A 57,671-nucleotide genomic window follows, 5' to 3' on the forward strand; every position below is an offset into this window, starting at 1 on the left:
ATAACATAAGACTTTATCAAAAAAAGTACAGCAAACAAAAAGCGATTAAGAGAAATGTAACATTTCTTAATCGCTTTTAAAGTTAAATTTCAAAAAGAGTTGCTTTTTCAGTGCCCTCTTAAAAACTTCGGGTTTTTTTTATTTATTAACAACTTAAACCAACTTTGTTAAAGCCATAATAATTCCTAAATGAATTCCTTCATGTAAGTTATTAAAAGAAATTGCTGTCTCAATAGAATCTAACGTAAAGCCAAGACTTGTTTCATACTCATTAAATTCGGTAAAAATACCTGCTTCGTAATCTTCTTGTAAAGTATCTGGCAACCCTACTAATAGTTCTTTTACTTCTTCAAACTCTTCTTCTGTAAATGTTTCTGTAGGTAAAGTTCCTTTTTTATAAGTTTCTATTAATTCATCAGAAGCTAGGCAATTTAATCCTGATAATTTATAATTCAATAATTGCTGTGTTACTACCAAATGAGCAACATTCCACGCAATGTTATTTTTAAACCCTTCTGGAATTTTATGTAATTGCTCTATTGATAAATTATCAACTTTATTAAAAACTAATGCTCTCGATTTTTTTAAAATTTCAAATTGCTTGTTCATTATTCTACTTATTTTAGCGTACATCAAAGATAATTATTAAACCATGAAGAAAGTATATTTTTTACAAACTTGTGATACTTGCCGACGTATATTAAAAGAAGTAAATATTGAAGGATTTGAAAAGCAAGAAATAAAAGCAAACCCTGTAACTGTTAATCAGCTAGAGGAAATGAGAAAACTAACAGATAGTTATGAAAGCTTATTTAATAAAAGAGCGAGATTATACAAGGAACGAGATTTAAAAAACAAAACAATTACCGAAAACGACTACAAACAGTTTATTTTAGAAGAATACACTTTTTTAAAGCGTCCGGTTTTTATAGTTGATGACAACATTTTTATTGGTAATAGTAAAAAAGTAATCCAAGCTTTAAAGGAAACAATAAATTAATTATTGAAACGGATAATCTCTTTTCTTTTAGAGTTTTACTTTTCATCAGAAAATAAAAAACTACCAGTACATAAGGGGATATGTTCTTGGTAGTTTTTAAATTATACATTATTAATTAACGGGGGATTAATCAATAAAAAAGGGGGTAATTAATTGATGCTATTAAACTATGGGGGTAATTAATAACTTCGGTACAAATATATTCCTATAAAGCGCACATAAATCATTTGTAGTAGTTTTGATGTGCTTTTTACGCTTAAGAATTAATAAAAAATCAAACGTTTATATATTGTAGTATAAAAGTCTATAATTCATAATAACTACTTTTCATAAAAATTAAGACACAAGGTCTAAGATATTTTTATTAATAATCTACAATCCGTTACTCCAGGTATTCGCAGTTGCTATTATGGTTATTTCAGGAAATATTCTTTTAAATAACACGACAATAGCTTTGTGCTTTTTTCATCGCCGTTAATTATTCCAATAGCATATTGTAATGACATAAAAAGGGTATATTTTAAATTAAAAAACTTTCTTCACCTCTAAGAATAGATAAAAAATTTAAGTAAAACTGCAACATAAATATTTTTTTGACAGTATAAAGGATTCCTTTTTTTTAAAAAAAGTTAATTTAGCCATTAATAAAACATTTAAAAAACTGATGCCCTTTAAACCATATATATATCTTTTTTTAATTGTACTACAACTGTTTTCTTATACTACCTATAGCCAGTCGTATGAAAGTTTTAAGTATTCTATAAAAAAAGATGACAATACCTTCTTAACTTCCGAGTTACTTATAGATCATAACGGATTTACTTGGTATGCCACTAAAGATTGGGTGGTAAAAGATTTTGGAACTTCTAAAGTATATATCCCATTAAAAGGCTTAAAAGGAAAACCAATAACTGTTCACGCTTTTTTACAAGACAATGATGGAAATATTTGGGTGGTAACCCCTTTTGGAGTTTACACCATAAATTATAACGATTATCGTGTTACAAATATTATAAAAGGAAGTACTTCCTTTGAGATGTATATTTCTATTATTCAACAAAAAAAAAATGGGCATATATGGGTAAGTACAAATCAAAACCGCTTTTTAGAATTTAAAGGACACACGCTTATAAATAATTATAAAATAGACACAGCGCAAGAAAACTTCTTTTTACTTTACTTAAATAAAAAAGATGAAGTTGTTATGGTTAGTGAATATTTAGTTTATAGTATAAAAAATAATCAATTACAATTTATAACAACCAAAACACCCGAAGAAATTTTAATTCCCTTATCAACTCCTAATAAAAACTCCGTAAACAAAACAGGTGTTATACACTACGGGAACAAGGAAATTCCATATACTTATTTTACTGAAATAGGCATGTATAAAGTATATAATAAGGAATGGAATACTAATAAACTATTAAACGACCGAAGAGTTGATTTAACCTGGGTTATAAAAAACAATATACTTTCTACTACGCATAAAGATCTTATTTGGTCGCAACAATTTCAATTTAAAAATAAACAATGGTATTTAAACGACGTATCTAAAACAAATATTCATGCAAACATTCATTCTATCCTTCAGGATTCGTTAAACAATTATATTGTAAGTAGTAACCCTAATGAAATTCATAAAATTAGAATTGATAATAATTTTTACACAACCTACTTAGTCGACTCCGTAAACCCTATTAGTACCCGATCTATTATTAGTGATGCAAAAAAAAACATATTTGTAGCTTCTTATTCTGGTTTATTTAAAATAGATTCTTTAGATATTACCCATAATATTTCTAATGAAAGTAATTATGCCTTTTTACAAAAAAATGATAGTCTTACATGGTCTAATGATGTTTATTTACTAACAAAAAATAATTTTTCAAAAAACGATATTCAATATTTCAATCAGAAAAATTGGCCTACCATTGATTCAGGAATTCAAAGTTTAGCTTATAAAAATGAGAACCAAATATGGATAGGTTCCTTAAATGGTTTGCATCTTTTTGATGAAAAAACAGAAAGCTTTGCCAATTACAGCAAATTAAATAAAGCGCACAATTTAAGTGACACCTATATAAACGACATCTTACAATTACCCAACAATAAAGTATGGTTAGCAACCAACAATGGCGCTTATTTATATAACTCTAAAACAAAAACGGTTATACATTACTCTAGTAATAGTAAAACTCATAAAATACCACACACAAAAGTATTAGATATTCATAAAGACAAGCACAATACTATCTGGTTGGCTGGCGATAAAGGTTTGGTTTCTATTAATACTAATGGTGTTACCAATCAGTATTTAACAAAAGATGGTTTAGCAAACAATATTGTTTGCAGCATGCTAGAAACTAAAAACCACCTATGGCTGGGTACTTATGATGGTATTAGCCGCGTAAATTTAACCGGAAACAAAAAGCAATTTTCAAATTATTTAAAAGGCCATGAATTTAACCACAGTTCTAGTTACAAATTAAATGATTCTATCCTGTTTTTTGGAAGCATGAATGGTGTTTACAAAATACTCACTAATAAAGTCCCTAAACGCAGCATCTATCAAAAACTAATCCCTGTAAGTTTAACTACTTTTCAAAAAGAGAAAGATTCAATTATAGAGCAATTTAATGTAAAAAACCTAACAAAAATTAAATTAGATCACGATACTAATTATTTTGAATTTAAGTTTGCTTTAGATAAGTCATTCAATCATACAAAAAATAATTTTTTATATAAAATTGAAGGACTTACCAAGACTTGGATTCCTTTAAAGAACACAACAACCATACGCCAATATGGGATACCTCCAGGAAACTATGTATTAAAAGTAAAAGGTATAAATGAAGAGGGAATGCAGGCTATAAATGAAATTTTGCTTCCTATTCACGTGTCTCAAATATTCTATAAGACAACATGGTTTATCCTTGTATCTATCAGCTTTTTATCAATAATTATGTTTGTAATATTTTTAAGGGTAAAACGCAGAAATACAATAGAAAAAAGACTACGATCGGATGTAAGAGATTTAAAAATAAAAGCATTAACCATGCAAATGAATCCTCATTTTATCTTTAACATAATAAACAACATACAAAGTGATTTAATTCTTAAAAACACCGTAAATATTAATGATTATATTCATGCTTTTTCTAGTTTACTACGAACTACTATGAATATGACTACTTCTAATTTTATTAGTGTAAAAAACGAAATTGATTATTTAGAAGCTTACATAAAGCTACAAAAATATCGACTTAATAATGGTTTTTCTTATCATTTTGAAATCACGACTACCTCAAAAAACATAGACCTTAACAACATTAACATTCCTTGTATGTTACTGCAACCCATTGTTGAAAACGCTATTTTACATGGTTTAGAACCTAAAGAAGATTCAAATAAATTATTAAAAATAATTATCGCTGTAAGTGATATTGTTGAAGTTTGTATTGAAGACAATGGTATAGGACGTATAAAGAATAATACAACTAAACAAAAAAACAACGAACCTCATGCTATGGGACTTATGAAAACAACCATAGGTTTACGAAACGAATTAAGACAAAATAAAATAACCTTTCAAATTATAGATTTAGTTGATAACAATACTCCTGCAGGTACAAAAGTTATTTTTAAAATTCCTTATAAATAAAACTTTAAAAGTAAAAAGCTTCAAAATCTTTATGATTATGAAGCTTTTTGTTGGCCTACAAGGACTCGAACCTTGAATGTCGGTACCAAAAACCGGTGTGTTACCAATTACACCATAGGCCAATAAGTTATTACAAATATAAAAACATTGTTTTAAAACTAAAAAACAATAATCAGTTTTTATAAGAAATCCTCACGAACTTCGTAAGGATTAAGTTGGCCTACAAGGACTCGAACCTTGAATGTCGGTACCAAAAACCGGTGTGTTACCAATTACACCATAGGCCAATAACTTATTGCGGGTGCAAATATAATACAAAGTTTTATTTCGACAAATTTTTTATGCTTTTTTTCATTTAACACAATTTTATATCGACTTTTGGCTAGTTAACTATCTCAAAATTATATTTTTGTTTTCAGTAAAAAACCAACAGTTATTAATACTTTCGTACTTTATTATACAAAAAACTATGAACGAATTTAACTACAAAAAATGGAATGTCCTTTTAGGATGGTTTTCATTTGCCGTGGCACTAATCACATATACACTAACCTTAGAGCCTACAGTTAGTTCTTGGGATTGTGGAGAATACATTTCTACCGCAGTAAAATTAGAAGTTGGGCATCCGCCAGGAGCCCCGTTGTTTCAAATGCTAGGTGCATTCTTTGCAATGTTTAGCAACGACCCAAGTCAGTGGGCAAAAATGGTAAACTTTATGTCTGGTTTAGCCAGTGCGTTTACAATTTTATTTATGTTTTGGACCATTACCAACTTAGCTAAAAAAATGGCTATTAAAAATGGTAAGTTCAGTAAAAGTGAAGCTATTGCTGTTTTAGGTAGTGGTTTAGTTGGTGCTTTAGCTTATACATTTTCTGATAGTTTTTGGTTTAGTGCCGTAGAAGGTGAGGTGTATGCAATGTCATCTTTTTTAATGGCTTTATTATTTTGGCTAGGATTAAGATGGGAAAGTGAAATTAATACGCCAAGAGGGAACAAATGGTTAGTAGTAATTAGTTTTGTGGTAGGGCTTTCATTCGGGGTACATATTTTATCACTTTTAGTGATTCCATCTATTGTTTTATTATATTTCTTTAAAACTTATAAAAACATCAATATAAAAACAACTGCAATCGCAACACTTATTTCAATACTTGTTTTAGCTTTTGTTTTTAAATTCTTGTTTCCGTTTACACTTAAATTCTTTAGTGTTTCAGAATTGTTTTTCATCAATCAAATAGGATTACCATTTAATACAGGAACCATTGTTGCTGGTATTGTTTTAATCGCCTTATTTTTCTTCGGATTGAAATATACGCGTACAAAAAACTTAGTAATGGCAAACACTTTAGTCCTGTCTGTACTATTTATTATGATTGGTTTTTCATCATGGTTAATGCTACCAATTCGTGCAAATGCCGATACTGTTATTAATGAAAACAATCCGTCAAGTGCCCGTGAATTATTAGCATATTACAATCGTGAACAATATGGTGATGCTAATGTTTTTTATGATAAATATTACTCTGTTGCGCATGACAGAACACAAGATGCAGATCAACCCTATAAAGATGACAAGCCTAAATACGAAAAGAAAAACGGAAAATATGTTATTGTAAACAAATACAAAAACGTATTACCAAACTATTCTAGCAAACACAAAGGTTTTATACCTCGTATGGTAAACCCCGCTTCAGAGCAGCATTACAAAAGTATTGCCGGAATTCCTGCCCGAAGTAAAAGACGACCTACGTTTGTAGAAAACATGAAATTCATGATTGATTATCAATTCGGATACATGTATGGGCGTTATTTTATGTGGAACTTCGTAGGACGACAAAACGATACACAAGGGCATTTAGATATTGAAAATGGTAATTGGTTAAGCGGAATCGATTTTATTGATGAAATGCGCTTAGGATCGCAACAAAACCTACCAGACGACATTAAAAACAATAAAGGACGTAACAAATATTTCTTCTTACCTTTAATTTTAGGATTAATCGGGTTGTTTTATCAATCTAAAAAAGATAAAAAGAATTTATATACCCTTGCCCTATTCTTTGCTTTTACTGGTTTTGCTATTATATTTTACACCAACCCAAAACCTTTTGAACCTCGAGAACGTGATTACGCCGTAGTAGGATCGTTTTATGTATTTGCTATTTGGATAGGTTTCGGAGTATTTGCATTGTATGACTATCTAAAAAATTACGCAAACAAAAGAACCGTTGCCATTGCCGTATCTGCCGTTTCGCTATTAGCCGTTCCTGTTTTAATGGGAGTTCAGAACTGGGATGATCATGATAGAGACGATCGTTATGTTTCTCAACTAAACGCACAAACCTATTTAGAAAGTTGCGACCCAAATGCTATTATTTTTACCATTGGAGATAATGATACTTTTCCGCTTTGGTACATGCAACAAGTTGAAGGTGTACGACAAGATATTAAGATTGTAAATACCAGTCTTTTTCAAACTGCTTGGTATATCGACCAAATGAAAAAGAAAACCTATGAAGCAGATCCTATTCCGTCGCAATTAACACACGATAAATATAAATACGGAACTTTAGATATTGCATATCATATTGCGCATCCAAGATTTAAAGATTCTATTATTTCTATCAATAATTTTATGCGTTGGATTGAAAGTGACAACGACGCGACTTATTATATTGATGAAGAAAATGACGTAAGAGAAAAATTTTATCCGACAAACAGAATTAGAATTCCTGTAAACAAAGAAAATGCTTTAAAAACAGGATTGGTTGCTCAGAAGGATGCTGATAAAATTGTTGATTATATCGATATTACTGTTGATGACCAAGGTTTAACCAAAAATAGAATCTTAATGCTCGATATTTTAAATAATTTCGATTGGAAACGCCCAATTTATTTTACTGGCGGTGCCAATGCTGATGAAGAATATATTTGGTTAAAAGATTATTTACAGTTAGACGGAATGTCGTACAAATTAGTACCGATTAAAACGCCTAACAAAGGAAAATCAATATTTGATATGGGACGCATCGATCCTAAAAAGATGTATGATAATGTTAAAAAATGGGACTGGAAAACCATAAACAACGGTAAAATTTATTTAGACGAGCAAAGCAAACGTAACGCAATATCAATCCGAAATAACTTAATGCGTTTGTCTGAAGAATTTCTGAAAGAAGGAGATTCTGTTAGTGCTAAAGATGTATTAGATTTATCATTATACAAAATGCCAATTAACGATTTTGGACATTATAGTATTTCTTTAGGATACCCAGAGTTGTATTATAACATAGGAGATATTGATAAAGCTCGTGAAACTGCTGAAACATTAATAAACGTTTTTCAACAAAAATTAAAATACTACAGCACTTATAAAGATGAAGATGTTGATTTAATTCTTGATAATTTAGAAACAAATTTATACATGTACCAAAACGTTATTCAGCAAATTTCTAAATATGACAATGACATGGATTATGGAAAAAAAGCTTTTGAAAGTTATCTAAATCATGCACGTTTGTTTAAACACCTAATGTCTGACGAAGAAGAGCAAGAACAATTTCCTCAGGAATTAGATACTATCAAGCCTTAATATTTAAAAATATTGTTACATAAAAAAAGCGCAGTTACTAAATATAGTAGCTGCGCTTTTTCACGTAGTAAGTTTAGCTTTATTACTTAAACTTCAAAAAAATGTATGTAAAAACACTATCGGTGTTTCACGATAATTATATTATTATAATACCAAAATAAACCTTAAACGTACTGCTGTACTAAGCCAATTAAAGTATTTGCATCTTGCTCACCAGTTTGGCGCCATTTCATCTCTCCTTCTTTATAAATCATAAAAGTCGGATTTCCTTTAACACGTAAAGCTTCTGCTAAAACTTCGTTCTGTCTAATATCAATCTTAATTACCTTTGCTTTATCTCCTAAAGCAGCAGCAACATCACGCAGCGTATCTAAACTAGGTTCATACTCACTCCAATCAGTATAAAAATCAATTAAAACTGGCTTGTTAACACTTATAATCTCACCAAACTTTGTCATGCTATATAATTTATATATGTAAAATCTATCAAAACTACTATTTTTTTTTCAATTAAATATTAACATCTGTTAAAAACCCTGAAAATCAACCTTTTTTCAATTCTATTACCGTTATTTCTGGCCAAATACCAACTCTACCAGGAAAAGCATGGTAACCAAAACCTCTATTTACATTAATATATCGCCCAAATTCTTTATATAAACCTGCCCATTGTTTGTAAACATATTGAGACGGACTCCATTTAAACCATCCTGGTATTTCAATTCCGAATTGCAAACCGTGTGTATGCCCGCTTAACGTTAACTGATAATTAAAATCGTCTTTCTTCACCTTATATTCCCAATGACTCGGATCGTGACTCATCAATATTTTAAAATCTTCTTTATTTATTCCTTCGGATGCTTTTTTAAGATCTCCTTTTTGATTGAAACCTTTCCCCCAGTTTTCTACTCCAACCAAGGCTATTTTTTGTCCATCTTTTTCAATATATCTATTTTCATTACACAATAACTCGAACCCTATTTTAGGATGGATTCCTTTTATTGCTTTGAAATTAGCGGCTTTATCTTCCTCATTTTTCCATTTAGAATAATCTCCGTAATCATGATTACCAAGTATAGAATATTTTCCAACAGGAGCTTCTAATTTTTTAAAAACATCAATCCAATCATCCATTTCATGGGCAAAATTATTTACAATATCGCCCGTAAATAAAAGTAAATCCGATTTTTGCTCATTAATTAAATCAACACCATAACTTATTTCTTCTTTGTTGGTAAAACTACCCGAATGTATATCGGTAACTTGCGTAATTGTAAATCCGTCAAAAGCATCAGGTAAATCTTTAAAAGATAATTGATATTTTATTACTTTATAATTATACTTTCCTTTAAAAATACCATACAATATGCTTGCAAACGGAATCGCTGCAATACCTAAAGCCAACTTTGCTACAAAAGATCTTCTACCTGCCAAGGGTTTTGTTTCATTTGATGATAAAAAAGAAATTCCTTTTCCGATAATTCTTATCACATCTTCGCCAAACATAATTACCAAAATAAATAATTTAGGTATTAATGCCATTAAAAGCATACCTACTGCCCATTGAAATTGCGGCGTTTGCCCTGAGTTTCTATCCGAAGAAATAATGGTGTAAAAAAAGTTAGCATATGCAAGCAAACCGATAAACAACCATCCGTAGCGGATAAATTTATTCTTAGTTATTGTTTTAATTGCCTGAAAAGCATAGCCTTCAAAAACAATAATAAGTATTGAAATAATGACAATTGCTACCAACAAACGTGACATATATATCTATTTTAAAATCGCACAAAGATAAGTTGATTATTAAAAATCTATTTTTAACATCTTGTTAAAGTTTTGTAGTTTTACCATCGAAGGAAACTTCGATACTTTTACAGGTTAATTCCGACAACTAAATACTGATAATCAACTTATAATAATAGGTTTAACATATAAAAATGGCAGATCAAAAACGACTTTTTTTACTCGACGCTTTCGCATTAATATTTAGAGGATACTATGCTTTTATAAAAAACCCACGAATTAACTCGAAAGGGATGGATGTTTCTGCTATTTTGGGTTTTACAAATTCGTTATTAGATGTTATAAAACGTGAACGCCCTGATCATTTAGCGGTTTGTTTTGACCGTGGAGGATCTGTTGCCAGAGTAGAGGCTTTCCCTGAATATAAAGCAAACAGACAAGAAACTCCTGAGGCGATAAAAATTGCGGTGCCGTATATCGAAGAAATTTTAAAAGCAATGAATATTCCTGCTATTATAAAAACAGGATATGAAGCCGATGATATTATTGGAACTTTAGCTAAAAAAGCCGAAAAAGAAGGTTATAAAACCTATATGGTAACACCCGATAAGGATTTTGCACAATTAGTTTCTGAAAATATTTTTATGTACCGACCACGTTTTGGTGGTGGATATGAAACTTGGGGAATACCAGAAGTACAAGAAAAATTTGGCGTAGAAAGACCCGAACAAGTGATTGATTTCTTAGGAATGATGGGTGATTCTGTTGATAACATTCCCGGATTACCAGGTGTTGGCGAAAAAACAGCTAAGAAGTTTTTAGCACAATATGGCTCTATGGAAAATCTGTTGGCTAACACAGCAGATTTAAAAGGTAAAATGAAAGAAAAAGTAGAGGCGAATGCCAAACTTGGAATTTTATCAAAAGAATTAGCAACTATTATGCTAGATGTTCCTGTTGAGTTTCATCAGGAAAATTTTGAAATGTGTCAACCAAATATCGAAGCGACTAAAGAAATTTTTACTAATTTAGAATTCCGTCGTTTAACTGATAATTTCTTAAAAGCTTTTGGAGTTACCGAAAATACATCCGAAGTAAAAAAAGAAGAAAAAACAGCTGCCAAACCAAAAAAAGTAGCTGATAAAAGTACCGCTGGGCAATTTGATTTATTTGCTGCTCCGGGTGCAGGAACTATTACTGAAGTTGAAATTGCTTCTGGTTACAGAAACATCAATAATACCAAGCATCTTTATCAGCATGTAAATTCTCCTTTATCAAGAAAACTATTATTAAGCAAATTAATGCAACAAGAGTCTGTTTGTTTTGATACAGAAACTACGGGTTTAAAAGCATTAGAAGTTGAATTAATCGGGATTTCTTTTTCTTGGGAAATTGGCAAAGGATATTATGTTTCTTTTCCGGAAGATCAAGAAAAAACAACCGTAATTTTAGAAGAATTTCGTGCGTTTTTTGAAACAACAACTATTGAAAAAATTGGTCATAATTTAAAATATGACATCAAAGTTTTATCAAACTATGGTATCCCTGTAAAAGGAAAATTATTTGATACCATGATTGCGCATTATCTGATAAACCCTGATATGCGACACGGAATGGATATTTTAGCAGAAACCTACTTAAATTATCAGCCAGTTGCTATTACAGAATTGATTGGTAAAAAAGGGAAAAATCAACTTTCTATGCGACAAGTTGAAATTGACAAACAAACCGAATATGCCGTTGAAGATGCAGATATTACTTTGCAATTAAAAGAACATTTTACCAATGAATTAGAAAGTGGGAATGTTACTAAATTATTTAATACGATTGAGACTCCGCTAGTTTCGGTTTTAACAGCCATGGAAATAGAAGGAATCAATTTAAATGTTCCTTTCTTAAAAGAGCTTTCTGTTGATTTAGCAAACGATATTGAACGTTTAGAAAAAAGTATTTACGAGCAAGCTGGCGAAGAATTTAATATTGCATCACCTAAACAATTAGGAATTGTTTTATTTGAAAACATGCAGTTGGTAGAGAAACCAAAAAAGACAAAAACAGGGCAATACTCAACTGCCGAAGATGTGTTGTCTTTCTTAGCAAAAGAGCATCAAATTATTAGAGATATTCAAGAATATCGTCAGTATAAAAAATTACAAAGCACTTATGTAGATGCTTTACCAAATGAGATAAATACCAAAACCGGTCGTATTCATACTTCGTATGCGCAAGCAGTTGCCGCAACAGGAAGATTGAGTTCTAACAACCCAAATTTACAGAACATTCCTATTCGTACAAAACGTGGTCAAGAGGTTCGTAAAGCTTTTATTCCGCGGGATGAAAACTATGTATTAGTTGCTGCAGATTACTCTCAAATTGAATTGCGAATTATTGCTGCTTTAAGTGAAGAAGAAACCATGATTGAAGCCTTTAAAAATGGCGAAGATATTCATGCTTCAACAGCATCAAAAGTTTTTAATGTTCCGTTAAGTGAAGTTACTCGCGAACAGCGAAGCAATGCAAAAACAGTAAATTTTGGAATCGTATATGGTGTTTCTGCCTTCGGATTAAGCAATCAAACCGATTTATCTCGTAAAGAAGCAAAGGCGTTAATTGATACGTATTATGAAACCTATCCGAAGTTGCGAAATTACATGGCAGAACAAGTAGATTTTGCTCGTGAAAACGGTTATGTAGAAACCGTTTTAAACCGTCGCAGGTATTTAAAAAACATAAATTCTCAAAACGCTATTGTTCGTGGTGCTGCAGAACGTAACGCAGTAAACGCACCTATACAAGGAAGTGCTGCCGATATTATTAAATTAGCCATGATTAACATTTACAATCGATTTGAAAAAGAAGGTTTTAAATCGAAAATGCTATTACAAGTGCATGATGAATTGGTTTTTGACGCGCATAAAGATGAGTTAGAAATTATTAAACCAATTATTAAAGAAGAAATGGAAAATGCCTTTAAAATGGCTGTTCCTTTAGATGTTGAAATTGGTGAAGGAGAAAATTGGCTACAAGCACATTAATTAAGAGAGAAGATGGAGTTAGATTATATAGAAAATGTAAATGGTTTTGATGAACATGTTGTTCGTTTATACAATTTCGACAAAACCGAAGCTGTTAAGTTTAGAGATTTAATTAAGGAAACTGTTATTGAAAAAAGACAAAAATTAAATTTAGCAGAGGTTGATTTTATAGCGCCACGTAATTGTAATTTAATTTTCGGTTTGTTTAAATCTGATGAAGGAATATTAACCAAAGACAACGAAACTTTTTTTTGCGTACTAACTTTAAACGGATTTAATACTATGCTAGAACTGATAGAGCCTTATTGCAATAAAGATTCAAGGAGTTATCAATATTTATACGATATTGATAACCCAACCGAGTTATTGTTCTGCCCTAGTGCTACTAGTTATGACGAATAGCAAATAAATTAATGAAGAGTTTACTTAACAATAAACTCTTCATTCTGAATCCAATTCGCTCTAAGTTTAAAAACTGTTTCAAAGTAAATTACTTGTTCAGGTTGTTTTCTTAACAAGAAATTACCAGTGTCCCAAACATGGTTATTATTTTCATCAATAATTGCTCTAACTGTATATTCTTTTGGTACTAGTAATTTGAATTCGACTTTCTGAGAAGATGAAATATATCTTGTTTTCACAACCTTATCTTTCTGTAAAAGTTGAATTATAATAGGATGTTTTGTTTCTTTTTTCACCTCTAAAATTATGCTTCCATAATCTTCGGTTGTTAATGTTTTAAATTGATAGTTTAACGAATCGTTTGTTGTTTCATATAAATCGATAATTCCTTTCGGTAAAACATCAAATTTATAATTCATTTTAGGTGTCTTTTTAAACAAAACAGCCAACTTATTTATCGTTTGCTTTTTTACTTCAAAATCAACATTCACCGTATCTTTATCTACCAATGAAAACTTAGATTTATCTACATGAATGATAGGATTATTAGTGTTTAAAAATATGGTATCATTTAAATGTAAATTTATACCTACAGTTGATGAAACACTTAAAGAATCAATTTTATTTTTACGCAAACGAACTCTTATTGTATCTCTGAAATTTGTATTGGATACTATAAAATTTAACGAATCTTGTTTTATAGGAGTATGCCAATAATTAAGTGTGTCTGTTTCTTTTTCGAATTGAGAAAACGACTTAAATGTTTCTGGAACCTTTGATAATAATTCAATTTTCATCTTTTCACGCTCTCCTTCATAACCAAACTGAATTTTTCCTTTTACAACTTCTTTTCCTCTTTTAAACTTATACGGTTGTAACTCTTTAAAAAGACGAATCGGTTTCGTTATCAAAGTATCTTTTGGTAAAGAAATAGTATCAGTATAAAAACCTATTTCATCTGTTTTACTATTAAAAAGGTAATTTTTTGATGCTTCTTTTAATGCTAACAATAAATACTTTCCATCACGCAAATTGGTAAACTCAAAGTTACTAGAATCTAAGGTACTGGTAACATAATTCGGCTTTTCCTTGTAAATAATCGAATCGTTATAAGTACTATCTAATCGATATAATAAAACTGATATGCTTTTTAATTTTTCTTTTTTAAATGCATTTGCAACAACTCCTGTAATCTTTAAAGAATCGATATAATTCCCCGTAGAAAACACATATTTAAAGCTCTCTAACTTATTGTTTTCATTATTATCCTGAACTGCACTTCCGAAATTAAAAGTGTACGTTGTATTTGTTTTTAGAGTATCTAAAATTTCAATATTAATATATTTACTTGGGGTTCCTTGTGGTGTTATTACTGGTGGATATTTTAAAGGTGGAGAAACTACTAGTTGCTTCGTTAAATCTTTTAAAACAATGTATTCGTCAAATTCTATTTTGATATTTTTTTTATCAAAATTAATTGTTTCATAAGGCGGATTTGCTGTCATCATAATTGGTGCATCTTCATCTTTAGGACCACCTTCGGGTCTTCCTTTTCGTGCACAACTTAATATGATTACAGATACTAAAACGACTAAAAATAATAACTTATTTTTCACAAATTGAGTGTTTAATTCCAACATCAAAAGTACTAAAATAACAGCAACAAAAATCATCCTTTTTTAGTATAAGCCATGGTAGCAATACTAATCGTAATATTTTTAACTTTTAGTAATTCATTACAACAAGCAACTAAAGTTGCGCCTGTGGTAATTACGTCATCGATTAAAAGAATGTGCTTATTTTCAAAAACCTTAAAATTTGTTAACTTAAAATTTGTTTTTGAATCTGAAAAGCGCTCAAAACGATGTTTAAATGTTTGTGTTTTTGCGATGGATGACTTGATTAAAACTCCTGCTTTATATTCAATATTTAAAATATCACTTAACGACTCTCCGAATTTTGTAAGTTGATTATATCCTCGTTTTTTTAACTTTTTTTTATGCAATGGCACCGGAATAATGTAATCAACATTATTAAACACGTCAGATTCTTTAAGTTGACTTCCAAACCAATTTGCAATAAACACTCCTATTTCTGGTTGATTTTTGTATTTTAATTCATGAATAATTTTTTGAGTAATACCTTGTTTTTGGTAATACATAAAAGAACGCACGTTTTTTACAATAACTTTACCATAAAAAGGAGATAATAATGTTAGGTTTACGTATTCATTATCATCTATAATAGGTAATTCATTACAACAAATAGCACACAAAAATTGTTCGTTCTGCAATAATGTTATCTTACAATTAACACATAAATTTGGATAAAATAAATAGAATATATCTTTTAAATATTGCATATTTACAAGAATTTTTAGAAGAAATATACGAAAAACATAACAATACACTATTTTGAGTAAAAAATTTAATTTTTTTAAAGAAGCTATAAAAAACTATAAAACAGCTGGTACTCTTGTTCCTAGTTCTAGATATTTAGCTACAAAAATGCTAAAGGAAATTAACTTCAAAAAAGCTGAAGTTATTATCGAATTAGGCCCTGGAAACGGAGCGATAACTCATGCTATTTTAAATAAAATTCAACCAAAAGCTGTTTTAATTTGCTTTGAAATTAACGATGCTTTTTACGAGGAGTTAAAAAAAATTAAACATCCGCAGTTAATTGTTTTAAAAGCGTCTGCCGAAAACATGATGACAGAAATTAAAAAACTAGGATATACACAAGCAAATCATATAATTTCTAGCCTGCCTTTAACGATTCTTCCCAAAGAAATATCTCACAATATTTTACTCGAAAGTTATCATGTTTTAAAGGGTAAAGGACTATTTATTCAATACCAGTATAGCTTAACCTACTTCAAAAAATTGCAAGAGTTTTTCGGAAAGGATATCAAACTAAGTTTCGAACCACTTAATTTTCCTCCTGCCTTTATTTATAACTGCATAAAAAATAGTACCTTAGTGCCGAATACACCAAACTATTCATCATAACCCCCAAATGAGCACCAAAAAATTAAACAGTAACGGTTTTATTGCCTTTTTGCTGCTATTGATAATTACAATTGGATTATTGTCTTATCAAAATGCTAGTGAATATGCTGATTTAAAAAATGTTTTTAAATTAGAAAAAGAAGAGCTAGAATTAGAATTGAATCATGTTATAAAAAACTATGAAGGGGCTGTTTATAATAAGGATAATGCTTATTTAAACCTTAGTAACAAACTTCACGATATAATAAAACTTAAAGACACGATTAACAGCTTAAAAAGCACTGATTATCGTTTATTTCGCTTCTATAGAAAACGAATTTCTAGTTTAGCTAAACAGAATGAAATTCTTTTTAAACATATTGACTCCTTAAACTCTGTAAACAATCAGTTATTATCAAAAAATGATAGTGTATCAGAAGTTTTAGCGCTAAAGGAAAGTCAATATATTAAATTGAATTACAAGAAAAACTATCTTGATCAACAAGAAAAAGCTTTAAAAGAAAAAGTAGCCATTGCAGAGATTATTAAAACTTCTGTAATAAAAGTAGCAGCAATGAAAAAAAGAAGAAGTGGTAAACACACTTCTACCACTAGATCTAGCAAAACAGATGCTTTTAAAATAGAATTTAATCTACTAGAAAATAATGTTACAAATCCTGGACCTAAAGCTATTTATATTCAAATTGTAAATAACAGCAGTGTTATTTTTCCTGCAAAGGAGGTTGTATTAAAAAATACAGAAAAAATACTTTGTAATGATATTTTAACGGCTAAATACCATAATAAACAACTATCTGTAATTTCTTTCATTGATGTAAATCGAGATGACATAAATGAAGGTTCTTATAAAATAAATGTTTTTGTTGATGGTGCTTTTACCAACGATACAATTATAGATCTTAAATAAAAAAATGATATAAAACCATATAACCAACATTAATCCCCCATAATTATGACCCCTCAAAAAAGAAAAAACACATTTGTTGTTCTACTACTTGTTTTAACCCTTTTCCTAACCCTCTATTCGTTTCAAAAATCGAGTCAGTATAACGACCTTCAGGAAATTTTTCAGCAAGACAAAGCTGATTTAGAAAAAGAATTAGATGAAATGATTAAAGATTATACAGATGTTGTTGTTCGTAAAAAGCGACTATCTAAAAGGCTAAAAATAGAGCTTGTTAAGATGAATAATCTACGTGACTCTATTAAAAACATGCGAATGGATAACTATAACTTAATAAGAAGGTATAGAAAAAAAATTGCAAGTTTAGAACGTGAAAATAGAAACCTTTTTATAAGAGTAGATTCTCTTAACACAGCCAATCATGTATTATCTCAAGAGAATGTAATTACGAATGAAATTTTACAGCAAAAAGAAACAATTAATACTTCTTTAACTGAAAAAAACAAGGAATTAGAAAAAAAACAAAAGACACTTGAAACCAAAATTGCTATTGGTGGAATTATAAAAACAAGCCCCGTTAAAGTAGTTGCAATGAAAGAACGCAGCAGTGGAAAATTAACCTCTACATCAAGATCTAACAGAACAGATGCTTTTAAAATTAATTTCGATTTATTAAAAAATGTAATTGCCAATGCTGGTGAAAAATCTGTATACATTCAAATTATTGATGAAAACAAAAAAGTAGTCGCTCCTAAAGGAGTTACGAACTTAAAAGATGGTGGTAAGGTTCAATATACCGACTCCATTGAAATCAACTATAACAATGACCAATTAAGTCTTGTTTCACTTGTTTTAGTAAATAGAGACGACATTAATAAAGGTAAATATACCGTAAGTGCTTTTGTTGACGGAGTATATTCCGGAGCAGCAACTCTTAATCTTAGATAAAAAGACTTAAAACAACTAAAAAAGTGAAGAATTCGTTTAATTCTTCACTTTTTTCATTTAGAATAGTATTAGTTAAAAACCTTATTTTATTTTTGCACTATGGCAAAACAAGAAGATCAATTTAAAAAAGTATTATCGCACGCAAAAGAATACGGTTATGTATTTCAATCATCTGAAATTTATGATGGGTTAAGTGCGGTATATGACTATGCTCAAAACGGAGTTGAGTTAAAGAAAAACATTAGAGATTATTGGTGGAAAGCAATGGTGCAAATGCACGAAAACATTGTTGGTATTGATGCCTCTATCTTAATGCACCCAACTACTTGGAAAGCTTCAGGCCACGTAGATGCTTTTAACGATCCTTTAATTGATAATAAGGATTCTAAAAAAAGGTACAGAGCCGATGTTTTAGTAGAGGACTATTGCCTTAAAATTGAAGGTAAAATTGAAAAAGAAGTCAAAAAAGCTGCCAAACGTTTTGGTGATGCCTTTAACAAAGAAGAGTTTGTTGCTACTAATGGCCGTGTTTTAGGATATCAAGAAAAAATAAATACTATTTTATCTCGTTTAGGTAAATCTTTAGAAAAAGAAGATTTAGCTGACGTAAAGTTACTAATTGAAGAATTAGAAATTGCAGATCCATTAACAGGTTCTAAAAACTGGACAGAGGTTAAACAGTTTAACTTAATGTTTGGAACCAAACTAGGAGCCTCTGCAGAAAGCGCGATGGATTTATACTTACGTCCTGAAACTGCTCAAGGGATTTTTGTAAACTTTTTAAACGTACAAAAAACTGGTAGAATGAAAATTCCTTTTGGAATTGCACAAACTGGTAAAGCTTTTCGTAACGAAATTGTTGCACGTCAGTTTATATTTAGAATGCGTGAATTTGAGCAAATGGAAATGCAATTTTTTGTAAAACCAGGAACTCAAGAAGAATGGTATAACAAATGGAAAGAAAACCGTTTAAACTGGCACTTATCGTTAGGTATGGGCGCTGAAAACTATCGCTTTCATGACCATGAAAAATTAGCGCATTATGCTGATAACGCGGCTGATATTGAGTTTAAATTCCCTTTCGGATTTAAAGAATTAGAAGGTATTCACTCTCGTACTGATTTCGATTTAAAAGCACATGAAGAACACTCTGGTAAGAAATTACAATATTTCGATCATGAAGAGAACAAAAGTTACACGCCTTACGTAGTTGAAACTTCAATCGGATTAGATAGAATGTTTTTAGCCGTATTTTCAAACTCTTTACAAGAAGAAGCTTTAGAAAACGGTACCACAAGAACTGTATTAAAACTACCTGCTATTTTAGCACCTGTAAAAGCAGCCATTTTACCGCTAGTTAAAAAAGATGGATTGCCTGAGGTTGCACGTAAGATAATGGAAGATTTAAAATGGGACTTTAGTGTATCTTATGATGAAAAAGATGCTGTAGGGCGTCGTTATCGTCGTCAAGATGCTAATGGTACACCTTTTTGTATTACTGTTGATCATGATACGTTAAATGACGATAGTGTTACCATTCGCCATAGAGATACGATGGAACAAAAACGTGTTCAAATATCAGAATTAAAAGATATTATTAAACAAGAAGTAGATGTAAGAAATTGGTTACAAAAAATGTAAGCAATATTCTTATCAATAAAATAAAAATCCTATCATTATTAACATGATAGGATTTTTTACTTTTGTACTATTAAAATTAAAAATAATGAAAACAGCACTAAAAATATTATTCATCATCTTTTTATTATGGATGCTTACAGGAGCTTATCTTTTAAATACTGAACATCCGAAGGCACAAATTGTAATGGGATTAGGTGTTTTTTATATGGCTTTTGTATTAATGCCTGTATTTATTTATTATCGATATAAAGATAATAAATACAAGAAATATATCATCAATGATCAAAAAATAAAAGAATGGATTGATAACAGTAACGAATAAAAAAAGGCTTCATTTAAAAATGAAGCCTTTTTAGTTTATTTATCTGTAACGTTATTATGTACGTTACATAAAATTATTCTTAGTTATTGATTGTCCAAGAAACAAAGTATTGAGAACCTGTTGCTCCAACACCTGGTGCACTAAAGTATTCTTTACCACCAATATTAGCAGCTCCTACTTTAAACATCGACTTAATAGAAGGCACTTTATAGTTTACTTGTGCATCCACAACAGTTCTAGCATCTACGATACCGTCATAAAAAGAAGACTCCCATAAAAATTCATCTTGCCATCTTACGTTTACATTAAACCCTAAGTTTTTAATCACGTTTGCTTTACCAAACTGAAACTTAACCTTGTGCTCTGGTGTATTAAATCCTGCTTCGAAACCTGGATTTGCTGCTTGATCAAAATCAAACTTAGAATACGTATAGTTTAATCCTACATTAAATCCGTCTAACACTTTCGTATTTAAACCAATTGTAGCACCATAAGAACTAATATCAGCATCTGAATTACTGTCTAAAGAAACAACTTTAAAGTCTCCAGCTGGTATTGCACTTACAGCTGCTAAAGTACCTACAGTACCATACAATGGTGCTATTACGTTTTTAGACGCAACGAAGTCTTTATACTTATTGTAATATACATTCAAATCAATTGCAATTCCTTTTGCAACCCCTCTATACCCAACTTCAAAAGCAGTTACATGTTCTGGTTTTACAAACTCTACATCAGATTTAACTAAATCAGCAGGATTACCTGTACCTGAGAACTTATTAACAGAAGCTAAAGTGTATGAGTTTTCATATGCCATTCTACCTGTTAAGACAGCAGTAGGACTACCATTTATTACTGCACCTCCTGCACTTAAGTCATAAGGACTTGATACATATCTATCGATGTTATCAGGTGCTGTACCTAATAAAATACCATTACCTGCATCTAAACCAATGTATTGATCTTGTGTTGTTGGGTTTCTAAAACCTGTTTGTACAGATGCTCTAAAGTTATGATTTTTATCTTCACCTGCTGCATATGCTAATGATAAACGAGGTGATACGTTTCCGTCAAAGTTTTGAGCTTTGTCATAACGAGCAGAAGCAGTAACTTTTAAACGGTCTTCCATTAATTTCTTTTGAATTTGTGTATATACACCAAACTCATCATAATCAATTGGTCCATCAGCATCAGTAAAAATTGTACCTCCAGAGTTTAATACATATTGTCTGTAAGAACCACCTACTTGTACTTCTGCCCAGTCAATATAATCTTGTAAATTTAAATTAGCATCTACATGGTATAATTTTGTTTCATCCTGAAACTTAGCCCCAGTCTTAATATCTGGATCTTGCTTTACAGTTTCGAAAGCAGCATTAAATTCACTTGTACCTGGCACAAATCTTCCAGTATCAGCATATGCTCTTGCTGATGCGTGAGCCATTGCTGGTGTTATCCCTGGACCACTAGTTATTGTTCCAAGATATCCTTGTGCATACTGTGTAAACCAATCTACATCACCTTTCCAAGCTCTGTTAATATTAATTGCAGCAAAACGAGTATCGTAAGAATCTCCTGCATCTTCTTTAGTCATATAACCACGAACGAAGAAACTTTTTCCTTTAAACTCTAATTTGTGTTGCTCCATGTAGAAATTTTGGATATTATATCTACTCTGTCCTTGATAAATAGTATTACCTGTACCATACTTAGAATTCCAAATAATTTCTAAACGGTCATTCCCCCAAGGTCTATAATGTAATGAACCACCAAACTTTACACTTTTAGCTTCATTGGTCATTAAATCAACATCTTTATATCCTGTTCTAGAAATTTTGGCTGTACCAAAAGTTCCTGCAGGTGCACTTGCAAGTGCATCAAAATCTAACGTTTGCGTAAAATCATCACCATACACATTTAAACCGTTATAAGCAGTATTCCCTGTATGATCTGTTGCAGACCCTCCATTTTCATCTCTATAATCAGTAGCATGCCATTCCTCACCTTTTAAATAAGACAATGTTGTTTTTGCAGCAAATTTATCACTAAAAACATGTGCCATACGAATACTTGTATCGTAAAAAGTATTGTCTCCAGCAGCTTCTTGACTTGTCATTCCTGTTTTTAAAACATAGCTAATCCCTTGGTCATCAAAAGGACTTTTACTTGTCATAAACATAATACCGTTAAAAGCATTTGCACCATATAATGCAGAAGATGCTCCTGGTAATAACTCTACTGTTTTTACATCTAATTCAGACATCCCTAAAAGGTTACCTAAAGCAAAGTTTAATGCAGGAGAAGAATTATCCATTCCATCTACTAATTGCATAAAACGCTCATTTGCAAAAGTTGCAAAACCACGAGTGTTTACAGATTTAAAAGTTAAACTGTTAGAATTAATATCTACCCCTTTTAAATTCTCTAATCCGTCATAAAAAGAAGGAGAAGAAGTGTTTCTAATTGCTCTAGCATCCATTCTTTCAACCGTAACTGGAGATTCCATAATACGTTCTGGAGTTCTAGAAGCAGAAATTACAACCTCATCTAAAGATGTTGCATTTTCAGTTAAACTAACTTCAACAACTTGATTGTTTTTAGTTATTTCAACATTTTTTGACTGATACCCTAAAGAAGAAATCTCTATAGTAAAAGGTGGTGTATCCGTCACTTTCATTGTAAATTTCCCATCAAAATCTGTTGATGTTCCTACCGATTTTCTTAAAACCTTAATGTTTGCCCCTGGTAATACTCCCCCAAGAGATGCGTCATTGACGGTACCTGTTATGGTCGTCTGAGCAACCATTGTTGCCGCACCAAATAGTGCAAAAGCAACAAGTAATAGTTTTTTCATCATAATGTATAATAATTTGTTAACTGATGTGCAAAATACAATTTTTTTTTATTTGTGAAATAATTAACCTTCATTTTATGATAATCTAAAAATGTAAGCTTCATTTTTAAACATCCTTAATTTTTTGTTTTTATTTAATAATCTTTATTTCAACTATTTTACAAATTGTATTTTTGCATAAACTATGTACTTAACTTGGAAATAATACCTTCTATTTTTGACTTCGTTACCACTCAAAAAACAATAGTAACCATTGGTACTTTTGATGGCGTTCACATCGGGCATCAAAAAATTATTAAGGAATTAATTGAAGAAGCTAAATCAACCAATAAAAAATCAGTTTTATTAACTTTTTTCCCGCATCCGCGGATGGTTTTACAAAAAGATGTATCTATAAAATTAATAAATACGATTGATGAGCGTGCTGCACATCTTAAAAAATTAGGTTTAGATTCTTTAATTATTCATCCTTTTAGTAAAGAATTTTCGAGACTTACTGCACTAGATTTTGTTCGTGATATTTTAGTAAATCAATTAAATACTTCTAAATTGATTATTGGCTACGATCATCATTTCGGTAAAAACAGAGAAGGAAATATAGAGCAACTAACAGAATATTCTCATTTATATGATTTTACGGTACAAGAAATTCCTGCACAAGATATTGACGAGGTATCGGTAAGCTCTACTAAAATCAGAAAAGCACTTACGAACGGGCATTTAAAAACAGCAAATAATTATTTAGGTTATAACTTCTCTCTAACAGGAAAAGTAGTTAAAGGAAAAAAACTAGGCGGCACAATAGGTTTTCCTACCGCTAACATTGATGTTTTAGAAGATTATAAATTGATACCTAAAACTGGTGTTTATGTGGTAAAAGCTGTTATTAAAAACATTACCGTTTTCGGAATGATGAACATAGGCAACCGACCTACAGTTAACGGAGAACACCAAACAATTGAAGTTCATTTTTTCGATTTTAATGCCGATTTATATAATGAAAACCTTACAGTAAATTTACTTTACTTTTTAAGAGATGAACAAAAATTCGATTCGGTAAACGATTTAGTTATCCAACTAAAAAAGGACAAAGAAACCTCTATTAATTTCTTAAAAAGTTACACCAGAGCCTAATTAATTTCATTATCTCCCCCCAGATATAATAAAATTATTAAATTGGCTTCTGAATGCAACTTACAAAGTCAAAAGTAATTTACTTTAATCAACTCATAATTACATACTTGTCATTATGTTTTAATATGTTTTTAAGAATTTGGCGTGAAAAAAAATGTCTATATCTAAATATGAAATAACTCAAAAAAAAATAGCTCTTTGTTTAAAAATACTCCGTGAAGAACATAATATTACTTTAAATGATTTTTATATTGATACAGGTATTCATTTGGCTAGAATTGAGCAAGGAAAAACAAATGTAACAATATTTACGCTTCATAAAATATGTGATTACTTCAATATAACTATGTTAGATTTTTTTATTCGACTTGAAAAAATATAGTATAAACAATACATTGCCAAAGTCTCCCACTTCTTTTATCTTTGCGATTCTTAAAAATTTAAAAAGATGTTACAGGTTCAGTTTATTAGAGAAAACAAGCAAACTGTTTTAGACGGATTAGCAAAGCGTAATTTTGCCAATGCCGAAGCAATTATTAATGAAGTATTAACTTCTGATGAAACTCGTAGAGCTACACAAGTTTCTTTAGACAATATATTAGCTGAATCTAACAAAATATCCAAAGAAATTGGTGGTCTTTTTAAAGCTGGTGAAGTTCAGAAAGCGAACTTGTTAAAAGAAAAAACAGGGCAATTAAAAGAGCAGTCTAAGCAATTAACCGAAACGTTAAATACTACAGCAAACGCTTTACAAGAATTATTATATACAATTCCGAATATTCCTCACGCTTCTGTAAAAGCTGGAAAAAGTGAAGAAGATAATGAGAAAATTTTTAGTGAAGGAACCATTCCTGAATTAGGAGAAAATGCATTACCTCACTGGGAATTAGCTAAGAAATACGATATTATCGATTTTGAGTTAGGTACAAAAATTACTGGTGCTGGTTTTCCTGTTTATAAAGGAAAAGGTGCTCGTTTACAACGTGCGTTGATCAACTATTTTTTAGATAAAAATACAGCTGCAGGCTATAAAGAAGTACAAGTTCCTCATTTAGTAAACGAAGCTTCGGGTATTGCAACGGGGCAGTTACCAGATAAGGAAGGACAAATGTATCATTCAACTGTTGATGATTTATATTTAATTCCTACCGGTGAAGTGCCAATTACCAACATTCACAGAAATGATTTGGTTAAGGAAGCTGATTTACCAATTAAATACACAGGTTATACTCCTTGTTTTCGTCGTGAAGCAGGTAGTTATGGTGCGCATGTTCGTGGTTTAAATCGTTTACACCAGTTTGATAAAGTAGAAATTGTACGTGTAGAGCACCCAGATAATTCGTACCACGCTTTAAGCGGAATGGTAGAACATATTAAAGATATTTTACGTGATTTAAAATTACCATACCGTATTTTACGTTTGTGTGGTGGTGATACTGGTTTTACATCGGCTTTAACTTTCGATTTCGAATTATATTCAACTGCGCAAGAGCGTTGGTTAGAAATTAGTTCGGCTTCAAACTTTGAAACTTACCAAGCTAATCGTTTAAAATTACGTTTTAAGAACAAAGATGGTAAAAGTCAGTTTGTTCATACATTAAACGGAAGTTCTTTAGCGTTACCTAGAGTTTTAGCAGGAATTTTAGAAAACTATCAAACAGCAGACGGAATTAAAATACCAGAGGTATTAATACCTTATTGTGGTTTTGACATGATTGATTAAGTAGATAAATCTAAATATGTTTTAGACTTACAGAAATCATTTATAAGATTCTGAAATAAATTCAGAATGACATTAAAAATAAAAAATGCCAAGTTTCAATCAAGAAACTTGGCATTTTTAGTAATTCACCCTTCAAAAATGAATTAACTTTATATATTTAGTTGACAATCATAAACTAAATTCGTCAACCTGAACTTGTTTCAGGTTCACATAATTCAGTTACTAATTTTATTTTAGATGAGATTCTGAAATAAATTCAGAATCTCACTATATATTTTTAGTTGGCAACCACGGCTACCATTAATCTTTTGTATTTATTCATTTCTAATAACGCTTCAAAATACTTTGTTATTTGTCCGTTATTCATAAACTCATTTGCATTATTCTTTGCTATCTGATATTGTGTATTAAAGTTTTTCATAGTATAAATTGTTTGGTCTTGTTATCAGTAAGACAAAGTTCGTGCCAAAATGTTACAAGGCTTTCAAAAAAAGGACACCTTTTAATACAAATTTAACAATATTGTTCTGTATTTTTGATTGATGAAAAAAGCTGTTATTCTATTTAATTTACTGATTTTTAGTTTATTTTGTTACGCACAACAAAACGAATTTATTGTTGCTGAAAATTATTTTAGAAACAATGAATATGAAAAAGCAATTCAACTTTATAAAAAACTACACGATAAAAGTCCGTACAATTACACCTTTTTAAAAAAACTCGTAAGCTGTTATCAAGAAACTGATCAGTTTTTAATTGCTGAAAACCTATTATCAAAAGAATTAAAAGAAAAACCAAGTTTAAGCTACCTAAATATTATTAGAGGTTATAATTTCGAACGACAACAAAACGATGTTCAAGCTGATAAACAATACAAAACAGCTCTTAAGTCGTTAGATGAAAGGGACACTTATGGTAATGTTATTGCAAGCCTTTTTAAAAATTATAACAAATTAGATTATGCTATTGAAGCCTACACAAAAGTGATGGCAAATAATCCAGATGCGAATTACGGATTTCAATTAGCACAAATTTATGGTGAAAAAGGAAACTTCTCTAAAATGTTTGAATCCTATGTTAATTTGGTTGATAAAAATGAAAAATACCTTAACAACGTAAAGCGTTTTACCAGCCGATATATTAATGATGATGCCGAAAATGAAAACAATATTTTATTTAAAAAAGCATTGCTGAGAAAATCAATTAGCAATCCAAAAAATATTTGGAACGATTTATTATCCTGGCTATTTGTTAAGCAAAAACAATACAATAAAGCACTTATTCAGCACAAAGCATTACTAGCCAGAGATGCTGATAATTTAGGCAAAATTGCTGAATTAGGTAAAATAGCGCTAGACAATGAAGATTACGAAACAGCAAAAGAATGTTTCGATTTAATGATTGAAAAAACCAATTATCCGAGTGATAAGTTTAATGCCATCAATAATAATTTAAAAATAGCTATTGAAACAAAACAAACGGATGTTGATATTCGTTTTAAAGAAGTATTTGATGAATACGGAATTAACAAACTCACTTTTCGTACACAAATAGCCTATGCTAATTACGTAACATTTACCAAAAACAACCCTGAAGAAGCAGTTAAAATTTTAGAAAAAGCAATGACTTTTTCCAGCTCTAGATTTACAAAAGCAATGGTAAAAATTAAACTAGGCGAAGTTTTAGTGTTTACAAATAAGTTTAACAAAGCATTAATTTATTTTTCTCAGGTTCAAACAAAATTTAAAAATCATTTTTTAGGACAAGAAGCACGCTTTAAAGTAGCACAAACCTCTTATTTTAAAAACGACTTTAAATGGGCAAAAGCGCAACTAAAGGTTTTAAAAGGATCTGCAACGCAATTAATTGCCAACGACGCAGCAAATTTATTTTTAACAATTTCTGATAATGAACCAAAAGATAGTATTGCTTCTGGATTGAAAGAATATGCTAAAGCCGATTTATTAGCTTTTCAGAATAAAGATACCGAAGCAATTACTATTTTAAACGAGATTATTATAAAATATAAAGGGCAACCTATTGAAGATGAAGCATTATTTAAACAAGCTAAACTTTTTGTAAAACAGCAAAAATACGATGAAGCAATTTTAAGCTTCAATAAAATAATTACTTTAGATAAAAAAGGAATTTATATTGATGATGTGTATTACCAATTAGCAGAATTGTACAATTTAAAATTAAATAACCCCGAAAAGGCTAAAGAATACTATCAAAAGATTATTTTTGACCACGCTTCTAGCATCTATTTAGTTGATGCTCGTAAAAAGTTTAGAAAACTAAGAGGCGACCAAATTAATTAATCAATGTACCAATGAATTACCGTAGCAATTGTTACAGTATATAATTGATACATCTTTACATTAAATAACAAAATGTATATATACAACGTAACTATAAGTATTGACGAAAGTGTTCATGACGAATGGATTGTTTGGATAAAAAATCATATCCCTAAAGTTTTGGCTACTGGTCGTTTTTTAAGCGCAAAATTAACACAGGTTTTAGTTGAAGAAGAAATGGGCGGAGTAACATACTCTGTACAATATACTGCAAAGACACGCGAAGATTTAGATAATTATTACAAACACGACGCCGACAAACTGCGTTCTGATAGTTATAAAAAATTTGCTGATAAAATGTTAGCTTTTCGTACTGAGTTACGAGTAATCAATGAATTTTTTCCTGCTGAAGCAAGTAATTAAACATGAAACATAAAATTTATAAAAACAGAAAAAAGATATTATTTACAGGTATCTTTCTAACTGTTTTGGGTGTTATTGTAGGGTATTGCAAATACGGAACCGAACCTTGGGAAACCATTGGTGGGTTTTTAAGTGGTTTTGGCGTAGCAACATCAATCATAACATTCGGATTTAAAGATCCAGCAAATAAATAACCAAAAAATAGCAATACAAGGATTTTTATTTACTCTTGTTTCTAATAATCTTTTATCATAAACAACTATGACAGTAAGAGCAAAAAAACATTTAGGGCAACATTTTTTAACTGATGAAGATATCGCTAAAAAAATAGCGGATGCATTAACTGAAAATGGATATGATGATGTATTAGAAATTGGTCCTGGAATGGGGGTTTTAACGAAATACTTATTAGAAAAAAAACCAAAAATTACGGTAATGGAACTCGATTATGATTCAGTTGCCTATTTAAAGGATACTTTTCCGTTAGAACATATTAAGTTAGATACCACTGCAAAAAAGTTCGAAATTCTTGAAGGTGATTTTCTAAAAAAGAATATTGTTGATATTTTTAAAGAAAAGCAAGTCGCTATTATTGGTAACTTCCCTTATAATATTTCTACTCAAATTGTATTTAAAGCTATCGAAAACAGAGAATTTGTTCCTGAATTTGCAGGAATGTTTCAAAAAGAAGTAGCCAAAAGAATTGCAGAAAAAGAAGGAAGTAAAGTGTACGGAATCATGTCTGTCTTAACACAAGCTTTTTATGATGTAGAATATTTATTTACGGTTCCGCCAACCGTTTTTAATCCGCCACCAAAAGTAGATTCTGGTGTTATTCGATTAATCAGAAAAGAAAATTATACCTTACCTGTTGATGAAAAATTATTTTTTAGGGTTGTAAAAACATCCTTTAATCAACGAAGAAAAATGTTACGCTCTAGCTTAAAATCTTTCAACATTTCTGATTCTTTAAAAGAAGACCCTATCTTTACAATGCGTCCCGAGCAATTATCCGTAGATCGTTTTATCGAATTAACAGATAAAATTGCAAAAGACAATATTTAAAGAGTATTCAAAATATTTAAATTCTGATTATCGAGTAAAATTGCAAAATATGGCATTTGAAATCACCCAAGAACTTCTAGAAAATGTAACCCAATACATCGCAAGTAAAAATGACGATGCACTTAATGGGTTGTTTAGCGAAATTCACCATGCAGATATTGCTGAAATATTAGACGAACTATCGTTTGATGAAGCAGTTTACATTATCCGTTTATTAGATAGTGAAACTACTTCAGAAGTATTGATGGATGTTGATGATGACGTTCGTGAAAAAATATTAGAACAACTAACTGCAAAAGAAATTGCAGAAGAAATAGATGAACTTGACACTGATGATGCTGCCGATGTAATTGCTGAGCTTCCTGAGAAAAGGAAAAAAGCAGTAATGCAAGAAATTGAAGACGATGAACATGCCAAAGAAATTGTAGAATTATTACGCTACGACGAAGATTCTGCTGGTGGTTTAATGGCAAAAGAATTAGTAAAAGTAAATGAAAACTGGACGATTCCGCGCTGTGTAAAAGAAATGCGTATTCAGGCAGAAGAAGTTACACGCGTACACTCTATTTACGTTATTGATGATAGCGGAAAATTAAAAGGTCGTTTATCATTAAAAGATTTATTAATGGCATCTGCCAAAGCAACCATAGCCGATGTTTATATACCAAAAGTAGATTTTGTAAATGTAACTGATGAAGCCGAAGATGTTGCTAATATTATGCGTAAGTACGATTTAGAGGCAATACCAGTTGTTGATGAATTAGGCGTTTTAGTTGGTAGAATTACTATTGATGACATTGTTGATGTTATTAAAGAAGAAGCAGATAAAGATTATCAATTAGCAGCAGGTATTACACAAGATGTAGAGGCTGATGATACTATATGGGAGCTTACACGAGCACGATTACCATGGCTTTTCTTAGGATTAATTGGTGGTGTTGGAGCCTTTATGATTATGGAGAATTTTCAAGAAATGTTTAAAGACAATGCTGTTTTATTCTTTTTCACGCCCCTAATTGCTGCCATGGCAGGAAATGTTGGAGTGCAATCTTCAGCAATTATTGTACAAGGTTTAGCAAATGACGATGTAAAGGGAAGTGTTAATAGTCGTTTAATTAAAGAAATGCTTTTAGCAGCGCTTAATGGCCTTGTGTTGGCAATCTTTTTATTTGCCTTTATATGGATGTATAATGGTGACGTACGTAGAGCTTTTGCTATTTCAATTTCTTTAGTAGTTGTTATAATTGTAGCAGGACTAATAGGAACTTTTATTCCGTTGTTTTTAGATAAACGTGGTATCGATCCTGCAATTGCAACAGGGCCATTTATTACAACAAGTAACGACATTTTCGGAATCCTTATTTACTTTTGGATTGCCAAAATGATTATTGGTTTTTAATAGTTTGCGTTGTTGTAACTTTATCTAATAAATTATCAATCTTATCTTTGGGTATAAAACCTTTAAGCATTAAAACGGCTCCGAAAACAATTAATAACACACCCATTCCTCTTTTTATTCTATAAATAACTAAAGGTGTTAGTTTGTTTTTTAATTGTTTTGCTAGTAGTATTTTTGCTAAATCGGTAAGTGCATATCCTAAAATTACCGTACCAAAATACCAAAATAAATACTTCGGATTCATATCATATGTTGGTCCAACAACTACTATTAAACCTAACCAAAAAGCAAGTACACCAATATTTATAAAGTTTAAAAAAAAGCCTTTAAATAATAATTTAATATAATTATTACTTTCAGGAATTACCACATCGGGCGCCTGCGATTCCTTTTTATTATTTTTATCTAAGTACGTTATCAATCCGTAAATGATAAGTACCAATCCACCGATCAAAAATAAACGTGGGTCGTCTTTAATTTGTTCTAGCAAACTTCTACTTCCGAAGTAGGCAATTAACATAAAAGAAATATCTCCTAAAATTACACCAATATCAAAAGCAATAGCAGCTCTTGCTCCTTTTAAAACACTTGTTTTTAAAAGCATAAAAAATACAGGGCCAATCATAAAAGCCATGAAAACGCCTACTAAAAAGGCGTTTTTTAAATCGTAAAAGTCCATTTTTTAAAGATACAGTTTTAACTACTAAACATCATCAAAATCAATTACTACTTTTGGGGTGGTAGGGTGTGCCATACAGGTTAAAATAAAACCTTCTTCTAATTCACTATCAGATAAAATAGAGTTCTTAGACATTACAGCCTTTCCTTCGGTTACTTTAGCGATACAACTGCTACAAACTCCTCCTTGACAAGAATACGGAGCATCTAATTTATTACGTAAAGACGCTGATAGAAGAGTATCTGTTTTCTCCATCGAAAAAGTTGTTTCTTCATCATCTAATAAAACAGTGATTTCTGATTTCCCATCAGGATAGGTTACAGGAATTTCTTCATCTGTTGTACTTGCAGTAAATAATTCGAAATGAATGTTCTCTTTCTTAAAATCATTTTCTTGTAATGTTTCTGAAACAACATCAATCATAACTTCTGGTCCACATAAATAAACAGCATCAAAAGAAATATCTTTATGAATATTTTTCATGAAATAATTCACATGATTTTTATCTATTCTTCCGAATTTACTGTTATTACGAACCTCTTGACTAAAAATATAATGCAAATTAAATTGTGTAGGATATTGTGTTGCCAACGCATTTAACTCATCGAAAAAGATAGTTGTTTCTGCTTTTTTATTACCAAAAACTAAGGTAAATGTTGCTGTAGGTTCGTTTTCTAACACTGCTTTTATCATCGATAAAACTGGCGTTATTCCGCTACCTGCTGCAAAAGCAATGTAATTTTTATCCGCCGCAGGCGCTAATGTAAACTTACCTTCTGGTTCAGAAATTTCTATTGAAGTGTTTTCTTTCAGTTTTGTAGTTGCATAGGTAGAAAATATTCCTTTTTCTACCGCTTTAACCGCTACTTTAACCTGATTGCTATTTGGTGAAGCACAAATAGAATACGCTCTTCGTATTTCTTTATCGTTTATTTTAGTTTTTACAGTAATATATTGACCTGCAACAAAAGAATATGCTTCTTTTAGTTCGGCAGGAATTGTAAATAAAATAGAAACAGCATCGGCAGTTTCTTTAATTATTTTTTCTATTGTTAGTTTATGAAATGTAGACATGTATTGTATTTAGAAACACAAAAATAAGCAATACTAAACGAACCTTTTGTTAGTAATAACATAAAAAACAATACCTAAGATTATTATACATAAGAAAATTATGTATATTTGTTGCGAGTCGCAAAGACAAAAAAACAAAAAATTACCGTTTAATAATTACAAAATGGGAAATCAGAAATTATATAAAGGTTCGTTACAAACCATCATTTTAAAGCTATTGGCACAAAATGATAAAATGTATGGTTATGAAATTACACAAAAGGTAAAAGAGCTTACCAAAGGGGAATTAAAGATTACCGAAGGCGCTTTGTATCCTGCCTTACATAAATTAGAAGCCGAAGGTTTGTTAGATGTAGAAGTTGCCAAAGTAGGGAATCGCTTACGTAAATATTATAAACTTACCGAAAGCGGCACCAAAGAAACTGCCAATAAATTGGAAGAAATGCAAGAGTTTTTAAAAACAATGCAGCAATTGGTGAATCCTAAATTTAGTTTGGAGTAAGATGGAGTTAACTAAAGAACAAATACAGCAAATAGACAATCGTTTAAAAAAACAAGGCATTAAATACTGGGATTTACGTATTGAAATGGTAGACCATATAGTTTCTGATATGGAAACAAATGCTACAACTAATGATTTTAAGGTTGAATTAGAAAAAACATTAAGAAAATTAAATTGGAATGGAGGTTTAATTGGTGTAAATACTGAAGGTTGGCAAAACACTAATAGAAAATACAGAAAAGAATATCACTCAGAATTTATTCGTTTTTTCAAATCTTTTACAAATGTTTTTTTCTATGTTGTGTTTTCAATTTTATGTTATTTAATTTCAGAACAAATATCATATAATATCTTTAAAAAAATTAGCTTGATTCTATTTATCATGCCTATGATTCTTTTCTTTATTATTACTACAAAACAACTACTAAATAAGTATGGTAAATCAGTAAATTTAGACTATGGAATTTTTTATTTTTCGTTCGCTTTTTTAATGATTAACCTTCCTTTTCAGTTTATAAAAGAATTTTCTATCGATGTTCAAAAAATATTTTCTGTAATATTATTAGCTATATTTTACGTTGCTACTTATGCAGGATATAAGACTTATAAAAAAGCACTTACAAGAGTTGAAAATATGAAAAACGAATTAGCAATATAAACAATGCAACTAACCCAAGAACAAACCAAAAGAATAAACGATTTTTTAGAAGGTATTGGTGTTAACTATATTGATATCCGTTACGAAATGGTAGATCATATCGCGACTGAAATTGAAGAGAAAGTAACCGATATTGATGCTTTTTTCGAAAATCAGCGTTTTCAAACCATTTTTGTTAAATACATGTTGAGTAAAAAAGATGCGCTGCAAAAAAAATATCAGAAAATAGTAAAAAGGAGATTTTGGGGGGATACTAAAACAATATGTAAAAACATGAGTATAGAAACTCTTAAAATTAAAAACCTTTTATTTTTAGCTCTTTTAACTAGCCTAACATATTCGCTAAGCCTATTTAACACAAAAAACGCCCTAATTATCTTATTTATATTATCCGTTGCTCTTTATTGCTATAATGGTTATACATTACATCGAATTTTTAAAAAATATGGTCAAATTAAATTAGTCCAGTCTTATACACTTCTACTAGGTTTTATATCATATATCCCTTTATATATTATAAATAACCCTTTTACTATTTATTCTGAAAAGCATTTTGAATTATGGAAATTATATACACATACAATATTTATTTATTTAGTTTTTTTACTATGTAAAGTACTCCTTAATGACAAAGAAAAAATTGATGCTAAATACCGATATTTAACAGAATAAATGATATTAGAGGGTCATTCTGAATTTATTTCAGAATCACATCACCTTAATAAACAGTATGTTATGATGAGAACCTGAAACAAGTTCAGGTTGACGAGAATAAACTATTATAAAAATATTGCCCAAACGCATTTATTTAAGTTATGGAATTGACAAAAAAGCAAATACAAGAAATTGATAATTACATTACTGTTTGCGGGATAAAGTACTACGATGTAAAAACAGAAATCGTAGACCATTTTGCTTCAATATTAGAACTTCGTTTGGATGAAAATCCTGATTTAGATTTTAAAGAGGCTATTATAGAAGAGCATAAAAAATTTAGTGATCGTGGATTTAAAAAATTGTTAGCAACAAAGACAAAAACAACGCATAATCGTTTTGTAAAACAAACTATCATAAATTTTAAATCGTTTTTTAAACTCCCGAAAATCATTATTACAATTTGTTGCTACTTATTATTGTATAAAATGGTGCCTTATTTTAATGATATAAAAACTTTTTTTATGGTTTTAACAGTTTTTGGTTTTATACTAATTCTTCAATTAGGAATTCGAATATTTATCAGCTACAAACAAAAAAAAGAGAGGTTTTTAGCTTTAAACAGAATGACTTTATTTTATCAAATAGCGAGTAACATGTTTATTTTATTTAACTGTATTCTTTCTTTTAGAACTGATAAAAGCTTTTTAAATAATGGCTATAACAATATTCATTTGGGTGTTTTTGTACTAATACTATTACTGTATTGGAGCATGGAATATGTATACCAACAAAACAGAAAACAGATTAAAAAACAATACCCAAACGTATTTATTTAAATTATGGAATTAACAAAAGAACAAATACAATACATCGAAAATCGTTTAGAAAACGAAGGTGTAAAATATTGGGACATTAGAATAGAAATGTTAGACCATATCGTTACTGATGTTGAAAATCAAATGCAAAAAAGTGAAAAATTTAATATTGCGGTACAAAATTCTTTCATTGATTTAGGATGGAAAAATAGTTTTAAACAACTTATGGAACGCAAACAAATTCAATATCAAAAGAATTATAAAACTCTTTTTGTTAAAGGTTTTAAATATTTTTTTACATCTTTAAAAACAATGACAACCTATGCATTTTTTATAGCTTGTACTTATTATTTTTCTGGAAGTAATTCTTTTATAAAAACAATACTCTTCTCTTTTATTATTCCTTTTGGTTTTTTTGTGATTTATAGTTTCATTAATTACAAAAAAGTTTTTAAATCTGTAGTTTTATTAACCTCATTTAATACAATTAGTTTATTACTCTCATTTTTTAATATGTTTATGTTTTTTCCTGATCTATTTATGGGGATAGAAAAGCTTTCACCCATTTATATATCTGCTGTAACAGTATTTTTATTTCCGTTGTTCTATGTTAGTGTTAAGATATTTTACGATCACTTCACTAAAACAAATAATATTTATAACAAACTAATTTCTTAATGAAACTCAACGAACAAAACATAGATAATCTATACAAATTCACACGCCAACATTATGTGGAACATTACGATGTGCAAACCGAATTGGTAGATCATTTAGCAAACGATATTGAACAAATTTGGGTAGCACAACCTACATTATCTTTCGAGCAAGCACGCGATATTTCTTTTAAAAAATTCGGAATCTTCGGGTTTATGGATGTTGTTGAGGAGAAACAAAAACAACTCGGAAAAAAGTATAGAACCATTTTATGGCGTTACGTAAAAGAATGGTTTCAATTTCCTAAAATAATTTTAACCGCAAGTATTTTTGCCTTTTATTTTTGCTGCTTGCAATTTAAAGCAGGACTTTATTTATGTATTACTTCTGTAATTTTCCTAGCAATTATTGATTTATATATTGTGCATAGACTACAAAAAGAAGTTAAAAAACGTTTTACAAAAAATAATAAAAAATGGATGCTAGAAGACACTCTTTTTAATGTAGCCAGTTTTGGCGGTGTTATGGTTGGCTCGAACATACCACATTTTATAAACCAAACAATAGATGATACACCTTCTAGTGTAGCTGCATTTTTTATTGCGCTGTTTTTAACAGTAGCTATAATATACTCCTACGTAACGCTGATTGTTATTCCGCAAAAAGCAGAACAGTTATTAGAAGAACATTATCCTGAATATAAAATCGCTCGATAAATGAAACTCAACGAACAAAACATAGATAATCTATACAAATTCACGCGTCAACATTATGTGGAGCATTACGATGTGCAAACCGAATTGGTTGACCATTTAGCTAATGACATTGAAAAAATAATAGCCGAACAACCTACATTATCTTTCGAGCAAGCACGCGATGTTTCTTTTAAAAAATTCGGAATTTTCGGATTTATGGATGTTGTTGATCAAAAAATCGTTCAATTAAATAAAAAATACTTTAGGCTTATTTTAAGTTTTGTAAAACAATGGTTTCGGTTGCCTAAAATTATACTTACACTTTGTTTTATTGTATTGTTTTATCAATTGCAAAATTTAACGATTGCCTATTATATTTATAGTGGAGTATTTTTTAGCGTTATTCTTTTAGAAACAGTTAAAATGTTTCAATCAAAAAGAAAAATCAATCAAAAAGTAGCTTTAACAGGTAAAAAATGGTTGTTAGAAGATATTTATTTAAGGCAAAGTTTAGGGAACTTAGCGTTAATTATTTTTTATGCGTATGATTTGTTTTTACCACACGACGATGGTTTCATAGCAATGAATCAATTTAGTCGTTGGTTATCCGCAGCTTTAATCGTTTTAACAATTTTGATTGGTTATATCACCCTAATTGTGGTTCCCAACAAATCAGAGGAATTACTAGCTAATCATTATCCAGAATATAAATTGACTTAATTCTGTATTCATCAACCCGAACTTGTTTCAGATTCACATTACAACAACGTAATTTTTGGTGTGATTCTGAAATAAATTCAGAATGACGTATCAATATTACAAAAACTACTTTTTACCATCAACAACAATAACAATTTCGCCTTTTGCAGGTTTTTCTGTATAATATGATAAAACTTCTACTACTGTTCCTCGCTTGGTTTCTTCAAACATTTTTGTCAATTCTCTAGAAACTGATATTTGTCTGTCTTCTCCAAAATACTCACCGAAATGCGCTAATGTTTTTAATAATTTATGCGGACTTTCGTAAAAAATCATGGTACGTTTTTCTTCGGATAAAAGAGTTAATCGTGTTTGGCGACCTTTTTTAACCGGTAAAAATCCTTCGAAAACAAATTTATCGTTCGGTAAGCCAGAATTTACCAATGCAGGAACAAAAGCAGTAGCTCCAGGCAAACATTCAACGTCAATATTTTGTTGTACACAAGCACGGGTTAGTAAAAAACCAGGATCAGAGATTGCAGGCGTTCCAGCATCAGAAATTAAAGCACAAGTTTCACCATTTTTTAATCTATTTAAAACACCTTCAACCGATTTATGTTCGTTATGCATGTGATGACTGTACATTTGCGTACCAATCTCAAAATGCTTTAACAATTTACCGCTTGTACGCGTATCTTCCGCTAAAATAAAATCCACTTCTTTCAAAATTCTAAGTGCCCTTAAGGTAATATCTTCTAAATTTCCAATAGGTGTTGGTACCAAATACAATTTGCTCATAGTACAAAGCTACAACAAAGTTTTAGTATCTTTTTAAATTTTACAGATGTCATGTAAAAAACTATTGCTTTGTTAGTTCGAGTGATTTTGAGGCACGAAAAATTGTATCGAGAACTAGTTAAAATTCTCCATAATTTACTTCTCGATACAAATTTTATTCATTTCAATCATAATATTTACTCGAAGTAACAAAATTGAATCTTTTAACAATGTATTAGTTCTGTTTTGAATTTAAAAAGGTATTACATTTGTGCTATGCCAAAAAAGCTGTTAAAAAATATTAATTTTCCTTCGGATGTTAGGCTACTAACCACCAATCAACTTTCGCAATTAGCTAAAGAATTGCGCGAATTTATTATTGATGTAGTTGCTACAAAAGAAGGTCATTTAGGTGCAAGTTTGGGCGTGGTAGAACTTACCATTGCCTTGCATTATTTGTTTGATACACCAAACGATCAATTAGTTTGGGATGTTGGACATCAAGCCTACGGGCATAAAATTTTAACAGGCCGTAAAGATATTTTTCATACCAACAGGCAGTTAGGCGGAATTTCAGGATTTCCAAAACGAAGCGAAAGCGAATACGACACTTTTGGTGTTGGGCACTCATCAACCTCAATTTCTGCGGCTTTAGGTATGGCCATTGCTTCTAAATTACAAGGTAATAACAAACATCATATTGCGGTTATTGGTGATGCTTCTATCGCAAGCGGAATGGCTTTTGAAGCTTTAAATCATGCTGGCGATACGAATGCCAATTTATTGGTTATTTTAAATGACAATGCTATCGGAATCGATCCATCCGTAGGAGCTTTAAAAGATTATTTAACTAGAATTAAAGCAACCAGATCTGATATTGAGCAACACAATATTTTTGAAGCCTTAAACTTTGATTATTCTGGCCCAATAGATGGTCATAATTTCGAAGCACTTTTATCAGAGTTAGAACGATTAAAACAGGTTAAAGGACCCAAATTTTTACACATAATTACCACCAAAGGAAAAGGTTTAAAACAAGCAGAACAAGATCAAGTAAAATACCATGCTCCTGGTAAATTTGATAAAATTTCTGGCGATGTATTGCCAAAAGAAGCTAGTAAGTTTACAAAATATCAAGATGTATTCGGAAAAACAATTGTTGAATTAGCGCAACAAAATGATAAAATTGTAGGAATCACACCTGCAATGTTAACAGGAAGTTCTTTAAAATTAATGTTAGAAAAATTTCCAGACCGTACTTTTGATGTTGGTATTGCCGAACAACATGCTGTTACTTTGGCAGCTGGTATGGCAACCCAAGGAATCGTTCCGTTTTGTAATATTTACTCTACTTTTTTGCAGCGTGCTTACGATCAAATAATTCATGATGTTGCCTTACAAAATTTACCGATAATTTTTTGTTTAGACAGAGCTGGTTTGGTAGGAGAAGATGGCGCAACACATCACGGAGTTTTCGATTTAGCATATTTACGTTGTATTCCGAATTTAATAATATTCGCGCCTCGCAACGAAATTGAATTGCGAAATATTTTATACACAGCACAATTGAGCTTAGAAAATCCGATTGCAATTCGGTATCCGAGAGGCTTTGGAAAATTAGAAAAATGGCAATTGCCATTTAGCAAAATAAAAATAGGAAAAGGAAGTTGTTTAAAAGAAGGAAACAAGCTTGCTATACTTTCTGTAGGAACTATTGCTAATAACGTTTCTGAGGCTATTTATCAGCTTAAAAACCATACTACAGTTGCGCATTACGATATGCGATTTGTAAAGCCTTTAGACATTAATTTACTAGATACTGTTTTTAATAAATTTGATGCGATTATAACTATTGAAGACGGAACCGTAAAGGGCGGATTTGGAACAGTTGTTTTAGAATACGCTTCAGAAAAAAATTATAAAGGAACCATTAAGGTTTTAGGTATTCCTGACGAGTTTATTCACCACGCAACGGTAGCAGAATTACAAGAAAAAATTGGTATCGATAGTTTATCAATAAAAAGCGAAATAGATAATTTATTAAAATAAAAAAGCGAATCAATTACGATTCGCTTTTTTTATATATAAAATAATAATTCTTAATTATTTAAAGCTTCTGCTCCACCAACAATTTCAAGGATTTCATTAGTAATTGCTGCCTGACGTGCTTTGTTATATGTTAATAATAACTCATCACGTAATTCAGTTGCATTATCAGTTGCTTTATGCATTGCTGTCATACGTGCACCGTGCTCTGAAGCGAAAGAATCACGAATTGCTTTATACAATTGTGTTTTTAATGATTTAGGAATCAACTCTAAAACAATTTCTTCTTTAGAAGGTTCAAAAACGTAATCTAAATTTACATCTTCATCACTTTCTACTGGTTCAATTGGTAAGAATTGTTCCACCTGAGGAATTTGTGTTGCTGCATTTTTAAATTGATTGTAAACTAGCTCTATTTTATCATAAGAACCCGCTACATATAAACTCATTAATTTCTCAGCAATTTCTGCAACGTTATCAAATGTTAAATCATCGTAGATATCACTTCTGTTTTCAATAACATTGTGTTCTTTCGATAAGATATCGTTTCCTTTTTTACCAATCGCTAATAAATCAACAGTTACACCACTGTATTTATTATCGATAGTTTTAATTGTTTCTTTAACAATAGAAGAATTAAAACCACCACACAAACCTCTGTTTGAAGTAACTGCAACTAGTAATACATTCTTTACTTCTCTTTGGGTTGAATATTCTCCACTAGCATCACTATCTAAAGTAGCGCTTAAGCTTTGTAATAATTCAGTAAGCTTAGATGAATACGGGCGCATTGCTGTAATTGCATCTTGAGCTTTTTTTAACTTTGCAGCCGATACCATTTTCATGGCAGAGGTAATCTGCATTGTTGATTTAATAGAAGTAATTCTGTTACGTATTTCTTTTAAGTTCGCCATACGAATAGTGTTGAGTATTAAATAATAAGTATTGAGAAGTTATTCCTCAATACTTATTATTAAAGTCTTTTATTAAGCTGAAAATTTTGCTGAAACTTCTTTTGCAGCAGCTGTTAAAGTATCAATTACTTCATCAGTTAATTTACCTGCTTTTAAAGTATCTAAAGTATCTCTATGCTTAGCATTTAAATACTCGATATAATCTCTTTCAAATTCTTTTACTTTGTTAACCGGTACATCTTTTAACAAGTTCTTAGAACCTGCATAAATGATTGAAATTTGGTCTTCAACAGTATAAGGATCGTTTTGTGCTTGCTTTAAAATTTCAACATTACGTTGTCCTTTAGAAATCACATTCATAGTAGCTGCATCTAAATCTGAACCAAACTTAGCGAATGCTTCTAATTCACGATATTGAGCTTGATCTAATTTTAACGTACCAGATACTTTTTTCATTGCTTTAATCTGAGCGTTACCACCAACACGAGATACTGAAATACCTACGTTAATTGCTGGACGAACACCAGAGTTAAATAAATCTCCATCTAAGAAAATTTGTCCATCAGTAATCGAAATTACGTTTGTTGGAATATATGCTGAAACGTCTCCTGCTTGTGTTTCAATAATTGGTAATGCAGTTAAAGAACCTCCACCTTTTACAATTCCTTTTAAAGAATCTGGTAAATCGTTCATTTCACTAGCAATCTTATCATCATTGATTAATTTTGCAGCACGTTCTAATAATCTTGAGTGTAAGTAAAATACATCTCCAGGATATGCCTCACGTCCCGGTGGTCTTCTTAATAATAAAGAAATCTCACGGTATGCTACTGCTTGCTTTGATAAATCATCAAATACAATTAATGCAGGTCTACCTGTATCTCTAAAAAACTCTCCAATTGCAGCTCCAGCAAATGGTGCATATACTTGCATTGCTGCAGGATCTGATGCATTTGCTGCTACGATTGTAGTATAAGCCATTGCGCCTTTATCTTCTAACATGTTAGCAATTGCTGCTACTGTTGAAGCTTTCTGACCGATAGCTACGTATATACAATATACTGGTTGCCCAGCATCATAAAATTCTTTTTGATTTAAAATGGTATCAATTGCAACGGTAGATTTACCAGTTTGACGGTCACCAATAATCAACTCACGCTGACCACGACCTACAGGAATCATTGCATCAATAGATTTAATACCAGTTTGCATTGGTTCAGTTACTGGCTCACGATAAATAACACCAGGAGCTCTACGCTCTAAAGGCATTTCGTAAGTAGTACCTTCAATTGGTCCTTTACCATCAATAGGCTGACCTAATGTGTTTACAACACGACCAACAATACCTTCACCTGCTCTTAAAGAAGCAATACGTTCTGTACGTTTTACGGTAGAACCTTCAGTTACACTTGTTGAAGCACCTAATAATACAACACCTGCATTATCATCTTCTAAGTTTAATACGATACCTTCTAATCCGTTTTCGAATTCTACTAATTCACCGTATTCTACATTAGATAAACCGTAAACACGAGCAATACCATCACCTACTTGTAATACAGTACCTACTTCGTTTAACGTTGCTTTCGCTTCGAAATTTGTTAATTGTTCCTTTAAAATTGCTGAAACTTCAGCTGGTTTAATTGCCGCCATCTTTTATAATTTGATGTAAAATTAAATTTGTGGAATATAATGACTATTGTCAAATTCTCTTCTTAACTCATTGAATTGATTAGAAATACTTGCATCATACTGCACATCTCCAACACGTAAAATAAATCCTCCTATAATATTCGGATTTACTATATTTTCTATACCTGCGCTATTTCCTGTAATTTCTACAATCTTCGCTTGTATTTTATCTTCTAACTCTTTTGTTAACGCTACTGCTGTAGTAACTTTAGCAACCTGTATTCTTTTATCGTAATCGTAAATAAGAGCATATTGCTTTGCAATTGGCTCTAACATGATCATACGTTTATTTTCTTCTAATAAGTTAAATAAACCTTTTACGATATTATCTACTTTATCACCAAAAAGCGCTACTAAAACTTTACGTTTATCTGCAGCTTTAACTACAGGGCTTTTAAGCATTCTTTTTAAATCACTACTATCTGCAATAGTTTCTGCGATAAACTTCATGTTATCGTTTACTAAAGAATCATTGTTTGTTTCTTTAGCAAGATTTAATATTGCTTTTGCGTAACGTAATGCTGGTCTTGCTCCTTTCATTGATTGCTTAGTTTAAAGTAACCTCTTTTAACATTCCATCAACAAGTTTTAATTGCTCGTCTGAAGATGCTAATTCTTTTCTTACTAATTCTTGAGCGATATCGATAGATAAGTTTGCTACATTCTTCTTTAATTCAGCGATTGCAGCTTGTTGCTCTTGCTTTATAGTAGCCTTTGCATTTTCTATCATAATAGAAGTTTGCTCTTGTGCTTCTTCTTTAGCTTCAGCGATAATGTTTTCTTTAATCTCACGAGCATCTTTCATCATTGCATCTCTTTCTGCACGTGCTTCTTTGATCATTTTTTCATTATCTGCTTGTAAGTTTTGCATTTCTTTACGAGCATTTTCTGCTTGATCTAATGCACTTTGAATACCTTCTTCTCTTTCATCTAAAGAGCTTAAGATTGGTTTCCAAGCAAATTTTGCTAGTAAAAATAATAAAACAAGTAAGATTACTGCTTGCATCGCAAATAATCCAATTGGAAAATCGTTAAAAATATCCATAATACTTAAAGTGTCTTTTGTTGTTTAATTGTAAAAACACTTCTGCAACCAACCGTTGCAGAAAGTGTTTTTGTTTTTTTGAGTGTCGGAATTATTTTCCTAAAAGTAAAGCACCAAATGCTAATCCTTCTAATAATGCTCCGATAATGATCATCGCTGTTTGAATTTTACCAGCAGCCTCAGGTTGACGAGCAATTCCTTCCATTGCTTTTCCACCAATTTGACCTAATCCGATTCCTCCACCGATTACGATTAATCCTGCTCCAATTAAATTGTACATACTATTTATATTAAATTAAACAAAAATTAAAATTCTTAATGACTCGCGTCTGCGTGGTCATGTTCTTCTACTGCCATACCAATAAATAAAGCAGAAAGCATTGTAAAAATAAATGCTTGTAAAAAAGCTACTAATAACTCAATAACAGTTAAGAATAATGTTAACAAGAATGAAATTCCCGTTGCTCCTACTGTACCGAATTCAGCTTTTAACAACACCATAAGTGCTGCAATACCCATTACTACCGAGTGACCTGCTGTAATGTTAGCAAATAAACGAACTAATAACGAGAATGGTTTAATTAACAAGAAACCTGCTAATTCTAAAACCGCTAATACCGGTCTTAATAATTTTGGTACACCTGGCATCCATAATGTATGTGCCCAAAAATCTTTTGTTCCGCTAGAGATATAAACTACTAAAGTAAATAACGCTAAACATACTGTTACTGCTATTTGTCCTGTTACATTAAAACCTAATGGTGTTAACCCTAATAAATTTGATATCCAAATAAAGAAAAATACCGTTAATAAATAAGGCATAAACCTCTTATATTTCTTCTCCCCAATATTTGGTCTTGCAATCTCGTCTCTTACGTAAATAACTAAAGGTTCTAAAACACGACCAACTCCTGTAGGAATTGCTCCTTTCTTGTAGCCTTTCGCTAAAGAACGAAAACCAAGAACCATTAATAAACCTGCTAATAAGATACCAAATACACTCTTAGTTATAGAAAAATCTAAAACAGTGTGTGCATTTGTTGCATGATGAGCTTCATCAAAAGCAACATTAGTAGCTCCTTCGTTTAACTCGTATATTTTACTGTGAATTTTTGTTAACTGAACTCCACCTGCATCAACAATAACATGACCATCATCATTATGATGAAAGCTTGAAGACATAAATGTTTTTAAACCTTTACTTGTCCAAACAATTACAGGTAACGGAAAACCTACATGATTTTTCTCTCCTGCATCGTTTGTATACGAAAACAAAGAGAAATCGTGAGAATCTGCTAAGTGATGTTTAATATAGTCTTTAATTTCTTCTTTGGTGTTTACTTTTCCACCATCGCTATCCGAAGATTGCTTATCGTCACCACTAGCAAACACTCCAAATGAAGTAAATACTAATACTAAAACTGTAAAAAATTTGATAGAATTTTTGGCTATCATCATACCTTTATAAATATGGGTTATGGTCTCTAAATTTCCGTGCAAAGGTACACATTTAATTAAAACTACAAACCGTTTTTTTATTTAGTTTTTCTATTGTGTTTTCGTCTTATTGTTTTCCTTAAAAAATCACGAAACTATTTGCTATTCAGCAGTTTTGAAACGGCAATCGCTTCTGAAATTAAAAAAATAAACAACGGAATCACTAACGAAAACCTCTCTGGCTTTGTAAGTTCTTCATTTGCAAAAACCGAAACTTTAAAAATCAGGACAAAAAATCCGATTTTTAAAAACACTGAGGCCAAATACGCATACCCAGCTTGGTTTATTAATTTACAGGCTACTAACTCTACAATTGCATAAACAATCACTGCAGCTATTACATGAAATAGGTAGATTGAAAATAATGAATAAGAAAGATAAATTTCTTTAGACTGTAAAATATAATCGTGTGGAAAATAACTTACTGCAAATACTATAAAAATAGCAGCAAGGAAAAACAAAATTCTTTTAATCATTATTTTTTGAAATTTTTGTAACTTGAAGTATCACCGAGAACATTGCTAAAAAAACTGCTGCAAGCGTACATATTTTTGAGTATAATTCTCCGTCATTAATATATTGCGTATCTAACCATTTACCTAGTAAGTTACCTAAGTAAATCGTTAAACCCATTTGAAAAGCAATACTCGTAAACCGAATGTATTTATTAAGCGGTTTTTTCTTTACGTTTTTGCTCATCTTTATTTAATTCTTTTACAGCACCCTTCATAGCACAAGTTGCGTTAAATGACGCACCTGGCTCTACTGAAAGTTTACCAATAACAACATCTCCATTTATATTTGCTGATGTTTTTACTGTTAACGTATTTGAAACGATTAATTCTCCAGAAAATTTCCCTTCTACATCGGCATTTGTACACTCTACTTTTCCTTTTACAAAACCAGATTCGCCAATAATAACTCTACCATTGGTTTTAATTGTTCCATCTAAAGTTCCATCAATTCTAAAGTCTCCTTCAGAGATAATTTCTCCAGTTATCTGTGTGTTTTTTCCTACAATATTTCTTTCTGACACTTTGTTATCGCTTGTTTTTTTACTTTCTTTACTAAACATATTTAGGGGAGTTAGGATGTTATTTTATTTTTTTAATTGATCTAATATTTCTTTTGCCTTTATACCTTCCTCTTTTGTAGCATAACTAACCGCTACAAATTCTAAGGCTTTTTTATACGTTTCTTTATCTTTATATTTACCTAAAGACAAGGCTTTTAGGAGTGCGAATTTAGGAATTAATTTCGAATTAGCATTTACTACCGACAAACTATCTACCTGACCTACAACGTTTTCAAACTTATTTTGCTTATACAAATAGTAAATTTCTTTGTATTTATTTAATACAATATCTTCCTCTTTATCTTCTATTAACTTTTTATTCGGATGCAATATTATTTTAGCAAACGTAGTTTTCGGGTATTTATTTAAGATAACATCTTTGTATAAATTTGCCTTTTCTTGATTACCTATACTTGTATAAATTTGATATAAATGATAGCTTATTGGTAATTCTAATTCGTTATTTACTTTCTCTTTTTGTAAGCGCTCTAAATTTTTAACAGCAAGAGTCGTATTCTTAAATTGCTCTTTATAAATTAAACCTAATTGATATAAAGCATTATTACGTGCTTCTTTTAAATTTGCTATTACTTTTTTATCCGTAGGAATTTCATCTAAATAAGTAGCTAACTCATATCGTATATTCACAACAGGTTCGGTAGTATTATCAACAACATCATTAATTAAACTTGCTGATTTATCTGATAATCGCCAATTGTCTTCTAGCGGACGTGTACCCCAAACTCTTTGAAAATCTGCTTTTCCAAAACCTAAAGCTTGTGTGTTGTAAAAATACCACTTGCCTTTATTATTCGTATTATTTATAGATGCTCCGCCGCCAAAAGAACTTCCGAAATTTTGTGCATTTAATAATTGCTGCTTATTCGCCTCGTCTTCAGCCTTAATTCTTTCAATATAGCTTTCAAAAAATGCAGTTTGCTCATCTTTTGTCATTGCAGCAAGCTTTAAAATACTATCGTTATTTTTAACAAGTGCTTCGTGTATTCTTAACGTTGTTAATCCTTTATTTTTTCTTCGGATCCTTCTAATCCTTTTTTCTTGATCAAACTCTTTTGATGTAACTTGTAAAACACTATCGTAGTACGAACCTGCTAATAAGTAGTTTTCTTTATCAAATGCAATATTCCCTAAACTTTCGTAGGCATATGTTTTCTGATAATTATTATTAGTTTTTGCAGCTATTGATTTTTCAAAATAATTAACTGCATTTGCTATTTTATTTCTACCAACTTCTAAAACACCAGCCTGATAATAAAGTGCGTTTAAAAACTTACGGTTATCCGAATCTCTGATGAGTTTTTTTAACCTTGCTAAAACAATTATTGAAGCTGAATCGTTTTCAGTATTCTTAGCCATTTCAATATTTGCTCGAATACGATATTTATACGGAGCTTTTTTTGTTGCTGCTAATTTATTAAACACCACTCTTGCTGAATCTCTATAATTTAACTCACTATAAATTTGCCCTAATACAAACATATTACGAGCTGCTTGCTCTTTATTTTTAAATATTTTTGAGGCTGCTGTTAAATGTTCAATTACTTTTTGAATGGTATCTGTTTTTTGATACGCCATTGCCATTGCAGTATGTGCCTGTTCTCTTATTTCATCAGGAAGTTCGGCTTCATTTTCTTCAAGTTCTAGTAAGAATTTTAAAGATTCTATCGCTAGTTTTTCATTGTCTAAACGGATATTTGTTTTTGCTCTCCAAATTTTTGTTTCGCTAATTAAACTAGCATTCGGATAATTTACAATAATGTAGTTAAAAGCTTCAATTGCAGGTATAAAACGCTGGGTATAATATCTAGATTTACCTAATAATAAATAAGCATCATCTATTTGACGATTTTTTTCATAACCGTTTATATTCATTGAATGCTTCTGAATTGCTTTAACTGCTTTTTCTTCTGCCTTATCAAATGAGGTTAAGTTTTCAACCTCCTCTTCTTCATTTTCATTAAAGCCTGTGCCAGGTTGTAAAACAGGAACTATTATTTTGTTTTCATCAAAACTAATTGGTTCTATTTGTAAGCGTTTCCAAAAATTATCTTCATACTTACTTTCAATTTCTTGTAACCCTTTTAAATAGGCTTGCTCTCCATTAAACAGCACATTGTATTTTGTAGTAAGTGCGTGAAAATTTCGATTTAAAAAAGCGTCTTTTTTTGCACTACACGAATACATTATTGCTAAAAGCAGACTGAAAACTAATAATTTGGAAAGTTTATTCATATAGTTATACTTTTACTGTACAACAACTATAATTGTAAGTTTATTGCATGTAAAAACGTAAAAATAACAATAAAAAGATAATTTTTACACACCTTGTGTAAATTTAAAAAAGAAAAAAGGAGCTAAACAATGTATTTTACACTTCGTTTAGCTCCTAATCTATAAATATTTTCTATACAGAAAAATAATCTTCTAGCTCTTTTAAAGTTTCTGGTGAGGTATTAATATCTTTCACCACATTTCCTTTATCTAAAACAACTATTCGCTCACAAACATCTGTTACATGGCTTAAATCGTGACTAGAAACCAATACGGTAACTTCTTTGTTTTCAGTTAAGTTTTTGAGGATTTTTTTTAATCTAATTTGAGTTGTTGGATCTAAATTAGCAAAAGGCTCATCTAAAATTATTACCTGCGGATTTCCCATTAAAGCGGCTACAATTCCTGCTTTTTTCTGATTTCCTTTACTTAAATCTCGTAAGTATTTTTTCTTCCCTAAAATCTCTTCGTTAAAAAACTCATCAAAAGGAGCTAAAAAAGAAGCAACATCTGCTTTATTCATTCCTCGTAAATCACCAATAAAATCGAAGTACTCTTCTGGAGTTAAGTATCCTATTAAAAAAGATTCATCTATAAATGATCCTGTAAAAGTTTTCCAATCTTCGCTTTTATTTACAACAACATCGTTGTTTGTAATTTCTCCAGTTGTTGGACGAATTAAATCTAACAAAATATTGAATAATGTAGTTTTTCCTGCACCATTATTCCCTACTAAACCAAAGCTTTGTCCGCGAGGTATATCTACTCGTTCTACATTTAAAACTTCTGCTTGTCCGTATTTTTTTGAAACTGTATTTATTGTAATCATAATGTTTTCTTTAAGGTTTGGTTTATTTATGCTTCTTTTCCGAAAGCATTAATCATAGCGTATTTGTCTTTGATATATTTTTTTTCTATCAAATTCATAAAGTAGTTTTTAAATACTAATCCGACTACTCCTATTAAAGCAACTAAAATATAGCCAGAATTATAACCAACAAAACTGTTGAATATCCAAAATATAGCCATTGGCAATAACATTAATGGTATAACAATAAGAAATTGTGTTGCACTTGTTCCTTGGGTATTACCAAAACCTCCTTTAGTTAAATCGATTCGTTTTCTATTAAAAGATCCTGCGTATAACAAAAACAATGAATTAAAACCAATATTAAAAATAGCACCCACGGTGATCATTAAAAATATTTTTGTTCCGAAGTATAAATAAGGAAAACTTAAAAAGTATAATATTGTAGTCATTGCAACCATTAAAAACCATTTAGAATCTAAGAATTTACGGTATCTAAAACTCTGACTCATTAACATTTTATAATGTGCACTGTCCCAAGCAGGAATGAACTGTCCGTAATTTAATGTAAAACCACCTGTTACAAACAAGCCTGCAAACATTAACATGGCTGGCATGTCTTGATATGTTTTTTGCGTAAAGAAAATCAATCCATAAAAAAGAAATAAGAACGACATTAAAAAGACTGTTTTTGTTCTTTTGTTTCTCCAAATTAATCGAATGTCGTTTTTTATAAACGGCGAAATATCTCCTAATTTCTCTGTCCAAGATAAATCTGCTGTATTTGCTTCTTCGGTTTTTATTGCAACCAAATCATCTAAATATACTCTAGATCTTAATAGTTTAAAATTCACATAATATAACACTGCTGCAATAATTATAGGAACAAATACTAAAATAGAATTCGCAACAATTGCATCAAATATTAATTGACTGTAAACAGATACATCAAAACTTGTAAATTGTTGTAATGTTGCTAAGCCTACTAATAACGTAACAATAAATGCAAATACTTTATTGTTTTTGTTGATTAAAAAATTTAAAAAATTAATTGCTTGAATTACAAAGAACATAGCGACTAACCATCCTAAAACTCCTATGGTATTATAATCTTGCATTATTAAAACAACCGAAAACGGAATGTAAAAAAACAATGACAAGAAGTTGAATCCTGAAAAGGCTGATTTCCCTAAAACATAATGTACTAATTTCTCTTTTTTAATAGGAAGAATCAATAATGGTTTAATATTCATTACTGGTAATTTTTGCATCAAGTAGCGGAAAACTAAATCTCCGAGAATAACAAAAACTAACATTGAATTTACAATTTGTAACGGATCTTGTTCTGGAAATAATTTCTTTAAAATAAAATATCCTCCAACTCCAATACTTAAAAAGGCAGCTACCATATAAAGAACAAAAAAGCCCATTATTATTTTTAAAGCAATTCCTTTTTGCCAATATGAAGAACGAAAATATTGTTTCCATTCTAGTTTTAAAAAGTGTGCAATCATTTGGTTAAATTATTAATTGATTATTTAATTAGTATCATTTATCAAGTATTTGTTACATAAAAAAGCATCAATTTTAAAAATTGATGCTTTTACTAATTCATATTTCTACGCCATTTATGCCCATTGACAAATAACACCTCCCATAAGCGCAAGTGTTACTACCCAATATCCTGCATTAATAGCCACATATTTAAAGCTTTTTCTTTCAAATAATGCTTGGGTTCCTAAAATTGGTAATCCTATTAATAATCCTATCATAGTACCATGAAGTGCACCGTGACCAAAAGTTCTAAATCGGTCTCCATAATTAGCCATAAATTTCTGAACGTAAATAAATGCATCACCTGTTTGCTCTGCAAAGCCAGGCTCTCCCATTAAGGTAGATTGTACTCCCCATTGATGAATTACTAATGTTTGTAAAACAAATGCCATTAAAAAACTCAACACATATGATAATCCAAAAATCAATGCCATATTCGATCCTTTCATCGACTCATCTGTAAAGCCAACTTCTTTCATCCATGCGTTTTTAAAAAGTGGTCCATACCAAATAAATCCTACTACTAACGGAACTAATCCAGCAATTGCTGTAATTAAAAAATTAAATTTCATAAATATAAAGTTTTGATTTGTATCCAAATATAACGATTACTATTTAACTACACATAACAACTCCTTTAATTATCAACAAGTTACAAATAGATATTCTTTTAAAAAAAATAGTTTTACAGTCACTTTACACACAAATTAATACCATTCACACATATCTGGTTTCGTAAAATATATTTTCATTGCATATTTGTACTATAATACACAAGGGGAATCATATTGGTTAATTGGGGGATTAATCAATAATGAAAAAAAACCACTACTTAAAAAAGTAGTGGTTTTTTTTTGCAATTAGCTTAACTATAAAACATAAAAAAAGCTCAAACAATAATTTGTTTGAGCTTTAATTTATTAAATCAAAAATATTTCTTAAGCCTCGAAAGGAGTTATAGAAACATATGATCTGTTATTTCTTTTCTTTTGGAATTTTACAACACCATCAACTTTAGCATGTAAAGTATGATCTTTCCCCATGTAAACATTTTCACCTGGGTTGTGAGTTGTTCCTCTTTGACGAACAATAATGTTCCCTGCAATTGCAGCTTGTCCTCCAAAAATCTTTACTCCTAGTCGTTTCGATTCTGATTCTCTACCATTCTTCGAACTACCGACACCTTTTTTATGAGCCATCTCTCTAAGTTTTTAAAGTTAATTATTTGCTTAACGCTTCAATTAATTCAGCTTTCTTTAAAGAAGTATATCCAGTGATACCTGATTCTTTAGCTAAAGCTTTTAATTCAGCAACAGTCATTGAACTTAAGTCCTTAGATTCCGCTTTCACTTCTACTTTAGGAGCTGCCGCTTTAGTTACTGTTTTTTTAGCACCAGATGCAGCAATACCTTCGATTTGAATCTCAGTTAAATACTGTCTGTGTCCGTTTTTCTTCTTGTAACCTTTTCTTCTTTTCTTCTTGAAAACGATTACTTTATCACCTTTTAAGTGACGTAATACCTTTGCAGTTACTCCTGCACCTGTTATAGCTGGGGCGCCAATAGTTACGTTCCCTTTGTCTTCAATTAGCATTACATTATCAAAAATTACTTCTGATCCTTCTGCGTCTTGTAAACGGTGTACGAATACCTTTTGGTCTTTTGCTACTTTAAATTGCTGCCCTGCTATCTCTACGATTGCGTACATACTTTTTGTTTTGCGTTATACTTGTTTAACACTTTCCTAATGAAAATGCGGATGCAAATATACGTTTTTTCATGACAAATAAGCTCTAATTCAGAAAATTAATACTCAATTTAAAAAAAACAAATTATTCTACTTTATTACTGTAACGAATAACTTAATTTCACGTCCCATAGATCAAAATCAGTTAAAACTAAAATTTTATCAATGAAAAAAAGTATTATAACTCTTACTACTGCTTTGTTTATTGGCTTTGCTGCTAATGCACAAAAAGTTGAATTTGAAGAGTACAAATTAGACAATGGTATGCATGTAATATTGCATCAAGATAAATCTGCTCCTGTCATAATTACTTCTGTTATGTATGGTGTAGGTGGTAAAGACGGTGATAGAAAAAGAACCGGATTTGCTCACTTTTTTGAACATCTTTTATTTGAAGGAACAAAAAACATTAAAAAAGGAGATTGGTTTAAAATTGTATCTTCTAACGGAGGAAGAAATAACGCAAACACGTCTCAAGACAGAACTTACTATTATGAAATATTTCCTTCTAATAAATTAGAATTAGGTTTATGGATGGAATCTGAGCGTTTATTACACCCTATTATTAAAAAAGAAGGGGTAGATACTCAAAATGAAGTTGTAAAAGAAGAGAAAAGACAACGTACAAGACCTTACTCTAATCTTTTACCTGAAATTTCTAAAAATATATTTAAAGTACACCCATATAAAGATCCGAATGTTGGGTATATGGAACACTTAGATGCTGCAACTTTAGAAGAATTTTTAGCTTTTAATAAAAAATATTATGTCCCAAACAACGCAACTTTAGTTGTTGCTGGTGATATTGATATTGCTTCAGCTAAAAAAATGATAAAAGATTATTTTGGACCAATACCAAGAGGAGCAGATGTCGTTAGAACTTTTCCGAAAGAAGAACCAATTACTAAGGAATTTAGAGCAAAGGCTTATGATGAAAACATTCAAATACCTGCCATTATCGGTGCTTATAGAACTCCATCTTTTAAAACTAGAGACTCTAAAATTTTAGATATGATTTCTACTTATTTAAGTGAGGGAAAAAGTTCTATTTTGTATAAAAAAATGGTTGATAAAAAGAAAATGGCATTAGCTGTTCAGGCAGTTAATATATCTCAACAAGATTATGGAGTGTATGCGCTTTTCTCTCTTCCTTTAGGTAAAGTTACTTTAGATGCATTGATGAAAGAAATTGATGAAGAAATTGTAAAAATACAAAAGGATTTAATTTCTGAAAAAGCATTTCAAAAAATACAAAATCAATTTGAAAACAGGTATGTGAACTCTAATTCAAGCGTTGTAGGTATCGCAAACTCTTTAGCGAGATACCATGTAATGTATGGAGACACCAATTTAATTAATTCAGAAATAGATATCTATAGATCTGTTACTCGTGAAGAAATTAGAGAGGTTGCTAGAAAATATCTAAATAAAAATCAGAGATTAATCTTAGAGTACTTACCTAAGAAAAAATAATATAAAAAGATGAAGACAAAAATTTTATCAATAATAGCAGTTATAACAATGTCTTTTGCTGTTAATGCGCAAATAGACAGAAGTAAAATGCCTACCCCAGGTCCAGATCCTGTGGTAAAATTAGGAAGTGCAGAAAAGTTCTCTTTAGATAACGGAATGACCGTTATTATGGTAGAAAACCATAAACTACCAAGAGTTGCTGCAACATTAAGAATAGATAACAAACCTTATTCTGAAGGAAATATTGCCGGTGTTTCTAGTATAATGGGAAGCTTATTAGGTAGGGGAACCGCTAATATTACAAAAGATGAATTTAATGAAAAAGTAGATTTTTTAGGTGCAAATGTTGGTTTTTTTAGCACTGGTGCTTCTGCAAGATCATTAAAAAAATACTTTCCTGAAGTATTAGGTTTAATGGCTGATGGTGTAAAAAATTCACAATTTTCTCAAGAAGAATTTGATACCGAAAAGAAAGTTACTTTAGAGAATTTAAAGTCAGCAGAAAAAAATATTCCTGCTATCGCTAATAGAGTTGAAAGCGTATTGTTATACGGTAAAAATCATCCTAACGGAGAGTTTACTAGTAAAAAAACAGTTAACAATATTACTTTAGATGCGGTTAAAAACAACTTTAACACATACTATAAACCTAACAATGCTTATTTAATTATTGTTGGAGATATTAATCCTTCAGAAATTAAAAAATTAGTAAAAAGCTTATTTTCTGATTGGAAAAAAGGAACGATTCCTGCTGCTAATTTCCCTAAACCAGAAAATGTTGCTACTACAGAGATTAACTTTGTAAATATGCCAAACGCAAACCAATCTGAAGTTGCTGTTGTAAATACAATAGATTTAACTTTAGGAGATAAAGATTATTACGCTGCGTTATTAGCTAATAAAATTCTTGGTGGTGGTGGTTCTGCACGTTTGTTCCAAAACCTACGTGAAGACAAAGCATATACTTATGGTTCATATTCTAGAGTAAGTCAAAGCAGAACTACGGGAGTTTTTAGAGCATATGCAGGCGTAAGAAATGTAGTTACAGATAGTGCTGTTGTAGAAATACAGAAGGAAATAAACAAAATCCGTTATCAAAAAGTATCTGAAAAAGAATTACAAGATGCCAAAGAAGAATACATTGGTGGTTTTGTAATGGATGTTCAAAAGCCAGCAACTGCTGCTAACTATGCACTAAATATTGCTTTATATAATTTGCCTCAAGATTTTTACGCAAACTATATTAAAAACATCAACTCAGTAACGATTAATGATGTTCAAAATGCTGCTATTAAATATTTTAGAGGGGATAGAGCCAGAATTATGGTTACAGGTAAAGGAATTGATGTTTTAAAGAATTTAGAAAAAAATTCTGATTATAAAATCAACTATTTCGACACCGAAGGAAATCCTACTACTAAGCCAGCAATGACGTTACCTATTCCTGCTGGAATTACAACTTCTTCAGTAGTTGACAAATATTTTACTGCAATTGGAGGTAAAGAAAAAGTTGCAGCAGTAAAATCTGTAATGATCGTTTCTACTGGAAAAGTTCAAGCAATTGATTTAACAATGACTCAAAAGCATGCAGCACCAAATAAAACGGCTGTTGTTGTGACAGGAATGGGACAAACGTTAAGTAAGCAAATTTTTGACGGAACTTCAGGTTATGCTGAGCAACAAGGTCAAAGAAGAGATTTAGATGGAGATGATTTAGCAGCAGCTAAATCAGCAAATGCACCTTTTGCAGATGCAGCTTATAAAGCAGGGAAATTAGACAGAATAGAACCAATTGATGGTGAAAACTTCTATGTTATTAAACATAACAAAATGGAGATTTTTTATAATGTCAAAACGGGTTTAAAAGCTAAAGAAGTTAGAACTGTAAAAGGACCACAAGGTGAAATGAAACTACCAACCACTTTTTCTGATTATAAAGAAGTTAATGGAATTAAATTCCCACATAAAATGGGACAAAAAATGGGCCCAATGAATTTATCTTTTGAAACTAAAGAAGTAAAAATTAATGAAGGTGTTTCTGATGCTGATTTTCAGTAAATAGAAAACCTTAAAATAATTAAGAGAGCCAAAGCGAAAGTTTTGGCTCTCTTTTATTTTGATCTATTTGTAATCCAAACTCCCAATAAAATAATTCCTCCAGCAAATAACTGTATCAAACTTAATTTCTCTCCATCAATAATTCCCCACATTACGGCTACAATCGGAATTAAATATGTTACTGATGATGCAAAAATTGGCGATGAAATATGAACCATATCATAAAAAATAATCTTAGCAATTCCTGTTCCTACAATTGATAAAACAGTAATATACCCTAACGAACTCATTACTTGAGTATTTGTTTGAAAAGTGCTAAAAAAATCGGTAAAAAGTAACACTATGAATGCAGGGATAATTAGTACTAAAAAATTCCCTGCTGTAATTGCTAAAGCATCTACATCAGATAAATATTTTTTTATAATATTTACATTAAAAGCATAACCTACAGATGCAATTATTACCAAAATAGCATACCAATAATTTTGATTTGGATTTAACTCAGATCCTTTTAAAATAAGAATAAGCGTACCTATCAACCCAACTAAAATTCCAATAAATTGTTTCTTTTTAAAAGAAAAACCAAATACTAAAGCTCCAAAAATAAATGTATTAAAAGGTGTTAACGAATTTAAAATTGCAGAAATTGAGCTATCTATTCCTTTTACTGCGTACACAAATAAAAATACAGGAAAAAACGTTCCTAAAAAAGCGGTACACACAATATATTTAATATGTTCTTTTTTTATTTTAGAAATACTTTTAAATCCAATCAATAATAAAAAAACTGCGGTTATTAATATTCTAAGCGCACCTACCTGAATTGGCGTTAAACCAATCAAAGCCTTTTTCATTAAGATAAAAGAACTCCCCCAAACTATCGAAAGCACCGTTAAGTAAAACCATTTTCGTTGTTGATTACTCATTTTCAATCCATTTAAACACAAAAATCGTTTATTTCACTTTATAAACATTATTATTATTAATAACTTTGCTAAATAACCCAATAAATTAAAATGATGAAAATTCAAAAAATAATATTCGCTTTAACTCTTGTTAGTTTTTTAGCCGTTGGATGTAAAACCGAAGCAAAGA

General features: G+C 30.5%; 55 protein-coding genes and 2 tRNA genes (1 of these 57 running past the window's edge). 29 read left to right on the top strand and 28 right to left on the bottom strand.

The genetic code is table 11. The features are described from left to right. Window positions 1-153: 153 nt before the first annotated feature. Window positions 154-609, bottom strand: a complete 456-nt coding sequence (locus N2251_RS04240) for a DinB family protein (protein WP_260585469.1) — start codon at window positions 607-609, stop codon at window positions 154-156. A gap of 43 nt (window positions 610-652) precedes the next feature. Between N2251_RS04240 and N2251_RS04245 the strand changes: the two genes are divergently transcribed. Next, complete coding sequence (locus N2251_RS04245) at window positions 653-1,000, top strand: arsenate reductase family protein (RefSeq protein WP_260585470.1); 348 nt, start codon at window positions 653-655, stop codon at window positions 998-1,000. 664 nt (window positions 1,001-1,664) lie between these two features. Continuing rightward, window positions 1,665-4,664 (top strand): sensor histidine kinase, encoded by a 3,000-nt coding sequence (locus N2251_RS04250; protein ID WP_260585471.1) that lies wholly within the window; start codon window positions 1,665-1,667, stop codon window positions 4,662-4,664. A gap of 50 nt (window positions 4,665-4,714) precedes the next feature. On the opposite strand, the gene N2251_RS04255 is transcribed toward N2251_RS04250, so the two are convergent. Beyond that, window positions 4,715-4,786: transfer RNA gene (locus tag N2251_RS04255), tRNA-Gln, on the bottom strand. Between the two features lie 93 nt (window positions 4,787-4,879). After that, window positions 4,880-4,951 (bottom strand) — tRNA-Gln (locus N2251_RS04260). A gap of 182 nt (window positions 4,952-5,133) precedes the next feature. On the opposite strand from N2251_RS04260, the gene N2251_RS04265 reads away from it, so the two are divergent. After that, the gene (locus N2251_RS04265) at window positions 5,134-8,256 is read left to right on the top strand and encodes a glycosyltransferase family 117 protein (RefSeq protein WP_260585472.1); all 3,123 of its coding nucleotides are present in this window, start codon (window positions 5,134-5,136) and stop codon (window positions 8,254-8,256) included. 164 nt (window positions 8,257-8,420) lie between these two features. Here the strand turns inward: N2251_RS04265 and N2251_RS04270 are convergent, their stop codons facing one another. Further along, window positions 8,421-8,714, bottom strand: coding sequence for a thioredoxin family protein (locus N2251_RS04270; RefSeq protein WP_260585473.1), 294 nt, complete (start codon window positions 8,712-8,714; stop codon window positions 8,421-8,423). 85 nt (window positions 8,715-8,799) lie between these two features. Next, window positions 8,800-10,023: a metallophosphoesterase gene (locus tag N2251_RS04275; RefSeq protein WP_260585474.1), complete on the bottom strand. Its 1,224-nt coding sequence runs from the start codon at window positions 10,021-10,023 to the stop codon at window positions 8,800-8,802. 173 nt (window positions 10,024-10,196) lie between these two features. On the opposite strand from N2251_RS04275, the gene polA reads away from it, so the two are divergent. Beyond that, window positions 10,197-13,037 (top strand): DNA polymerase I, encoded by a 2,841-nt coding sequence (gene polA / locus N2251_RS04280; RefSeq protein WP_260585475.1) that lies wholly within the window; start codon window positions 10,197-10,199, stop codon window positions 13,035-13,037. Window positions 13,038-13,049: 12 nt separating this feature from the next. Then, complete coding sequence (locus tag N2251_RS04285; RefSeq protein WP_260585476.1) at window positions 13,050-13,439, top strand: hypothetical protein; 390 nt, start codon at window positions 13,050-13,052, stop codon at window positions 13,437-13,439. A gap of 20 nt (window positions 13,440-13,459) precedes the next feature. Here the strand turns inward: N2251_RS04285 and N2251_RS04290 are convergent, their stop codons facing one another. Beyond that, window positions 13,460-15,055 carry an Ig-like domain-containing domain gene (locus N2251_RS04290; protein ID WP_260585477.1) on the bottom strand — a complete coding sequence of 532 codons (1,596 nt, stop codon included), beginning with the start codon at window positions 15,053-15,055 and terminating at the stop codon, window positions 13,460-13,462. Between the two features lie 53 nt (window positions 15,056-15,108). Continuing rightward, window positions 15,109-15,732, bottom strand: coding sequence for a ComF family protein (locus tag N2251_RS04295; protein WP_260585479.1), 624 nt, complete (start codon window positions 15,730-15,732; stop codon window positions 15,109-15,111). Window positions 15,733-15,853: 121 nt separating this feature from the next. Here N2251_RS04295 and N2251_RS04300 point away from each other — a divergent pair, with 121 nt between their 5' ends. The 5 genes from N2251_RS04300 to N2251_RS04320 all read left to right on the top strand — a co-directional run bounded on the left by N2251_RS04300 (window position 15,854) and on the right by N2251_RS04320 (window position 20,265). Next, window positions 15,854-16,450 (top strand): class I SAM-dependent methyltransferase, encoded by a 597-nt coding sequence (locus N2251_RS04300; RefSeq protein WP_260585480.1) that lies wholly within the window; start codon window positions 15,854-15,856, stop codon window positions 16,448-16,450. Between the two features lie 7 nt (window positions 16,451-16,457). Next, window positions 16,458-17,357, top strand: a complete 900-nt coding sequence (locus tag N2251_RS04305) for a DUF8428 domain-containing protein (RefSeq protein WP_260585481.1) — start codon at window positions 16,458-16,460, stop codon at window positions 17,355-17,357. A 45-nt stretch (window positions 17,358-17,402) separates the two neighbouring features. Beyond that, the gene (locus N2251_RS04310) at window positions 17,403-18,302 is read left to right on the top strand and encodes a DUF8428 domain-containing protein (RefSeq protein ID WP_260585482.1); all 900 of its coding nucleotides are present in this window, start codon (window positions 17,403-17,405) and stop codon (window positions 18,300-18,302) included. A 99-nt stretch (window positions 18,303-18,401) separates the two neighbouring features. Next, on the top strand, window positions 18,402-19,943 hold the full coding sequence (locus N2251_RS04315; RefSeq protein WP_260585483.1) for a glycine--tRNA ligase: 1,542 nt from the start codon (window positions 18,402-18,404) through the stop codon (window positions 19,941-19,943). An 85-nt stretch (window positions 19,944-20,028) separates the two neighbouring features. Further along, window positions 20,029-20,265: a hypothetical protein gene (locus N2251_RS04320; RefSeq protein ID WP_260585484.1), complete on the top strand. Its 237-nt coding sequence runs from the start codon at window positions 20,029-20,031 to the stop codon at window positions 20,263-20,265. A gap of 79 nt (window positions 20,266-20,344) precedes the next feature. On the opposite strand, the gene N2251_RS04325 is transcribed toward N2251_RS04320, so the two are convergent. Beyond that, window positions 20,345-23,122: a TonB-dependent receptor gene (locus N2251_RS04325; protein WP_260585485.1), complete on the bottom strand. Its 2,778-nt coding sequence runs from the start codon at window positions 23,120-23,122 to the stop codon at window positions 20,345-20,347. A 192-nt stretch (window positions 23,123-23,314) separates the two neighbouring features. Here N2251_RS04325 and N2251_RS04330 point away from each other — a divergent pair, with 192 nt between their 5' ends. The 3 genes from N2251_RS04330 (at window position 23,315) to serS (ending at window position 25,976) form a co-directional block, all read left to right on the top strand. Continuing rightward, entirely contained in the window at window positions 23,315-24,253 is a 939-nt protein-coding gene (locus N2251_RS04330) for a bifunctional riboflavin kinase/FAD synthetase (RefSeq protein WP_260585486.1), read from the top strand. A 154-nt stretch (window positions 24,254-24,407) separates the two neighbouring features. Beyond that, complete coding sequence (locus tag N2251_RS04335; protein ID WP_260585487.1) at window positions 24,408-24,635, top strand: helix-turn-helix domain-containing protein; 228 nt, start codon at window positions 24,408-24,410, stop codon at window positions 24,633-24,635. 66 nt (window positions 24,636-24,701) lie between these two features. Continuing rightward, window positions 24,702-25,976 carry a serine--tRNA ligase gene (gene serS, locus N2251_RS04340; RefSeq protein ID WP_260585488.1) on the top strand — a complete coding sequence of 425 codons (1,275 nt, stop codon included), beginning with the start codon at window positions 24,702-24,704 and terminating at the stop codon, window positions 25,974-25,976. Between the two features lie 277 nt (window positions 25,977-26,253). Here the strand turns inward: serS and N2251_RS04345 are convergent, their stop codons facing one another. After that, window positions 26,254-26,397, bottom strand: a complete 144-nt coding sequence (locus N2251_RS04345; RefSeq protein ID WP_260585489.1) for a hypothetical protein — start codon at window positions 26,395-26,397, stop codon at window positions 26,254-26,256. A gap of 121 nt (window positions 26,398-26,518) precedes the next feature. Between N2251_RS04345 and N2251_RS04350 the strand changes: the two genes are divergently transcribed. The 5 genes from N2251_RS04350 (at window position 26,519) to mgtE (ending at window position 31,163) form a co-directional block, all read left to right on the top strand. After that, entirely contained in the window at window positions 26,519-28,297 is a 1,779-nt protein-coding gene (locus tag N2251_RS04350) for a tetratricopeptide repeat protein (protein WP_260585490.1), read from the top strand. Window positions 28,298-28,369: 72 nt separating this feature from the next. Next, on the top strand, window positions 28,370-28,699 hold the full coding sequence (locus tag N2251_RS04355; protein WP_260585491.1) for a DUF4286 family protein: 330 nt from the start codon (window positions 28,370-28,372) through the stop codon (window positions 28,697-28,699). Window positions 28,700-28,701: 2 nt separating this feature from the next. Next, window positions 28,702-28,893, top strand: a complete 192-nt coding sequence (locus N2251_RS04360) for a hypothetical protein (RefSeq protein WP_260585492.1) — start codon at window positions 28,702-28,704, stop codon at window positions 28,891-28,893. 67 nt (window positions 28,894-28,960) lie between these two features. Continuing rightward, window positions 28,961-29,764, top strand: a complete 804-nt coding sequence (rsmA, locus tag N2251_RS04365; protein WP_260585493.1) for a 16S rRNA (adenine(1518)-N(6)/adenine(1519)-N(6))-dimethyltransferase RsmA — start codon at window positions 28,961-28,963, stop codon at window positions 29,762-29,764. Between the two features lie 49 nt (window positions 29,765-29,813). Then, window positions 29,814-31,163, top strand: coding sequence for a magnesium transporter (mgtE, locus tag N2251_RS04370; RefSeq protein WP_260585494.1), 1,350 nt, complete (start codon window positions 29,814-29,816; stop codon window positions 31,161-31,163). Here the strand turns inward: mgtE and N2251_RS04375 are convergent. Beyond that, on the bottom strand, window positions 31,150-31,842 hold the full coding sequence (locus N2251_RS04375) for a LysE family translocator (RefSeq protein WP_260585495.1): 693 nt from the start codon (window positions 31,840-31,842) through the stop codon (window positions 31,150-31,152). The two genes, mgtE and N2251_RS04375, sit on opposite strands and share 14 nt — an antisense overlap. A 24-nt stretch (window positions 31,843-31,866) precedes the next feature. After that, window positions 31,867-32,916, bottom strand: coding sequence for a ferredoxin--NADP reductase (locus tag N2251_RS04380; protein ID WP_260585496.1), 1,050 nt, complete (start codon window positions 32,914-32,916; stop codon window positions 31,867-31,869). 163 nt (window positions 32,917-33,079) lie between these two features. Here N2251_RS04380 and N2251_RS04385 point away from each other — a divergent pair, with 163 nt between their 5' ends. The 7 genes from N2251_RS04385 to N2251_RS04415 all read left to right on the top strand — a co-directional run bounded on the left by N2251_RS04385 (window position 33,080) and on the right by N2251_RS04415 (window position 37,620). After that, complete coding sequence (locus N2251_RS04385; RefSeq protein WP_260585497.1) at window positions 33,080-33,418, top strand: PadR family transcriptional regulator; 339 nt, start codon at window positions 33,080-33,082, stop codon at window positions 33,416-33,418. A 1-nt stretch (window position 33,419) separates the two neighbouring features. Next, window positions 33,420-34,076: a hypothetical protein gene (locus N2251_RS04390; protein ID WP_260585498.1), complete on the top strand. Its 657-nt coding sequence runs from the start codon at window positions 33,420-33,422 to the stop codon at window positions 34,074-34,076. 3 nt (window positions 34,077-34,079) lie between these two features. Further along, a complete protein-coding gene (locus N2251_RS04395) occupies window positions 34,080-34,748 on the top strand; it encodes a hypothetical protein (protein ID WP_260585499.1) in 669 nt (222 codons plus the stop codon). A gap of 143 nt (window positions 34,749-34,891) precedes the next feature. After that, window positions 34,892-35,569, top strand: a complete 678-nt coding sequence (locus N2251_RS04400) for a hypothetical protein (protein WP_260585500.1) — start codon at window positions 34,892-34,894, stop codon at window positions 35,567-35,569. 3 nt (window positions 35,570-35,572) lie between these two features. Next, window positions 35,573-36,226 carry a hypothetical protein gene (locus N2251_RS04405; RefSeq protein ID WP_260585501.1) on the top strand — a complete coding sequence of 218 codons (654 nt, stop codon included), beginning with the start codon at window positions 35,573-35,575 and terminating at the stop codon, window positions 36,224-36,226. Beyond that, window positions 36,226-36,921: a hypothetical protein gene (locus N2251_RS04410; RefSeq protein ID WP_260585502.1), complete on the top strand. Its 696-nt coding sequence runs from the start codon at window positions 36,226-36,228 to the stop codon at window positions 36,919-36,921. The genes N2251_RS04405 and N2251_RS04410 overlap by 1 nt, the downstream gene beginning before the upstream one ends. Next, window positions 36,922-37,620: a hypothetical protein gene (locus N2251_RS04415; protein ID WP_260585503.1), complete on the top strand. Its 699-nt coding sequence runs from the start codon at window positions 36,922-36,924 to the stop codon at window positions 37,618-37,620. It begins immediately after the preceding gene. A 105-nt stretch (window positions 37,621-37,725) separates the two neighbouring features. Here the strand turns inward: N2251_RS04415 and rsmI are convergent, their stop codons facing one another. Further along, entirely contained in the window at window positions 37,726-38,397 is a 672-nt protein-coding gene (gene rsmI, locus N2251_RS04420; RefSeq protein WP_260585504.1) for a 16S rRNA (cytidine(1402)-2'-O)-methyltransferase, read from the bottom strand. A 255-nt stretch (window positions 38,398-38,652) separates the two neighbouring features. Here rsmI and dxs point away from each other — a divergent pair, with 255 nt between their 5' ends. Continuing rightward, on the top strand, window positions 38,653-40,425 hold the full coding sequence (gene dxs, locus N2251_RS04425) for a 1-deoxy-D-xylulose-5-phosphate synthase (RefSeq protein WP_260585505.1): 1,773 nt from the start codon (window positions 38,653-38,655) through the stop codon (window positions 40,423-40,425). A gap of 50 nt (window positions 40,426-40,475) precedes the next feature. Here the strand turns inward: dxs and atpG are convergent, their stop codons facing one another. From atpG to rplU, 15 genes are all read right to left on the bottom strand, one after another. After that, entirely contained in the window at window positions 40,476-41,336 is an 861-nt protein-coding gene (atpG, locus tag N2251_RS04430) for an ATP synthase F1 subunit gamma (RefSeq protein WP_260585506.1), read from the bottom strand. Between the two features lie 72 nt (window positions 41,337-41,408). Then, the gene (gene atpA / locus N2251_RS04435) at window positions 41,409-42,989 is read right to left on the bottom strand and encodes a F0F1 ATP synthase subunit alpha (RefSeq protein WP_260585507.1); all 1,581 of its coding nucleotides are present in this window, start codon (window positions 42,987-42,989) and stop codon (window positions 41,409-41,411) included. 21 nt (window positions 42,990-43,010) lie between these two features. Then, window positions 43,011-43,568 carry an ATP synthase F1 subunit delta gene (gene atpH, locus N2251_RS04440; protein WP_260585508.1) on the bottom strand — a complete coding sequence of 186 codons (558 nt, stop codon included), beginning with the start codon at window positions 43,566-43,568 and terminating at the stop codon, window positions 43,011-43,013. 7 nt (window positions 43,569-43,575) lie between these two features. Next, complete coding sequence (locus N2251_RS04445) at window positions 43,576-44,073, bottom strand: F0F1 ATP synthase subunit B (protein ID WP_260585509.1); 498 nt, start codon at window positions 44,071-44,073, stop codon at window positions 43,576-43,578. A gap of 91 nt (window positions 44,074-44,164) precedes the next feature. Further along, complete coding sequence (atpE, locus tag N2251_RS04450; RefSeq protein WP_053973883.1) at window positions 44,165-44,353, bottom strand: ATP synthase F0 subunit C; 189 nt, start codon at window positions 44,351-44,353, stop codon at window positions 44,165-44,167. 35 nt (window positions 44,354-44,388) lie between these two features. Continuing rightward, window positions 44,389-45,531, bottom strand: coding sequence for a F0F1 ATP synthase subunit A (gene atpB, locus N2251_RS04455; RefSeq protein ID WP_260585658.1), 1,143 nt, complete (start codon window positions 45,529-45,531; stop codon window positions 44,389-44,391). Between the two features lie 134 nt (window positions 45,532-45,665). Next, window positions 45,666-46,046 carry a DUF6168 family protein gene (locus tag N2251_RS04460; protein ID WP_260585510.1) on the bottom strand — a complete coding sequence of 127 codons (381 nt, stop codon included), beginning with the start codon at window positions 46,044-46,046 and terminating at the stop codon, window positions 45,666-45,668. Continuing rightward, window positions 46,039-46,269, bottom strand: a complete 231-nt coding sequence (locus N2251_RS04465) for an AtpZ/AtpI family protein (protein WP_260585511.1) — start codon at window positions 46,267-46,269, stop codon at window positions 46,039-46,041. Before N2251_RS04465 ends, N2251_RS04460 begins: the two co-directional genes overlap by 8 nt. Then, the gene (locus N2251_RS04470) at window positions 46,238-46,645 is read right to left on the bottom strand and encodes a bactofilin family protein (RefSeq protein ID WP_260585512.1); all 408 of its coding nucleotides are present in this window, start codon (window positions 46,643-46,645) and stop codon (window positions 46,238-46,240) included. Before N2251_RS04470 ends, N2251_RS04465 begins: the two co-directional genes overlap by 32 nt. Window positions 46,646-46,669: 24 nt before the next feature. Further along, window positions 46,670-48,898: a type IX secretion system periplasmic lipoprotein PorW/SprE gene (gene porW, locus N2251_RS14060; RefSeq protein ID WP_260585513.1), complete on the bottom strand. Its 2,229-nt coding sequence runs from the start codon at window positions 48,896-48,898 to the stop codon at window positions 46,670-46,672. Window positions 48,899-49,070: 172 nt separating this feature from the next. After that, on the bottom strand, window positions 49,071-49,766 hold the full coding sequence (locus N2251_RS04480; protein WP_260585514.1) for an ABC transporter ATP-binding protein: 696 nt from the start codon (window positions 49,764-49,766) through the stop codon (window positions 49,071-49,073). 26 nt (window positions 49,767-49,792) lie between these two features. After that, the gene (locus N2251_RS04485; protein ID WP_260585515.1) at window positions 49,793-51,259 is read right to left on the bottom strand and encodes a DUF5687 family protein; all 1,467 of its coding nucleotides are present in this window, start codon (window positions 51,257-51,259) and stop codon (window positions 49,793-49,795) included. Window positions 51,260-51,373: 114 nt separating this feature from the next. Next, entirely contained in the window at window positions 51,374-51,871 is a 498-nt protein-coding gene (locus N2251_RS04490; protein ID WP_260585516.1) for a DUF1761 domain-containing protein, read from the bottom strand. A gap of 366 nt (window positions 51,872-52,237) precedes the next feature. Continuing rightward, the gene (gene rpmA / locus N2251_RS04495; RefSeq protein WP_068702190.1) at window positions 52,238-52,498 is read right to left on the bottom strand and encodes a 50S ribosomal protein L27; all 261 of its coding nucleotides are present in this window, start codon (window positions 52,496-52,498) and stop codon (window positions 52,238-52,240) included. A gap of 22 nt (window positions 52,499-52,520) precedes the next feature. Then, the gene (gene rplU / locus N2251_RS04500) at window positions 52,521-53,006 is read right to left on the bottom strand and encodes a 50S ribosomal protein L21 (protein WP_260585517.1); all 486 of its coding nucleotides are present in this window, start codon (window positions 53,004-53,006) and stop codon (window positions 52,521-52,523) included. A 204-nt stretch (window positions 53,007-53,210) separates the two neighbouring features. Between rplU and N2251_RS04505 the strand changes: the two genes are divergently transcribed. Together N2251_RS04505 and N2251_RS04510 are read left to right on the top strand one after the other, a co-directional pair. Beyond that, window positions 53,211-54,518 carry a M16 family metallopeptidase gene (locus tag N2251_RS04505; RefSeq protein WP_260585518.1) on the top strand — a complete coding sequence of 436 codons (1,308 nt, stop codon included), beginning with the start codon at window positions 53,211-53,213 and terminating at the stop codon, window positions 54,516-54,518. A 9-nt stretch (window positions 54,519-54,527) separates the two neighbouring features. Then, the gene (locus tag N2251_RS04510) at window positions 54,528-56,576 is read left to right on the top strand and encodes a M16 family metallopeptidase (protein ID WP_260585519.1); all 2,049 of its coding nucleotides are present in this window, start codon (window positions 54,528-54,530) and stop codon (window positions 56,574-56,576) included. Window positions 56,577-56,629: 53 nt separating this feature from the next. Here N2251_RS04510 and N2251_RS04515 read toward each other — a convergent pair whose 3' ends face one another. Then, on the bottom strand, window positions 56,630-57,502 hold the full coding sequence (locus N2251_RS04515) for a DMT family transporter (protein WP_260585520.1): 873 nt from the start codon (window positions 57,500-57,502) through the stop codon (window positions 56,630-56,632). 93 nt (window positions 57,503-57,595) lie between these two features. On the opposite strand from N2251_RS04515, the gene N2251_RS04520 reads away from it, so the two are divergent. Continuing rightward, window positions 57,596-57,671, top strand: the beginning of a protein-coding gene (locus tag N2251_RS04520) for a cation transporter (protein WP_260585521.1). It continues 455 nt past the right edge of the window; only the first 76 of its 531 coding nucleotides appear in the window; it begins with the start codon at window positions 57,596-57,598; its stop codon lies beyond the right edge, outside the window.

Source organism: Tenacibaculum haliotis (assembly GCF_025215075.1).
In the GTDB taxonomy this organism is placed as follows: domain Bacteria; phylum Bacteroidota; class Bacteroidia; order Flavobacteriales; family Flavobacteriaceae; genus Polaribacter; species Polaribacter haliotis_B.

Excerpts from the sequence above, each read along its gene's own strand:
- N2251_RS04240 (WP_260585469.1), bottom strand. The coding sequence starts at position 609 with ATGAACAAGCAATTTGAAATTTTAAAAAAATCGAGAGCATTAGTTTTT.
- N2251_RS04245 (WP_260585470.1), top strand. The coding sequence starts at position 653 with ATGAAGAAAGTATATTTTTTACAAACTTGTGATACTTGCCGACGTATA.
- N2251_RS04250 (WP_260585471.1), top strand. The coding sequence starts at position 1,665 with ATGCCCTTTAAACCATATATATATCTTTTTTTAATTGTACTACAACTG.
- N2251_RS04265 (WP_260585472.1), top strand. The coding sequence starts at position 5,134 with ATGAACGAATTTAACTACAAAAAATGGAATGTCCTTTTAGGATGGTTT.
- N2251_RS04270 (WP_260585473.1), bottom strand. The coding sequence starts at position 8,714 with ATGACAAAGTTTGGTGAGATTATAAGTGTTAACAAGCCAGTTTTAATT.
- N2251_RS04275 (WP_260585474.1), bottom strand. The coding sequence starts at position 10,023 with ATGTCACGTTTGTTGGTAGCAATTGTCATTATTTCAATACTTATTATT.
- polA (WP_260585475.1), top strand. The coding sequence starts at position 10,197 with ATGGCAGATCAAAAACGACTTTTTTTACTCGACGCTTTCGCATTAATA.
- N2251_RS04285 (WP_260585476.1), top strand. The coding sequence starts at position 13,050 with ATGGAGTTAGATTATATAGAAAATGTAAATGGTTTTGATGAACATGTT.
- N2251_RS04305 (WP_260585481.1), top strand. The coding sequence starts at position 16,458 with ATGAGCACCAAAAAATTAAACAGTAACGGTTTTATTGCCTTTTTGCTG.
- N2251_RS04310 (WP_260585482.1), top strand. The coding sequence starts at position 17,403 with ATGACCCCTCAAAAAAGAAAAAACACATTTGTTGTTCTACTACTTGTT.
- N2251_RS04315 (WP_260585483.1), top strand. The coding sequence starts at position 18,402 with ATGGCAAAACAAGAAGATCAATTTAAAAAAGTATTATCGCACGCAAAA.
- N2251_RS04320 (WP_260585484.1), top strand. The coding sequence starts at position 20,029 with ATGAAAACAGCACTAAAAATATTATTCATCATCTTTTTATTATGGATG.
- N2251_RS04325 (WP_260585485.1), bottom strand. The coding sequence starts at position 23,122 with ATGATGAAAAAACTATTACTTGTTGCTTTTGCACTATTTGGTGCGGCA.
- N2251_RS04335 (WP_260585487.1), top strand. The coding sequence starts at position 24,408 with ATGTCTATATCTAAATATGAAATAACTCAAAAAAAAATAGCTCTTTGT.
- serS (WP_260585488.1), top strand. The coding sequence starts at position 24,702 with ATGTTACAGGTTCAGTTTATTAGAGAAAACAAGCAAACTGTTTTAGAC.
- N2251_RS04345 (WP_260585489.1), bottom strand. The coding sequence starts at position 26,397 with ATGAAAAACTTTAATACACAATATCAGATAGCAAAGAATAATGCAAAT.
- N2251_RS04350 (WP_260585490.1), top strand. The coding sequence starts at position 26,519 with ATGAAAAAAGCTGTTATTCTATTTAATTTACTGATTTTTAGTTTATTT.
- N2251_RS04355 (WP_260585491.1), top strand. The coding sequence starts at position 28,370 with ATGTATATATACAACGTAACTATAAGTATTGACGAAAGTGTTCATGAC.
- N2251_RS04360 (WP_260585492.1), top strand. The coding sequence starts at position 28,702 with ATGAAACATAAAATTTATAAAAACAGAAAAAAGATATTATTTACAGGT.
- rsmA (WP_260585493.1), top strand. The coding sequence starts at position 28,961 with ATGACAGTAAGAGCAAAAAAACATTTAGGGCAACATTTTTTAACTGAT.
- mgtE (WP_260585494.1), top strand. The coding sequence starts at position 29,814 with ATGGCATTTGAAATCACCCAAGAACTTCTAGAAAATGTAACCCAATAC.
- N2251_RS04375 (WP_260585495.1), bottom strand. The coding sequence starts at position 31,842 with ATGGACTTTTACGATTTAAAAAACGCCTTTTTAGTAGGCGTTTTCATG.
- N2251_RS04380 (WP_260585496.1), bottom strand. The coding sequence starts at position 32,916 with ATGTCTACATTTCATAAACTAACAATAGAAAAAATAATTAAAGAAACT.
- N2251_RS04385 (WP_260585497.1), top strand. The coding sequence starts at position 33,080 with ATGGGAAATCAGAAATTATATAAAGGTTCGTTACAAACCATCATTTTA.
- N2251_RS04390 (WP_260585498.1), top strand. The coding sequence starts at position 33,420 with ATGGAGTTAACTAAAGAACAAATACAGCAAATAGACAATCGTTTAAAA.
- N2251_RS04395 (WP_260585499.1), top strand. The coding sequence starts at position 34,080 with ATGCAACTAACCCAAGAACAAACCAAAAGAATAAACGATTTTTTAGAA.
- N2251_RS04400 (WP_260585500.1), top strand. The coding sequence starts at position 34,892 with ATGGAATTGACAAAAAAGCAAATACAAGAAATTGATAATTACATTACT.
- N2251_RS04405 (WP_260585501.1), top strand. The coding sequence starts at position 35,573 with ATGGAATTAACAAAAGAACAAATACAATACATCGAAAATCGTTTAGAA.
- N2251_RS04410 (WP_260585502.1), top strand. The coding sequence starts at position 36,226 with ATGAAACTCAACGAACAAAACATAGATAATCTATACAAATTCACACGC.
- N2251_RS04415 (WP_260585503.1), top strand. The coding sequence starts at position 36,922 with ATGAAACTCAACGAACAAAACATAGATAATCTATACAAATTCACGCGT.
- rsmI (WP_260585504.1), bottom strand. The coding sequence starts at position 38,397 with ATGAGCAAATTGTATTTGGTACCAACACCTATTGGAAATTTAGAAGAT.
- dxs (WP_260585505.1), top strand. The coding sequence starts at position 38,653 with ATGCCAAAAAAGCTGTTAAAAAATATTAATTTTCCTTCGGATGTTAGG.
- atpG (WP_260585506.1), bottom strand. The coding sequence starts at position 41,336 with ATGGCGAACTTAAAAGAAATACGTAACAGAATTACTTCTATTAAATCA.
- atpA (WP_260585507.1), bottom strand. The coding sequence starts at position 42,989 with ATGGCGGCAATTAAACCAGCTGAAGTTTCAGCAATTTTAAAGGAACAA.
- atpH (WP_260585508.1), bottom strand. The coding sequence starts at position 43,568 with ATGAAAGGAGCAAGACCAGCATTACGTTACGCAAAAGCAATATTAAAT.
- N2251_RS04445 (WP_260585509.1), bottom strand. The coding sequence starts at position 44,073 with ATGGATATTTTTAACGATTTTCCAATTGGATTATTTGCGATGCAAGCA.
- atpE (WP_053973883.1), bottom strand. The coding sequence starts at position 44,353 with ATGTACAATTTAATTGGAGCAGGATTAATCGTAATCGGTGGAGGAATC.
- atpB (WP_260585658.1), bottom strand. The coding sequence starts at position 45,531 with ATGATGATAGCCAAAAATTCTATCAAATTTTTTACAGTTTTAGTATTA.
- N2251_RS04460 (WP_260585510.1), bottom strand. The coding sequence starts at position 46,046 with ATGATTAAAAGAATTTTGTTTTTCCTTGCTGCTATTTTTATAGTATTT.
- N2251_RS04465 (WP_260585511.1), bottom strand. The coding sequence starts at position 46,269 with ATGAGCAAAAACGTAAAGAAAAAACCGCTTAATAAATACATTCGGTTT.
- N2251_RS04470 (WP_260585512.1), bottom strand. The coding sequence starts at position 46,645 with ATGTTTAGTAAAGAAAGTAAAAAAACAAGCGATAACAAAGTGTCAGAA.
- porW (WP_260585513.1), bottom strand. The coding sequence starts at position 48,898 with ATGAATAAACTTTCCAAATTATTAGTTTTCAGTCTGCTTTTAGCAATA.
- N2251_RS04480 (WP_260585514.1), bottom strand. The coding sequence starts at position 49,766 with ATGATTACAATAAATACAGTTTCAAAAAAATACGGACAAGCAGAAGTT.
- N2251_RS04485 (WP_260585515.1), bottom strand. The coding sequence starts at position 51,259 with ATGATTGCACACTTTTTAAAACTAGAATGGAAACAATATTTTCGTTCT.
- N2251_RS04490 (WP_260585516.1), bottom strand. The coding sequence starts at position 51,871 with ATGAAATTTAATTTTTTAATTACAGCAATTGCTGGATTAGTTCCGTTA.
- rpmA (WP_068702190.1), bottom strand. The coding sequence starts at position 52,498 with ATGGCTCATAAAAAAGGTGTCGGTAGTTCGAAGAATGGTAGAGAATCA.
- rplU (WP_260585517.1), bottom strand. The coding sequence starts at position 53,006 with ATGTACGCAATCGTAGAGATAGCAGGGCAGCAATTTAAAGTAGCAAAA.
- N2251_RS04505 (WP_260585518.1), top strand. The coding sequence starts at position 53,211 with ATGAAAAAAAGTATTATAACTCTTACTACTGCTTTGTTTATTGGCTTT.
- N2251_RS04510 (WP_260585519.1), top strand. The coding sequence starts at position 54,528 with ATGAAGACAAAAATTTTATCAATAATAGCAGTTATAACAATGTCTTTT.
- N2251_RS04515 (WP_260585520.1), bottom strand. The coding sequence starts at position 57,502 with ATGAGTAATCAACAACGAAAATGGTTTTACTTAACGGTGCTTTCGATA.